The sequence below is a fragment of the Aromatoleum sp. genome (assembly GCF_035254505.1).
In the GTDB taxonomy this organism is placed as follows: domain Bacteria; phylum Pseudomonadota; class Gammaproteobacteria; order Burkholderiales; family Rhodocyclaceae; genus Aromatoleum.
The window spans coordinates 230687-287029 of sequence record NZ_DATFAO010000044.1; the positions used below are offsets into that span (position 1 = coordinate 230687).

A 56343-nucleotide genomic window follows, 5' to 3' on the forward strand; every position below is an offset into this window, starting at 1 on the left:
GGCCGCCGCACGCGGGTCGCGCGTCGGGTAGAGTTCGACCCAGCGGTCGGCGAGCCTCTGGAAGCGCGCCGTGACCTCGTCGCGATTGGGTGCGTCGAAGTAGAGGAAGAGCTCGAAACGCTCGCGGTCGAGGTGTCGCAAAAGGCCTTCCAGAAAGAAGGCCACCGGATGTTCGCGAAAGTCCGGCGAAACGAAACCCAGCCGCAGCTTGGCGCGCGGGCCGGGTCGGGGGATCGGCGGCGCAAGCGCAGCTTCCGCCGCACAGGCCGCGACCAGCGCCTCCCCCCAGGTCCTATGCTCCGCCAACAGTCCCTCGCCGTCAAAGGGCTCCAGATAGCTCAAGGCCGCCAGTCTCGACAGCGTCGCCTCGGGGCGCGGCACGCCCTTCCAGGTCTCGCGCGCCTTGTCGATTTCGCCGAGGGCGAACAAGGCCGTGCCGAGATTGAAACGGGCGACCGGATCGTCGCGCTGAAAGTCCAATGCACGCGCGGCGTGATCCGCAGCACCGCGGTAGTCGTGCAGGACGTGGAGGCAGGAACCGAGGTTCAGGTGGAGCGTGTAGCCGCCGGGCCCGAACTCCAGGGCCTTGCGATAGGCTTCGGCGGCCGCCGCGCTGTCTTGCTGCCCCTGTCGGGCGATGCCGGTCAGCGAATACACGTCGGCGTTAGGCGAGAAGTCTTCCAGGTAGGCCTCGAAGACCTGCAGCGCCATGTCGTACTGGTCGAGCTGGATGAAGCATCGGCCCATGTTCATCACGGCGGCCGGATAGTCGCCCCCGGTGTGCCGGATCGCTTCCGCGTACGCCTTGATGGCCTCCGCGTAGCGGCGCAGCGTGGTATGCGCCATGCCCAGGTTGAACCATGCGACGGCGTTCTTCGGACTGATCCGCGTCACGCGCTGATAGCAGTCCAATGCCTCACCGTGGGCGCTGCGCTGGCCATAGGCCTGCGCGAGCAACATCCAGGCTTCCTCGCCTTTCGGGACCTTCGCGACCACCTTCTGCAACTCGCGGATCGCGTCCTGGGCCTTACCGGCGGCTAGCTGGGTCCTCGCGCGCTGCAGCGCCTTGAGCGTGCGTTCAGGATAGACAGTCATGGCAGGAATCGTGAAGGGGTAGGCCGGGGGATCGAATTCTACCCGCATGCCCTGTCGGACGTTTCGCCGCGCGGACGCAGGCGCCGACATTCCTTCCCGCGCGGCGTACATCCATTCAAATGCCCCTTCCCCCGCCTAAAGATTTATCATCTCCGCAATCCCGAGAGCTCGCGAAAACTTACCGTTTGTCATGCTGAATGGAACGATCGACCCTGCCCTGATCGCGCGTTGCGAACGCGTCGCATGCGGATGTGCGATCGCCGTGATGGTCATCGGAATCGCCGTCCTGCTCGGATGGTGGCTGCAGATCGATGTGCTGACGGGCGCGGTCCAGGGTCGCCCTCCGGCCAAACCCAATACCGGACTCGGCTTCATCCTCGCCGGGCTGTCGCTGTTGGCCTCGATGCGCCGCAAACCCGGCTCGGGCTGGGGCACGCTCCACCTCTCGCTCGCCGGGGCGCTGACCGTCCTGGGCGCGCTGACGGGCATCGAACACCTGACGGACTGGAATCTGGGCTTCGACACGCTGCTCTACGATCCGGCCCAGCGATCACATGGCTTCATTCCGACCCCGCGCATGGCTTTCGCGACGTCGATATCCTTCATCCTGACCGGGCTGGCATTGCTCGGGCTGGACAGCCGCGCGCGCATGGCATCCTGCGCGGCGGCGCTGGGCAGCAGCGTGATCGGCGTCCTGGCCTTGATGGGCTACGTCTTCGGCGTTCCGGCGCTGTTCCAGGCCGACCCGTATTCCGCGGTGGCGCTGCCAACCGCGGTCGCATTGGTGGCGATCAACATCGGCATTCTCCACGCACGACCGCGTCGGAGGCCGATCGCGGTCCTCATCAGCCGGACCGTCGGCGGCGTGATGGCGCGCCGCCTCCTTCCGCTCGCGGTGACCGCGCCCTTCCTGCTCGGCTGGCTGTCCATCCGGGGCGAAGCGGCCGGGCTGTATGACGCACGGTTCGGCATCGCCCTGCTCTCGCTGATCTACGTCGTGCTGTTTACGGCGCTGATCTGGCACACGGCCGAAAGTCTGCGCCGCTCGGATCACCGACGGCTGTCGGCCGAACTCGAACGGCGCCAACAGCAGTCGCAGCTCGCGGGCATCATCGAAACCGCGATGGACGCGATCGTCATGGTCGACTCGACGCAGCGCGTCGTGCTCTTCAACCCGGCCGCCGAAGAGATGTTCGGGCGCTCGACGGTCGACGTGCTGGGCGCGCCGCTCGACATCCTGTTGCCGCAGCGCTTTCGTGAGGCCCACCGGGAGCATGTCGGCGCCTTCGCCAACGATGCCATGGGCCGCAAGGGGCGCGTCGGGACGATCGTCGGCGTGCGCGCGAACGGCGAGGAGTTCCCGATCGAAGCCTCGCTCGCGCATGTCCAGGTCGATGGCGAGCATTACCTTACGGCGATCCTGCGCGACGATACCGAACGACGCGAAGTCATGGAGGCACTGCGGGCCAGCGAAAAGCGCGAGAGCATGCGCGCGGCCGACCTGTCGACCCTGCTCGACGCGGCGCCGGCGGCAGTGTGGATGGCCCTGGACGCCGAGGCGGCCGACGTGCGCGGCAACAAGGTCCTGTACGAATGGCTGCAGCTACCCGAAGGGATCAATATCGCGCCCTATCTGCCTTACGGCGGAAAGCGGTCGAACATCCGGCTGCTCAAGAACGGCGTCGACATTCCCGTGTCCCAGTTGCCGCTGAAGCGGGCGGCTGCGGGCTTCGAGGTGCGGGACTACGAATATCAGCTCGTGAGCGCCGACGGCACCAGCCGGCACCTACTCGGCAACGCGACGCCTTTGCTCGACGAATGGGGTCGGCCGCGAGGCGCGATTTCCGCCTTCGTCGACATCACCGCGCGCTACGAAGCGGAAGTCGCCATGACGACCGCGAGAACCGAGGCCGAGCGCGCGAACAACGCCAAATCCCGCTTCCTCGCGGCCGCGAGCCACGACTTGCGCCAACCGCTGTCGGCGCTGGCACTTTACATCACGGTCCTCGAGGACAAGCTTTCGGCGGCTGACCTGCCGGTGGCCACCAACATGAAGGCCTGCGTGAGCAGCCTGAGCGAACTGCTGACCGATCTCCTCGACCTCAGCAAGCTCGAAGCCGGCGTGATCACCCCGAATGCTTGCACCTTTTCGGTCGCGGAGCTGCTCGCGGACCAGATCTCGATGCACGCGCCCGAAGCCGACCTCAAGGGACTGCGGCTGGATTGCCGGCCCGCACGCAGGATGGCGCGGACCGACCCGGTGCTCTTCAGGCGCATTCTCGGCAATCTGATCGACAACGCGATCCGCTACACCGACCAGGGGGGCGTGCTCGTGGCCTGTCGCCGACGCCGAGGCAAGACCTGGATCGAAGTCTGGGACACCGGTATCGGCATCGCCGAGGACAAGACCGGCGAAATCTTCGAAGAATTCCGGCAGTTGCACGACGAGGCGCGCACGCGCGGCAGCGGCCTGGGTCTTGCGATCGTCGCGAAGGCCGCCGCCTTGCTCGGCCTCGAAATCAGCGTGCGCTCACGGCCCGGTCGCGGCTCGGTCTTCGCGATCGAACTGCCGCTCGTGTATGAAGTCTTCCAGGCGGAAACGGACGGCGGGGACTTCAGCTACCGGCCGCTCGGCATCGGCCTCGTCGAAGATAACCTCCTCGTGCGGGAGGCGATGGCGAGCGCGCTGCAGAACGTCGGCCATCGCGTGCTCGCCGTGGCGACAGGGGCGGAACTGTGCGCGGAACTCGAGGCCTTCCAGCCGGACATCGTGGTCTCCGACTACCGGCTCGCGCAAGGCGAAACGGGCTTCGACGTGATCACGGCGGCGAGAGCCTTGCTGAAGCGGAATCTGCCGTCGATCATCATCACCGGCGACACCGACCCGAGACTGATGCGCAGCATGGCCGCGCGCGGCATTGTGGTCCTGCACAAGCCGCTCGACATGGAGACCCTGCAGGCCTACCTGCATGACATGACGAGCGAGGAGCCGATTGAGGCAGGATGACAAGGGAGCCGGCCAGGTCGCTGTCCGGATGCATCTCACGCGTCCGGGAAAAAACTTGAGCGTCGCACGAGTCAATTTTAATAGAATAAAAGTCTTTGAATCGTTCGGAATGAACATGTTTAAGCGTTGCGTCGGCCGTGTCGGATTCGTTGGGACCGTCTTGCTTTCTTCTCTTTTCGGCTCCCCACTGCATGCCGAGGAATATGGGAGTATCTATTTTTACGGCTATCTGAAACACGCCGACCCCAAGCCGACGGCTCATGAAGGCGGAATGGACCTGTTCGGCTTGTCGAAGGAATTGCACTCCGGGCCGTACCAGTTCGATACCGGCATAAAGACCTATGTCGATACCTATGGCAAGCGGAGCTACGCCATATTCAGCAACGTTTCCCACGAGAATTTCCGCTACGGCCTCTTCACGCCGATGCTTGGGCTGACCTGCACCTATAAGGGCGAAGACTATGGCAGCGACAAGATGCGGGTCTATTGTCTGCCCTTGCCAGTGCTGCGAATCGGCGAAAAAAAGGGGCTGTTTGCGGACCTGAGCGCGCTGCCACACGTCGGTCACTACACGAACGGTTGGGCTTCGCTCGAACTCGGCGTGAAATGGTAGGACCTTCGGGCGTCGCGCTATCCCCTTGACCGCTGCAGTCCGAGCGCGAAAATCACGCCGTCCGCGACGTTGCGTGCCGTGATCGTGCCGCCCATCTTCGCCATGTAGGTCTTGGCGACGAAGAGGCCTTGTCCGCGGTTGCCGTGTGCGCCCGCCTCGGCCTGGTCCGAGACGCCGTATTCGAAGATCTTGTCGATGAAGTCTGCGGGAATCTGCGGCCCGCTATTGTGGATCGTGACGGTCGCGGTCGTGTCGCCGGTTTCGAGGCCGAGCGTGATCGGCGTGCCGGGCACGCGATAGCGGTCGGCGTTGCGCAGGATGTGCGAGAACACGTCTTCAAGCGGGTACTCGTCGGCGCGCACCAGCACCGGGCCGTCGCTCCAGGCGCAGCGGACGTTGTCGATTCCGGCGTTTTCGGCGACGTTCTGCATGAATCCGGCGACGTCGAGCGCCTGCACCTGCAGGCTGGAGCTCTGGAAGGCCTCGCTCGGGCTCGCGCTGCCATAGAGGACGCGCACGGCCTGCTGCATGCGGCTGATGTAGCGGTGGCTCGCGTCGTCCTCGCTGCGATGAAGCGCGAGCAGCGACTGCAGCGGCGACATGATCTCGTGGCCGACCGCGTGCCACATGTCCTTTTCCTGCTCGGCGCGGATGCGCTCGCGCTCGGCGTCTTCCTTCACGCGGCGCAACAGGTCGTCGAGGCCGGCCGCGAGGAGACCCAACTCGTCGCGGCCGCGCAAGTCCGCGAGTTCGAAGCGTTCGAGGCCGCCGTCGGCATGGACGCTGCGCGACAGGCCGCGCGTGCGGCCGGTGAGCCTGCCGATGCGGCGGACGATGCCGATCTCGATCACGAGCCAGGCGAGGCCAATCGCACCCAGCATCGCGACGACGAACCACGACACGCGGGTTGCGACCGCCGACAGCACCTTGTTGACGCTGCGGGCGTCGCCCTTCAGGCGCAGTTCGTAACTGCCCATCGGCGTCGCCACTTCGTCGGCGAGTTCGACGACCGGCGCGTCGAGGCTGTCGACCGGCAGCCGCCGGATCAGGCGCGTCAGCAGCGGCGAGGTCTCGTCCAGCGCTTCATCCTTGCCCGAAAGTTGGACCGTCTCGGCGTCTGCGCTGCCGGCCTTGCGGATCGTCAGCGTCTCGCCGGGCAGCAGCAGCGTCGTCAGGTCGTCGAGCGCGAACGCGGGCATTGCGCCCGCGTCGTGGCTGTCGAACAGCGCGAGCCCGTCGCCCGGCGGCAGCACTTCGACGCGGACCTGGAATTCGTCGAGGTCAGGCGGCGGCCAGGTCGGCTTGTCGCGCTGGAAGAGCGCATCGCGCAGCACCTCGACCGGCAGGCGCAGCGAGAAGAAGGATTTTCGATCGCAGTCGGCTTCGTCGTCGCGGGCGGCGTCCAGGCACTTGCCGCCCTGCCACACCCAGCCGCGGAATTCCTTCACAGGCCGGGCGCCGGTGTAGTCGCGATCGTCGAATTCGACGTAACCGGTGAAGCGGCCGCGCACGCCTTCCCCTCGCCCGCCGTTGCCCGCGAGCGGCTCGAAAGGCGCGAGCCAGCGATAAGTCTGCCCGCGCAGGCTGACGGTGACGCGCAGGCGGTGCGCGCCGTCGAGGAACTCGTCGCCGATGCGGTGGGCTTCGAGCGGGCCGCTGACGAAGGTGCCCGCCGCATAGATGAAGCCGCCCGCCCAGGGGTTGTTGCCGATCGCGACGCACAGGCTTCCCGCATCCTTGTATTGCACGAGGCAGCCCGCCATCTCGACGGCCGTGCGAACCTTGGTCTGGTCGTCGAAGTCGATCGCGGAATACGGCAGCACGACGGGACGCCCGTGCGAGGCCGCCGCGGCATCCCAGCGCGGATTGAGGAGTGCGAGCTGGCCCGACGGATGGCGCAGGCGCGCGACGATCTGCGCCTTGGTCTTCGTGAAGCCCGCCTGGTAGTTGTCGTAGCTGCGCTGCTTTTCCTCCTGCAACACGGCGATCGCCATGGCGAGCACCGCGACGGCGAGCAACAGGAAGGCCGTCCGAAAGAGGATGCGCAGCCGGAACGAGGCCAGCCATGCGAGGAAGGCGCCCGTCGAGGCGCGCACGGAAGCGCTCACTGCGGCCCTCACTCCGTCCTCACCGGCTGCGCGCGGCGGCTGCCAGATCGGACCAGCGGAAGCCGCGCATCGGGATGTTCTCGATGCGGTCGAAGTCCTCGTCCAGTTCGCGGAAGGCTTCGCGGATGGTGCTGATGTGCTTGCGGATGTTGTCGCGGTTGCGTCCGCTTTTGACGACCTGGAAAAGCTCGTCGTAGGACACGACCTCGCCGCGCCGCTGGTAGAGCGCGAGCAGGATGCGCTGGGCAGTGAGCGGCAGGTTCACGCGCTTGCCGCGCCACAGCGGCGTGTTCTGGCGCAGCGGGTCGAGCGAGAGCTCGTCGCCGGCCGGGGCGGCAGGTTTGTCCGCGTCGCGGTCGCGCGAGGCGCGCAGGATTTCGAGGAAGGTGTCGATGAAATCGGATTCCTCGAAGGTCGTCTTCTGCAGGTAATCCCAGGCGTCGAGGGCCTTCATGATGCTGCGGTAGATCGTCGCCGGCATCGCCGACACGACCAGCACCGGTGTGCCGCGCGCGCCCTTGTTGATCGCGTTGATGATCGCCACCCCCGCATGACGCTCGCGCCCGAGTTCGATGTCGAGCACCACCATCGCGTAGTCCTCGCGCGTGATCGCCGCCTCCGCGTCGTCGCGTGTAAACCATTGGTCGACGGCGATGCCGGGACGCGCGGCCAGGATCCATTCCTTCAGCTGATTGCTCGTCGGAATGTCGTCTTCGATCACGGCGACTCGGGTCATGGCGCGCTCCACCTCTTACAGTGCCGCCAGTATCCGCGTTTTCGCCGCGGCCGGCATGCGGATGGCGTGAAGGTTTGTTCACACCCCGGAACCTCCACCCCCTCCCCCTTACCGAAGTCGCCCCGCCGCGGCATGGAGCGCTCCACGTCCCTCGGAGGACGATGGCATCCATGGAAGACGGCGGTGCGGAACGATCTTCACGCAGCGGCCGAGGGGCTCCGGCCCCATCCCGGAAGATCATCGAGAGGAGGACGAATCATGTCGGAACGGATCAAGAACATCGTCGAAAACCTGCGCAACTCGCTCGGAAAGCTGTCGTCGGGCGTCGGCACCGCGGCCGGCGAGGTCGCACGGAAGGCGCATGGCGCGAAGATAGGCATCCTCGCGCTGTCGATCGCCGGCATCGGCGGGTATGCGCTCTACACCCATCCTCCGGTCCAGCACGTCGAGCGCGGCGAAGCGGGGGTGCGCGTGAATCTCTTTACCGGCGGCGTGCGCGAGGTGCGCGAGGGCGCGGTCGTACTGATCCCGGGCATCCACGAACTGCACCGCTTCTCGCTGCGCGACCAGATCTACAGGCCGGAAGGGGCCGAGAGCGCGGGCGGGGCGGCACCCTTCCAGAGCGTTGAGGGGCTGTCGATCGGGGTCGATGTCTCGGTGCGCTATGCGCTCGATCCGGCGCGGCTCGCGGCGATGGCGCGCGACCTGCCGCAGGACATCGGCGGCGAGGTCGTGCAGCCGGCGGTGCAGGGCGTGCTCTACAAGACGCTCGCCCGCTACACGGTGCGGGAGATCTTCTCGACGAAGCGCGAGGAGATCCGGGAGGCGGTCGAAGGCGAGCTGAAGCCGCTGCTTGAGAAGGACGGCATCAAGCTGCAAGGGGTGCTGATCGGCAAGGTGGATCTGCCGCCGGACTACAAGGCGGGCATGGAGCAGTTGCTCGCCGAGGAGCTCGCGACCGAGAAGATGCGCTACACGCTCGAATTGAAGGAGAAGCGCGTCAAGCAGACCGAACTCGAGGCGCTCGCGGACAAGGCCCGGCGCGAGACGGCGGCGGAGGCGGCGGGCGAGGAGCAGATCATCGCCGCGAAGGCGCAGGCCGAGGCGATGAAGCATGTGCTGCCCTTCAAGCAGAAGCAGATCGAGCAGCGCGGGCTGGAAGCGGAGGCAGAGAAGATCGCGCGCATCAAGAGCGCCGAAGCCACCTCGCAAGCGCGCCAGATCGAGGCCGCCGGCGAGGCGGAGTCGCGCCGCAAGCTCGCGGACGCCGAAGCCTACCGCCAGGAGCGCATGGGCAAGATCGCGAGCGAACAGCTCGCCCGCGACGGCGCGCTGATCCAGAAGAACCCGCTGCTGATCCAGAAGACGCTCGCCGACAAGCTCTCGGACAAGATCTCGGTGATCATCGCCCCGCCCCCGGCCGACGGCGGCTTCATCGGCTCGACGCTGCTGGGCACGGCGGGCCGCGCGCAGCCCGCGAGCCACACCGAAGTCATCGAAGACGTGCAGGAAGGGGAATGATCATGCTCGCGACCGCACTCACCATCATCGCGATCGTCACCCAGGACCAGGCCGCGCTGCGCGCCGCCCCGCGCGAATCGGCCGCGCAGCAGGCGGTGCTGTGGGCGGGCGACAGCCTCGAGATCCGCGGCGAAAAGGGCGATTACCTGCAGGTGTATGACCATCGCCGCGAGCGCGCGGGCTACATTCCGGCGAGCCAGGTGCGGGTGCAGTCGCTCGCGCCGGACGCGGCGCCGGAACTGCTGACGGTCGTGCGCTTCCTGAAGGACTCGGCGGGGTCCGAGGCGCTCGGGATTAGCTATGCCGCGGCCTACCTGAAGGCGGCGCCCGCTCAGGCGATCGACAGCGAAGTGTTCGATGCGCTGGGCACGATGTCCGAGCGGCTCGCGCGCCGGGCGAGCGCGGGGCGGCCCGGCAAGGCGGGCGAGATCGTTGCGGCGCAGCTCGAAGTCGCCGCGAACTACGGCGTGAATATGGTGAGCTTCGAGCGCGACGGACAGATGCAGCTCTGCCCGGACGGCGAGGCGCATCGGCGCGTGCTCGCGATGCCTGCGCCCGAGTCGCGCAAGGCCGCGGCGGCGCTCGCGCTGACGCGCCACGACTGTGTAGCACCCACGCTGACGCCGGTCGAACGCTACGCGCTCGACGCGTGGCGTGCCGACATGCTCGATCGCGTAAAGCTCGAAAATTTGCCGGAAATGACGAAGAACCGCATCCATTTGAGGAAGGCTGGCGTGTGGGCGAGCCTCGCATGGCAGCGCGCACGGCGCGCCGAGCTGGGTGGGGCTGCGGGTGGCGCTGCGGCTGCGGGTGCGGGGGCCGGTGCAGTCCAGGAAGCCGGCCGCCGGGCGATCGACGAGCTCGCCGCGATCAACAAGTCCGAACTGATGGAAACGTATGCCACGGCCTACAGTGACGCTGCGATCCGCGTGGGCGCGTCGCGCTGGGCAGCGGAACCGGGCGTGCCGGCCGGAACGACGAAAGCGAGCTTGGACGTCGTCCTCAGCACCGGCCAGCCGGGCGAGACCTGCGTGCATCTCGTCGATGCGACGCACGACGCGCAGCACGCGCTCGCGAGCCGTTGCACCTACGGCATCGTCTGGCCGGCGTCCGCCACCGCCAACCGCCAGGGCACGGCGCTCGCGCTCGCGGTGCAGCCGCTCGATACCTGGCGCGAGATGTGGGTGTTCCGTCAGGACACTGACGGCTGGCACGTCGAAGTCCTGCCGCCCGCGCTCGACGCGCCGCGCCTCGGCTACGTCGAATTCGCCGGTTGGGTGCCGGGCAACGCCGAGATGCTCGCCGCGCGCGAGGCGAAACTCGACGGCCGCTACGCGCAGCGCTTCGAGGTGCTGTCGCTCGCGACGCTGGAGACGAAGAAGCAGGCCGACCGCGTGAACAACCTCAGCACGTTCTATCGCTGGCAGGACCCCGTGTGGAAGGCGCAGACGGTGAGCGTGCGCTGAAAGCCGCCGCTAGGAACGGCTCGCGCTCGGCGGCCAGGGGGCGAGCAGCGCCGGGGTTGCCATGTCCGCGGGCGTCCCGAAGTCCTTCCGCGCTGCGCCGCGCATCGTCGACGGCGGCAAGGGCATGCCGCGGCGATCGCTGTAATCGCGGCCCAGCGGCCGGCCGCGGCGCTCGATGCGTCCGAGGGCCGTCGCGCATCCGGCATCGAGCGCGGCGACCCCCGCGACGGTTGCGATCGCGGCAATGGCGGTGCGCGAATCGAGCCGCGGACCATGATTGAGGCTCAGCGCGGCGGCGTCCATCGCATCACCGGCGACACGCACCCACATCCACCGGGCCGGCCGGCGCGCGGTGAGGATGCCGATGCCGGTGACGATCTCTCGCACCCCGCATGCGCGCACCATGCCTTCTCGTCCGCGCATCCCGGCGATGCCGGCGATGGCGCGGGGCATCAGCAGTTCCGCGACGCCGAGGCCGATGCTCAGCCAGCCGAGCCGGCGGGCCGCCGAGCGGGCAAGGCGCGGACGGCTGACGGAAGTTCTGGGAGTGTCCATCGCATTCATCCTCCAGTAGCGGGGTCAGGGTCAGGGCGTGAGGATGACCTTCACGCAGCCATCCTTCTTGTCGCGGAAGGTCTTGTACATCTCGGGACCGTCCGCGAGCGAAACCGTGTGCGTGACGACGAACGAGGGGTCGATCTGGCCTTCGATGATCCGATTCAGCAAATCCTCGGTCCAGCGATTGACGTGGGTCTGGCCGGTGCGCAGCGTGAGACCCTTGTTCATCATCGCCCCGAAGGGCATCTTGTCGATGAAGCCGCCATACACGCCCGGCACGGAGAGTATCCCCGCCGGGCGGCACGCGTAGATCATCTCGCGCAACACGTGCGGCCGATCCGTCTCCAGCATCACCGCCTGCTTGGCACGGTCGTACAGCGCGTCGAGCGACTGCGTCGCATGGGCCTCCATGCCGACCGCGTCGATGCACTTTTCCGGCCCCTTGCCGGCGGTGAAATCCTTGAGCCGGTCGAGGACGCTTTCGTATTCGAAGTCGATCGTGATCGCTCCGGCCGCGCGGGCCATCGACAGGCGTTCGGGGACGCGGTCGATCGCGATCACCTGTCGCGCGCCGAGGAGGACCGCGCTACGGATCGCGAACTGGCCGACCGGACCCGCGCCCCAGATCGCGACGGTGTCGGTCGGCTGGATGTCGCACTGCACCGCGGCCTGCCAGCCGGTGGGCAGGATGTCGCCGAGGAAGAGCACCTGGTCGTCCGCCAGCCCGTTGTCCACCTTCACCGGCCCGACGTCGGCGAAGGGCACGCGCACGTATTCGGCCTGGCCGCCGGCGTAGCCGCCGGTGAGGTGCGTGTAGCCGAAGAGCCCCGCCGTCGCATGCCCCAACATCTTTTCGGCGAGCGCCTGGTTGCGGTTGCTGCGCTCGCACACCGAAAAATTGCCGCGCCGGCACTGCTCGCATTCGCCGCAGCAGATCGTGAAGGGTACGACCACGCGGTCGCCGACCTTGAGCTTGTGGTCCGCGGAGCCGACTTCGACGACCTCGCCCATGAACTCGTGGCCGAGGATATCGCCGGATTCCATCCCCATCATGAACCCATCGTACAGATGCAGGTCGGAACCACAGATCGCGCAACTCGTGACCTTCACGATCACGTCGCGGGGATCCTCGATGCGGGGGTCGGGAACGCTGTCGTAGCGAACGTCCTTCTTGCCATGCCAGCACAGTGCTTTCATCGACTGCTCCTTGGACTTGCCGCAGGGCCGGCGCCTCGTCGCGGCGGCCTGAACCCCGCTTCGGGTCAGCCGTGCAAACGCCGTTCCTGACGGCCTGGCGCCACTGTCCCCACCGCGATCGGCCTGAAGCGTTGTAAAAGGCACATCGAGGATGTCAAATCATCCCCGTCGAACATTTGCAGGACCGGAGCAGGAGCGGACAAGATGAAGATTGCGGTGATGGGCGCCGGAGCCGTCGGTTGCTACTACGGCGGGATGCTGGCGCGGGCAGGACACGAAGTCGTCCTCATCGGACGGCCGCAGCACGTCGAGGCGATGCAGCGCGACGGGCTCTATCTGGATGCACAAACCTTCCGCGAGCACGTGCCCGTGCAGGCGAGCACCGATGCGAGCGCGGTGCGCGGCGCCAAACTGGTGCTGTGCTGCGTGAAATCGACCGATACGGCGATCGCGGCGAACGAAATGGGCCCGCACCTCGACCCGGAGGCGATCGTGCTGAGCCTGCAGAACGGCGTCGACAACGCCGAGCGCCTGCAGGCCCAGCTCGGGCGGGAAGTCGGTGCGGCGGTCGTGTATGTCGCGACCGAGATGGCGGGTCCGGGACACGTGAAGCACCACGGCCGGGGCGAACTGGTGATCGGCCCGTCGAAGGAAAGCACGCAACTGGTCACGCTGTTTGGTGAAGCCGACGTGCGCGTCGAGGTCTCGGACAATGTGACCGGTGCGCTGTGGCGCAAGCTCGTGCTCAACTGCGCCTACAACGCGCTGTCGGCGATCACGCAGTTGCCGTATGGGCGGATCGTCGCCGGCGATGGCATCGAAAAGGTGATGCGCGACGCGGTGCAGGAATGCCTCGACGTGGCGTGGGCCGAGGGCGTCACGGTGCCCGGCGACTGCTGGGAATCCGTGCAGCGCATCGCGCAGACGATGCCGTCGCAGTTCTCCTCGACCGCGCAGGATCTCGCGCGCGGCAAGCGCAGCGAAATCGATCACCTCAACGGCTACGTGCTGCACCGGGGCGAGGAGCTGGGCGTCGCGACGCCGGTCAATCGCGTGCTCTACAGCATCGTGAAGCTGCTCGAAGCGCGCCGCGCCGAGGCGACGACCTGAATTTGTGCGCACTTGCCGCCACGTGACCTTGCGAATCCGCGCCGGGTGTTCGACCCGGTTGCGATTCGCGCCTTGCCTGACGGTGATTGCGCACGAATTTGGAATCGTCCGCATGCTTCCGGCAGGACGCTGACGGCCTACGAGCGCTTGTCGGACCTTCGCTCCGAGCGCCCTTCCGGCCCCTTCTTGCCGCCCTGCCCGGCCCGGCCGTCGCCGCCGCGCCGATCACCCCCGCCGCGCCGATCGCCGTATGCGCCCGGCGCCGCGCTGCGCGTCTTGCCGCGCGGGCCGGAGCTCCGTTTCGCGTCGCGCCGCCGGCCGTGCTGGCGCGCGAGCATCTGGTCGACCGTCTCGGACATGCTGCGCGCGAGCGACACGGCCGTCTCGCCATCCGGGTAGTAGTCCGGCAGCCGGTAGCCGAGCCAGGCGTAGGCCGAATACTTCTTGCACGCATCCTCGGCCGCCTGCAGCGCGTAGCGCCCTTCGCCGATCGGCTCGATCGACAGGTGCGAGCTCTTGTCCTTCGACAGCGTCCGGGCCCAGGCCTGCCAGGCCTGATTCAGCGACTCGACGCGCGTCGACACCGGCACCAGCGACAGCGTGAAGCGGTGCTCCAGCGACAGCGGCAGCGTGTCGAGCCAGCGCGCGCGCTCGATCTGCTCGGTGAGGTCGCCGGGCAGGAAGAAGTCGTCGGTGAGGTCGATGTTGCGCGAGAAGAGTTCCAGCAGCTTCGCGAGCCCGCGCTCGCCGGTCGCGGCCGAGATGCTCTTCACGTGATGCAGCGAGGGCGTGACGTAGAAGCCGCGGTTCGATAGCGAGTCGGCGGGCGTCTTCATCAGGCGGCCGATGATGCGGTGGGTGTGGTCGTCGAAGCCCGCGACGAGGCCCGCGTCGTGGATGCCGAAGCGCCCCGCCCTGCCCGCGATCTGGTGCGTGAGCCAGGGCGCGAGGATGTCCTCCGAGATACCGTCGAACTTCTTCGCGGTCGAGAACACGACGCGCGCGACCGGCAGGTTGAGGCCCATCCCGATCGCGTCGGTCGCGACGACGATGTCGGCCTCGCCGTCGCGAAAGCGCTGCGCCTGCGCGCGGCGCACCTCGGGCGAGAGGTTGCCGTAGATCGTCGCGACGCGGAAACCCGCCTCCGCGATGTTGGTCGCCCAGTTCAGCACGTCGCGGCGCGAGAACGCGATGACGGCGTCGCCACGTTTCAGCTGGCCGATGCTGCCCACGGCGCGCGGCGCCATCTCCAGCGGCGACTTGCGTTCCAGCGTACGCACTTCGAGCTCGCAGCCGAGCCGCTCCGCGAGCGCCTCGACCGCCGGACGCGCCGACAGCGCTCCGAGCAGGAACACCGTCTTCGCCGCCGCCCCGCAGACCGCCGCGGTCCATGCCGAACCGCGTTCGAGATCCTCGAGCATCTGGATCTCGTCGATCACGGCGACTTCGACGGGACGCGCCGTGTTGAGCATCTCGATCGTGCTCGCGACGTGGGTCGCGCCGGGGGTCAGGCGACGCTCCTCGCCGGTGATCAGGCTCACCGCGACGCCGCGATCCAGCAGACGCTCGTAGTTCTCCAGCGCCAGGAGGCGCAGCGGTGCGAGATAGACCCCGCTCTCGGCCTTCGCCAGGGCCTCCATCGCGGCGTGGGTCTTGCCCGAGTTGGTCGGCCCGAGGATCGCGATGAAGCGGCGGCGCATCATGAACGCCGTCTCGAAGGATTCCGGGTAGCGCGTCAGCTTGACCGTGCCGCGCAGCGTCTCGGCCTGCGCTTCGACACGGCGATGCCCCACGGCTTCGGCGAGGCGGTCCTCGACGATCTGGAAACGGCGGCGCGCGAGTTCCTTGCCGGTCTCCAGCGCGCGCAGGAAGCGCGCCGCGTCCAGCCCCTCGGACTCGGCCCGGCGCACGACGCTCGCGACGAAGCCGCGCACGTCGGCCTCGAACTCCGCGATCGACCCCGCGTGCAGACGCTCGCGCACCAGCGCGAGATGGCGGTCGGGCGTGAGCTTGCGCCACTTCTGGATGCGCGCGAGCACGCAGCGCTCCGGCACCAGCCGGAAAAGCTGTCGCCGCCCGCCGGCCTCGACCTCGCCGGCGACCTCGATCGCAACCGCACCTTCGTTATGCACGAGCCGCGCGTTGAAGCCCTGCAGATACGCATGCAGCTCGCGCGCGACGTCGAGCAGCGCGTCATCCGCTTCGGCGTCCGGTCCGGCCGGGATGACGGCTTCGGGGTCGATGAGGAAATTCTCGTCCAATTCGGGTGTTCCAGGCATCAAAGGGGGGAGGGTCTCATGCCCGAGGCCTCCGGGGATATGGTTTGTTACCCGATAGCAATCGGAATGCCCCACTGGCCATCTTACTCAATCCCTCGTCACAGGCTACCCTTGCTGCGTTGCACGCAGTTCCTCATGCCTTCATGAAGGAGGAGCGATGATGGCCTTCACCGCGCGCGACGCCAAGGCGCATCAGTTGACGAAGATGAAGCGGCTCGCGGGCGCACTGCTCGCGGCTGCCGCGGCGCTGTTCGTGCTTGCCCGGCTGCAGCACGGGGCGGGGATCTGGGGCTGGGTCGCGGCCTTCGCGGAAGCGGCGATGATCGGCGCGCTCGCCGACTGGTTCGCGGTCGTGGCGCTCTTCCGGCGGCCGCTCGGGCTGCCGATTCCGCACACCGCGATCATCCCGTCGAACAAGGCACGCGTCGCGGACAATCTCGCCGCCTTCGTGCGCGACAAATTCCTCGCGACCGAGACGCTGGTCCACAAGCTGCGCGCCTTCGACCCCGCCGACCGCCTCGGCGCCTGGCTACGGCAACCGGACAACGCGGCGCTCGTCGCCGACAAGCTCGCGGCCGCGCTCGCCGGCTGGCTCGACTTCATCGACGACGCACGAGTGCGCAGCCTCATCGCCGCGGGCGTGCGAGAGCGTCTCAAGGACATCGACGTGTCGCGCGTCGCCGGACAAGTGCTCGACACGTTGACCGTCGATAACCGCCACCAGGAACTCCTCGACCTGGGCCTGCGGCGGCTCGCGCGCTGGCTGGACGATGAGGAGGTGCAGGCGAGCTTCGCGACGATGATCATCGAGATCGCCGGCAAGGAGTATCCGAAGACGCTGCGCGCGGTAGGACTCGTGACCGACACCGAGGAGTTCGCGCTCAAGATCGCGGCGAGCATCGTCAAGGGCGTCAATGGCTGGATGCACGACATCGGCGACGACCCGGAGCACCCGCGGCGGCGCGCCTTCGACGACATGGTCGCGGAGTTCATCGAGCGTCTGAAGACCGACGAGGATTTCGCCGCCCGCATCAACGCAGCCAAGCTGGAGATCCTCACCCACCCGGTGCTCGCGCATTACCTCAACGGCCTGTGGGACGAGTTGAAAGCCTGGCTGAACGAGGATCTGGAGCGCCCCGAATCGCGCCTGCGCCAACGCCTCGCCGGCGCCGCGAGCGCCTTCGGCGCAACCCTCGCCGACAACCCCGCGCTGCGCACCTCGCTCGACGACCACCTCGAATCCGCCGTCGTCGCGCTGGCGGATGACTTCCGCGACGCGCTGTCCCTCCATATCGCCTCGACGGTCAAGAGCTGGAACGACGACGACCTCGTGCGCGAAGTGGAACTCGCCGTCGGCCGCGACCTGCAGTTCATTCGCCTCAACGGCACCGTCGTCGGCGGCGGCATCGGGCTCGCGCTGCACGCGCTGACGGTGCTGGTGTCGCGCGCCTCCTAGCTCAGGCGGTCTGGGCCTGCAGCAGCGCGTCGAAACCCTCGATCGGCAGCGGCTCGGAAAAGAGGTAGCCCTGCGCATAGTCGCACGCGAAGCGCACCAGCATGTCGCGCTGCGCTTCGGTTTCCACCCCTTCGGCGATGGTCTTCAAGCCGAGCTTGTGCGCCATCACGATGATCGCCTCGGTGAGCGCCTTGTCGGCCGCGTCCTCGGCCAGATTGCCGATGAAGGAACGATCGATCTTCAGGAAATCGACGTCGAACTGCTTCAGGTAGGACAGCGAGGAAAAGCCGGTGCCGAAATCATCGATCGACACTTCGACGCCGCGATTGCGAAAGTCGAGCAGGCGGCGCTTCACGGTCGGCGAATCCTTGATCAGGATGCTCTCGGTGATTTCGACCGTGATGCTGTGGCTGGGCAAGGACAGGGTGCGCAGGCGCTCCATCCACCGATTGCCGGCCGATTGCTCGGCGAACTGCAGCGGCGACTTGTTCACGCTGACCGGAATCAGCCGGCCGAACGCTTCCTGCCAGTGGGCGACGGCGTCGATCGCGCGCTGGAACACCCACTCGCCGATTTCGAGGATCAAGCCGGATTCCTCCGCCAGCGGGATGAAGTCCATCGGACTGACGATGCCGCGCACCGGATGCCGCCAGCGCAGCAAGGCCTCGGCTTTGACGATGCGGGCCGTGGTGGCGTCGACGATGGGCTGGAAATAGACGATCAGCTCGTCGCGCGTCAGCGCGTGCCTCAGGTCGCTGGTCAGCACGCGCTTTTCCTCGGCCTGGCGCTGCATGCTCTCGGTGAAGTAGGCGAACCGGCCCCGGCCCTGATCCTTGGCGAGATACATCGCGCGGTCCGCGAGCTTCATCAGCTCCTCGAGGCTCTCCGCATCGTCGGGATAGACCGTGATGCCGACGCTCGCCGAGATCTCGCCGTGATCGCTTCCGAACTCGAACGGAGTGCTGAGCTCCGCGATGATCTGCTGCGCGATGCGCTCGACCGCGACCACCCCCTGGAACTCCGGGATGATCACCGTGAACTCGTCGCCCCCCAGGCGAGCGAGGGTGTCGGTGTCGCGCACGCACAGGCGGATGCGCCGCGCCGCCTCGGCCAGCAGCAGGTCGCCCTTGTCGTGCCCGAAGGTGTCGTTGATTTCCTTGAAGTGGTCGAGATCGATGAAGAGCAGCGCGAGCGGTTTGCCGGTGCGGTGCGCCTTCTTGACCTCCTGCTCGAGCCGGTCGCGGAAGAGCCGCCGGTTGGGCAGGTCGGTCAGCGGATCGAAATTCGCCTGATGCCAGATCAGCTCATCCTGCTGCTTCTTCTCCGTGATGTCGGAGAACTGCGCGACGTGCCGGAAGACGCTGCCGTCAGGGTTGCGGATGACGCTGATCGTGACCCACTTCGCGATCAACTGGCCGTCGCTGCGACGGTCCCAGACTTCGCCCTGCCAGCGCCCGTGTTCCGTGATCGCCTGCCAGAACTGCCGATAGAACTCCTTGTCGTGCAGGCCCGACTGCATGATCTTGGGGTCCTTGCCCTCGATCTCGGAGAGCTCGTAACCCATCAGCCGCGTGAAGGCGTCGTTCACGTCGACGATGCGGTTGTGCTCGTCGGTGACCATGATCGCTTCGCTGCTCGAGCGGTAGATCTGGGCCGCGAGCTTCATCGACTCCTCGATCTGGCGACGCGCGCTCTCGGCGAGCTTGCGCTCGGTAATGTCCGAGGTGATCCCGACCAGGTAGGCCGGCTCGCCGGCGGCGTCGTAGATCGGTTTCTTGACCGTGTGGCCGATGCGGTTTTCCTGCAGCGTCGAGTTCCAGAATTCCTCCTCGAACTCGATCTGCGCGCCGTTGCGAAAGACTTCCTTGTCCTTCTCGATGAAGGCCTGCGTCTGCTCCGGCGGGAAGAACTGCGCGCCGTCGGTGCCGCAGATCGCTTCGCGCGGCACACCCCACTGCGCCTCGCAGGCGCGGTTGATCAGCACGATGCGGCTGTCGCGATCCTTGATGAACACGGCAACCGGAATCGCGTCGAAGATTTCCTCGAAGTCATGGTTGAGGAAGCCTGTGCCGCGAGGAATCCGGCATTGATCCATCGCACCACCCTTGTTCCGGATCGAGTGAAGCGTAGGATAGACTTCTGCCGTTCATTCGCCAAGCGCGCGGCTCAAGGCTTTCGGGCGCGGCCGACTCGGCCCGGAGGACAGCCATCGGAACGCGGGGCTGCACCGCGGTCGGCACAGCCCCGCACATCCGGCGCGGCACCTTGTGGCGCTCTGCGCATCTCCCCCTCCTCATTGCCCGGGCCTGCTTTCTCCCTGCGACGACTGCGCGCCGCTAGTTGGAGAGCAGCGTTCTGAAGCGCCGATCGACCGCGGGCGAGGTCGCGACGATATCCATCTTGTCCTTGCCCATCGTCTGCATCATGCCCAGCATGTGCAGGCCGCACAGGTCGATCTCCTCGACCGCCGACAGATCGACCTGCACCGGCTTGCGCCGGCGCATCGCGCCGAGGATCCGATCCTCCATTTCGTTGGAGAACTCCAACGTCATGTCTCCTTCGAATACCAGGCGGGAAACCTCACCGCCTTCAAGCAATGTAACTCGCATCGAATGTCCCTCCACTCTCTTACCGTTCTTATCGAGTGCTTCCCGGGATCGCCGGCCCACACCCGCTTGTTTTGGAAGACGCGATGGTACGAGCCCTGATCGGTCGGCGATATTACGGAATGTAAGTATTTTGACTACCGGAATATCTATTTCACGTAGTTAATGCGATGCGCATGACAGGACGTCGAGTCCGCACCCGCTGGCGCAAGGTATATCGATTGCTGATTCGACGTGCCGGGCGACTGCACCCGGAGCCTTCTACGTCGAGGAATCTGCAATGGAACTTTCTACTCGGGACAGGCGTGTGAGTGTGGGCCTGTGGGTTGCCGGCGCGCTGTCGGCGGCCGCGTGGTGGTCACGACGCAATGCGAAACGGGCGGAGAAGCAATTTCCCCCCGCTGGAAATTTTGTCGAAGTCGATGGGGTGCGGCTGCACTATATCGAGCGCGGCTCGGGCGCGCCCGTCTTGCTGCTGCATGGCAACGGCACGCGCGCGGAGGATTTCGCGGGCTGCGGGCTGCTCGACCGCCTCGCCGCCCACTATCGCGTGATTGCCTTCGACCGGCCGGGATTCGGCTTCAGCACGCGGCCGCGCAGCCGGGTGTGGACGCCCGCGGCCCAAGCGCGACTCCTCGACCGGGCCTGCGAGATGCTCGGCGCGGAGCGGCCGATCGTGGTCGGCCACTCCTTCGGCACTCTGGTCGCGTTGGCGCTCGCGCTCGACCGGGAGTCGCTGGTGCGCGGGCTGGTGCTCGTGTCCGGCTACTATTTTCCAACGCTGCGCCTCGACAGCCTGCTCGGCGCCGGACCGGCCATTCCGCTGATCGGTGATGTGATGCGCTACACCGTGTCGCCGCTGATCGGGAAGCTGATCATGCGGCCCGTGCTGCGCAACGAATTCTCGCCGCGCCAAGTCGATCCGCGCTTCGTCGCGTCGGTGCCGCAGTCCTTGATGCTGCGGCCCTGGCAGCTCAGGGCGGCGGCGGAGGACGGCGCGTTGATGGTGCCGGCGACGGCCGAGCTGTCCCGGCACTACCGGGAGATTTCGGTTCCGGTCGAGATCTTCGCGGGCATCGACGACAAGCACGCCAAGCAGCAAAAGCAGTCGCTGCGTCTTCACGACGAAATCGCGCGCAGCACGCTGCACATGATTCCGGGCGAGGGGCACATGCTTCACTACGACATGAGCGCGGAGATCGCGCAGGCCGTCGACCGCATCGCCGTCAGCACGGGCCTCGCACCGACGGCCGCGATGCCCGTCCGCGCGCCCGCGTAAGGCGTCCAGCCAGCTTGCGGGCATGAACGCACGGCGGTCGAAATGGATCGGCGCCTGGTTCGACCTGGCGCGCAGTACCGCGCGCGCGTCGGCGCATATCCAGCGCGCGGCCGGCAAGGCCACGGCGAAACGCGCCGCGCCCGTCCTGAAGAAGACGGCGGCGCAGATGCTGACCGGCGTCGCCTCGCCCACGCGGGCGCCGTCGACGCGGGCGGGCGGCCGCTGGGAGGAAGGGCGCTGGGGCCTCGGGCCGCTCGCGATGCGCCGCTATCGGCTCTACCTTCCGCCCGGCCTGCGGCGCTCCTTGCCGCTCGTCGTGCTGCTGCACGGCTGCGGCCAGGATTCGGCGAGCTTCGCGGCCACGACCCGCGCCGCGGCGAACGCGCGCGCCGGCTCCTACGCGGTGCTGCTGCCCGAACAGGCGCAGGAGGCGAATCCCCATCGATGCTGGAACTGGTTCGGCCACGAACAGCTAGTCGCGACCGAGGCCGCGATCCTGAAGACGATCGTCGATCACGTCTGCAGCACGCACCGGCTGCGCGTCGACCAGGTGTTCGGCCTCGGTCTTTCCGCCGGCGGTGCGATGGCGCTGACGCTCGCGCTGCGCTATCCGTCGCTCTTCGCAGCGGTCGGCACGCATTCGGGCGCCGTGCCCCACAGCGCGTCGAGTCCCTTGCAGGCAGGGCAGGCGATGCGCGGACGGCGCCAGCCGCATCACGACACGCTGCGCCACCGGCTCGCGGGTCGCCGCCTGCCGCCGCTGCTCGTGATCCACGGCGACGCGGACCACGGTGTCGCGGATGCGAACGCGGACGCCTCGGTGCGCCTATGGCTCGACCTCCACTCGCCCGCGAAGATCACGCAGGCCCGCCCGCGGCAGGCCCAACGCGGCCAGCGCCGGGCCTACACCGTGACCGACTGGAAGCATGGGGGCCACACGCAGGTGCGGCTCATCCGCATCGCGGGCCTCGGCCATGCGTGGAGCGGCGGAACAGCCCGACAAGCGTTCTCGGATCCGCACGGCCCCGACGCGCTGAAGCTCGCATGGCGCTTCTTCGAAGCGACGGTGAGCTCGGCCTGAGCCGGGAACAAGGAATGCAGCGCCCGCTTCTCTCACCCAAGGAGAACGATCATGGCGAAGAGCAGCATTCTGGGCGGCGACCCGGTTCCGGTCACGCCTCGGGGACACAGCACCGGCGATCTGGGGCCGAGCGACAGTTCCGACAGCGGCAGCGATATCGCGGGCGCGCCCGGCCTTGCGGACGACGCGGGTCTCGACAATGACGCAGGCACGACGTCGGACGTCGACCGCGGCCGCGGAGCCGGCCCCGACGTCGGCGACGTCGACCTCGACAGCGACACCGATGCCGAGGGCACCGGCGAGCGGCGCAGCGCGGGCCGCGACGACACGAGCCGCGAGGCGAACGACATCCTACCCGACGCGATCGTGCGCGATCCGGGCGGACTGACGATCGAGCCCGAGTCCGAGGAGGAGCGGCCGGAGCGGTCGAAATCCGACAAATCGACGTGAAGCCGCGGAAAGATTTACAGCGGCGGAAGGCGCCGACAGACCTTCTTACGACGTCGCCCGTAGCGCCCGCATCACCGGCCCGTCGTCCTCACGCACGACCGGCATCGCAAAGTCGAAGCGATCGACGAGCGCGCACAGCTCCAGGTCGGCCAGCGGCAGTGCCGGGTCGGTGCCGGCGACGAAGCGCCGGCCGAAGTCGGAGTCTCGCACGCGTCGGCTGAGGACCTCGTGGCTGATCGGATGGCCGAGCAGGCCCGCGGCGAGGTAGTCGGCGCAGGCGATGTCCTCGTCGCCGTCGCGGTCGGTCCATTCACCGGTCGTGAGCAGCGCGATGCGTTGCGGCGCGACGGCCTGCAGCGCGGCGAGCGTCGCGCCCGCACAGACGAGGCTCGCGGCGAAGAGGCGGGGCACGTGGCCGAAGCGGATCAGGGCCTGGACGCCGGCGGCGGTCGTCAGGATCACCGGGCGGCCGGCCAATGCGAGCGCCTGCACATGCGAGGGCGAATTCCCGAGCTCGAAGCCGGGCATCGGCCGGCCGCCGGGCAGTGCGCCGACGGTGAGCGCGTGCGGCATCCGGTTCAGCAGCAGCTGGGCCTCGGCGGCGGTCTGCACGGGGCGGATTTCCGACGCACCGGCCGCGAACGCGTAAGCCGCGGTCGAGAACGAGCGCAACACATCGATCACGACGACGGTGTCGAAATCATGCGGCACCTGCACAAGGCGATGCAGGCTGATGCGATGGATCTCCATCGGGTGATCATACGGCAAAGGGGGTAGGCGTGTGTCGATCGGCGAAACCCCCGCCCGAACGTCCTCCCACGAGCACCCGGCGATTTTATTGACGGCCATCAAACCAATGCCGTTCGCGTCCGCGAGCGGCGACAGCCGTTCCTATACTTTTTGCACCAGATGGTGGCTGCAGGAGATCGGATCATGCAAGGGTACTTCGACGCTCAATCCCTGATCAAGGCATGCCGAAGCGGCCGGGCAATGGCCACGGCGACGGCCGTCCTGATGCTCGTGGCGGGGATGATCCCACCGGCCGACGCTGCCATCACCGAGCCGGTGCTGCAGTGGACAGCGGGAGGTCTTTCCGCGGGGATCGACAGCGCCGGACAGGCGGCGCGGATGGCCGTCGATGCCAGGGGCAATGTGGCCATCGTGTCGGGGCCGTCCCAAGGGCGCGATCTGGCCGTCACCTCGTACACCGAGAACGGCGTGTTCCGCTGGCGCAACACCGTCAGCCCGGCGTCGGGAACCTTCGTCGGCGACTGGGTGGTTGCGGCCCCGAACGGCGATTTCCTGGCGGTCGGTCACAACATCAATTCGAGCGGCAATCCGATCCAGACCACCCTGCTCCGCTTCGACATGAACGGAGCACTGCTGTGGCGCGTCGAGCCGGCGGTGGGATTCCTCCCGACCGTCGGCCGGCTCGTCGTCGATGCGGACGGCAACGCCTATCTGGCGCTGAGCGGCCGGGGAAGCGGCATGTTCGTCCAGAAGTACGACCCTTCCGGCACCCTGCTCTGGTCGCAGCGGGATCTGACGGGCAGCGGCTACGCCCTCGCCTCGTCGCTGGCCCTGAGCCCCGACGGCGGCGACGTGGTGGTGACCGGCGGGATCTCCGGCGGCGCGTCGTGGAACACGATCGCGTATGACGCCGCGACGGGCGTCCGCAAGTGGCAGGTGACCGCCGCCGAAGGCACGACCGCGAAGGATGTCGTGGTCGATGCCACACGGGTCTATGTGACCGGCCAAGGCGCGACCGGCGCGGGAACGCCCGCACTCAAGTACTTCCTCACGGTGGTTGCGTACGAGCGTGCGACCGGAAAGCGCCTGTGGCGGACCGACCGCAAGCCCGCGGACGGCAACGATGCCTTCGGCCTGCGGATGACGATGGCGCCCGACGGAAGCCTGGCGGTGACCGGGCAGACGAATCGCGGATTCCTCGATTGGTACACGGTCGCGCTCGAGACTACCGGTACGGTGCGCTGGGAAGCGGTCCGCGACGGCAAGCTCAACACCGACGAGATCCCGCGGGCGGTGCTGGTGATGCCGGACGGCACCACGGTGGTCACGGGCCGGGGCGGGCCCAACCTTGCCGGCGGCTACATCCCCGGCGTGACGGCGGGCTACAGTTCGAGCGGACAACTGCTGTGGGTGGCGTTCTCGACGTTGGAGACGATCTGGGCGGCAGCACTGCCGAATGGCGACGTGTGCGCCACCGGGGGCTACGATGCGTTGGTCACGTGCTGGTCGGTGCCGGCCAATGTCGTGACGCCTCCGCCCGATATCGTGCCCCTGCCGACCGCCCCGGCAAGCCTGGTGGCGAGTTCGACGACGCGGCGCAGGATCGACCTGGTCTGGCGCAATACCGCCAGCGACGCCAGCTCGATCATGGTGGAGCGCTGCGCGGGAAGCGCCTGCACTGCCTTCGCCCCCGTCGCCCAGCTTGCCGCAACCGCGACTTCGTGGTCGGACTCGCAGGTGAAGTCGAAATCGACGTATTCCTACCGCCTGCGCGCCACCAACACTGCGGGGAGTTCGGAATACTCCAACACGGCGAGTGCGACGGCGCGCTGAGCGCCCCGGCGACTCAGCCCCCGGACTGCTGCATGATCATCACCTGCGCCGGGACCGGCGCCGGGAAGCCGGCCGACGCGAGGCTCTCGCGGATGACGCGGTTGCCGTCGAAATAGACCTGCCAGTAGTGGTCGTTGTGGCAGAAGGGGCGCACGGCGAGCACCGGGCCGACGAGGTTGAATTCGAGGATGTCGACTTCGGGGGCCGGACTCGCGAGCACGTTCGGCACCGCCAGCAGTTTTTCGCGCAGCAGTTGCATCGCTGCGAGATGGTCGGCGCTGCCGGCGAGCTGGCATTTCAGATCGACCCGGCGGTAGGGGTTGGCGGTGAAGTTCTGCACCGTGTCGCCGAACACCTTGGTGTTGCCGATCAGGGTCAGCACGTTGTCCGGCGTGTTGAGCGTGGTCGCGAACAGCCCGATTTCCCTGACCGTGCCGACGACGCCCGCGGCCGAGATGAAGTCGCCGACCTTGAACGGACGCAGCACGACCAGGAAGATCCCGGCGGCGAGGTTGCCGAGCAGCCCGCCCCAGGCTGCGCCGATCGCGACGCCGATGCCGGCCACCAGGGCGGCGAAGGTGGTGGTCTGCACGCCGAAGTAGCCCAGGATGGCGACGACCAGGATGATGTTCAGCGTCACCGCCAGGAAGCTGCCGACGTAGCGCATCAACGTCGGGTCGACCTTCTGGCGTGCCATCGCCTGCAGCAGCAGGCGCTCGGCGAGGCCGATCAGCCAGCGGCCGACGATCCAGAAGACGATCGCGGCGAGGATCTTCAGGCCGATGTCGGTCGCGTAGGTCATCATGAGCTGGCGGTAGCTGTCTATCTGTTCCATGGCGATGCTCCGGAGCGGGTTGCGGATCGAGGAAATGACAGAGAAGAATGCGACGCGACATACGTCATGCAATCAGCGTAGACCGTGAATATTGCAAATGCACGGAAGGACTGCGCGCGAACGCGAAATCCGCCCCGTCCAGACCTCCGCCGAGGCCCAGCTGCCGTCGAACCGGATCAGGTCGCATGGCCGGGCCGGTATGAGGCGAGGAACTCGGTCATCCGCCCAACGGGCAGCGGGCGGCTGACGAGGAAGCCCTGCATCACGTTGCAGCGCATCGAGCGCAGGACGTGCGCCTGGACTTCCTCCTCGACGCCCTCGGCGATGACGGTCAGCTCGTCATGTCGGATACGAAGGAGCGGACGATCTTGATCGTATGGACGTCGAGCTGCCGCAGGTAGCCCCGCGAGGAATAGCCGGTGCCGAAGTCGTCGATCGACAGGTGCACGCCGAGCGCCTTCAGTTCGGCGAGCGTCTTGAAGGACTTCTCGCGGTCGGCCATCACGAAGCTCTCGGTGATTTCGAGTTCGAGCTGTTCGGGTGCAATGCCGCTCGCTGCGAGCGCGCTCCGGACCGATCCGACAAGGTTGCCGCGGCTCAGCTGCACGGTGGAGACGCACCAGCACTTCGAGGCCGGCGTCGAGCGCGACACGTTCCTTCGCGCGGCGGGTCATCTCCGGCGAGAAGAAGCGCTGGATGCCACGGCCCTGCATCTTCGCCTGGTGCAGCGCGGCGTCGGCGCTGCTCAGGAGCACTTCCGCGCTCGCGCCGTCGGCCGGAAATGGTCGCCTACGACGAAGGGCTCGGCGAAGGCGTCGATCATGCGTTGCGCCATCAGGTCGATCGGCATGTCCTCGCTGTGTTCGAGGATGATGTTGAACTCGTCGCCGCCGAGGCGGGCGATCGTGTCGCTGTCGCATAGCCGTCCATGGCGGGCATCAGGATGTCGAGCAACACGAGGTCGGGCGGAATCGGACCTTACTTCAGCCCGCCGGACGAGCGCGCCCCGCAGTTGGCGTCAGCATCACCGGCTGCGCCCGGCCCATGCAACTCGCGTAGCGGCCATTGACCCGTTCGGCGAACCAGGCGGTGGTGAGCTTGCGTGTGATCTTCGGGCTCTTGAGGCTGATGCGCGGCAGCGCCTCGCGCGGCACGGGCCGGCCAGCGCGCTGGTCTGCGAGCGCGAAGAGGCGCTGGTAGAGCGCGGTACGGGCGAAGGCATCGCTCTTTTCCTGCTCCAGCGCGGTCAGGATCTCGCCACGGGACAGGCGCAAGGGCATCGAGAGCTTGAACAGCGCCTTCTGCGTCGCGCTCAGGGTCCGCGACGGCTCGCCGTTCTCGTAGCGCAGCAGGTCGCCGTCCGGGGCGAGGGTCTGCCCGGTCAGGCGCGCGACCGCCAGCTGGAAGGCGGCATTGCGGCTGGCGTAATGGCCGGCGTTGAAGTCGGCGAAGCGGTAGAGCGGGCTCGGATAACTCACCGGGTAGTCGAGCAGGTGGGCGATGCCGAAGTGGAGTCCCCCGCGGCGCGAGAACACCGCTTCACGGATATTGCCGCGCCCCATGCCGGGATAGGGCCGGGTGCGCGCGTGCGCCTCGGCGAAGGCAACGCTGACCTGCATCGGCCCGCCGGTATGAACCGGGTTGTAGCCGCTCAAAAGCAGCTTGCCGCCGGGAACCTCGTCGACGATGTCGCCGTAGAGCACGCTCATCTGCCGCTCGGTGCGCAGGTTGTCGATGCGCTGGCGATAGCTCCGGCCGTCGGGCGAGGTCTTCGACAGCGCCGCATCCAGCGCGAGTTTGGGGATGCCGTAACGTTGCCGGCGCGTTTCGATCTCCTTCCACGCGATGCGGGACAGGCCGGGCACCACGGGGTCGGCCTGGAAGCCGGACTCCTGCTCGATCACGGCGATCGAGGCGCACAGGTTTTCGGCGCTCGGCGCGAGTTGCAGCGCACCGAAGGCCGCGGCGATGTCAGCCGCCCACTCGTCGCGGTCGCGCACGACGCTCGGCGGCAGCAGCGCCTGCAGCCGGGCGCGGGCCTCGAGCTCGCGCGGGCCGGGCGGGCGGGGAGCCGGCGCGACGGGAGCAGGCACCGGCGTTGCCGGTACAACAGGCGCGGGCGTCACGGGTGCGGGCACGCCGAGCGGCGGAAGGCGGCTGCCCCCGCGCGGCATCTCTTGCCCGGGGATCGGAAGCGGGGTCGCGGCGGGCGTCGACGGCGCAGGCGGTACGGGACCGCCGGACGTCCCCGGCATCGGCAGCGTCTCGACCGGCGCGGGCGCCTGCACGGCGACGGGCGCAGGGCCGGTGGCACAACCGGCGACGACGATCAGACTGGGGGCAAGGAGGACGGCGAGGGAACGGAGTTTCGGTGAGGCGTTCATGCTTTCGGAGGGAGGAGCGTCGCATCGGAACAACGCGGCGCGACCGCGTCGGGCTGACGCGAAGCGCAATGATAGCGCGTGCGGGAATCGGGGAAGCGGATGTGTTTTCCGTCGAACTGACCCCGCTATACTGAAAAAATTCGCGGGCCCTGCACATCGACGCCGATCCCCCTCACCCCACGGAGGAAGCCTTGCCGCTCGATTCCGCCGAAGCGCCCTCCGCGCTCGCGCCGCTCCGCCTGCCCGTGTTCCGCATGCTGTGGCTCGCCTGGCTCGCGGCCAACGTCACGATGTGGATGAACGACGTCGCCTCCGCGTGGCTGATGACCTCGCTGACGACGAGCGCCTTCATGGTCGCGATGGTGCAGGCCGCGTCCACCTTGCCGGTGTTCGTACTGGGGCTGCCGAGCGGGGCGCTCGCCGACATCGTCGATCGCCGCCGCTACTTCGCCGCCACGCAGCTGTGGGTCGCGCTGGTCGCGGTCGTGCTCGGCTCGCTGTCCTTCACCGGCGCGCTCAACGCGGAGCTCCTGCTCGCGCTGACCTTCGCCAACGGCATCGGGCTCGCGATGCGCTGGCCGGTGTTCGCGGCGATCATCCCCGACATCGTGCCGCGCCACGACCTGCCGGCGGCGCTCGCGCTCAACGGCGTCGCGATGAACATGTCACGCGTGATCGGCCCGGTCGTCGCCGGCGCGCTGCTCGCGAGCGTCGGCAGTCCCTACGTCTTCATGCTCAACGCGCTGCTCGCAGTGATCGCCTTCGTGCAGATCATGCGCTGGCGCACCGAACCGAAGATCGGCGCCCTGCCCGGCGAGCGCTTCCTCGCCGCGATGCGGGTCGGGCTGCAACACGTGCTGCAGTCGCCGCCGATGCGCCGGGTACTCGCGCGCATCTTCCTCTTCTTCCTGCAATCGACCTCGCTCACGGCGCTGCTGCCGCTAGTGGCGCGCAACGTACATGGCGGCGGGGCAGGAAGCTACACGCTGCTGCTCGCCGCAATGGGCAGCGGTGCGGTGGTGGCGGCGCTGAATCTCGCGCGCCTGCGGCAGAAGCTCGAGCGCGAAGCCTTCGTGCGCTGGGGCACGCTCACGCACGCGGCCTGCGCCGTCGTCGTCGTGCTGGTGCCGACGCTGTGGCTCGCGGTGCCGGCGATGGTCGTCGGCGGCATGGCGTGGATCTCGACCGCGAACTCGCTGACGGTGGCCGCGCAGATGGGCCTGCCGAACTGGGTGCGGGCGCGCGGCATGGCGATCTACCAGATGGCGCTGATGGGCGGCAGCGCGGCGGGCGCGGCGCTGTGGGGCTACGTCGCGAATCTGACGACGGTGACCGTCAGCATCCTGATCGCGTCGGTCGTCGGGCCGCTGGTGATGGTCGTCACTCGCCGCCACGTGAAGGTCCACGCCACCGACGAAGACCTGACGCCCACCACGGTGAGCTCGACGATTCCGCCGCCCGCGGTCGACATCCAGCCCGACGAGGGCCCGGTCATGGTGACGATCGAATACCTGATCGACCCGGCGCGTGCTGCGGGCTTCACCGCGATCATGCGGGAGACGCGCCGCGCGCGATTGCGCCAGGGCGCGATGTCCTGGGGCCTCTTCCGCGACACCTCGCTGCCGGGGCGCTATATCGAGTATTTCGTCGACGAGAACTGGATCGAGCACCAGCGCCGGCTCGAGCGCTTCACCGCGGCCGACGCTGGACTGCGCGAACGGCGGCTCGCCTTCCACATCGGCAGCGAGGCGCCGCGCATCCGTCGCTACGTTTCGGAGACGATGAGCGGAAGCTGAGCAGACCGTGGGCTATCATCGATTCCTTTCGAGCCCCCCGACTGCCCCCAGATGAAACCCGCCCAGCACCCGACCGCCCTGAAGACCCAGCAACGGCTCGCCGACGCTGGCATCACCGCGCAGGTCGTCGAATTCGAACAGCCGACGCGCACCAGCGCCGAAGCGGCCGCGGCGATCGGCTGCACCGTCGCGGAGATCGCGAAGTCGATCGTGTTCCGCGCGAAGGACAGCGGCCGCGCCGTCGTGGTCGTCGCGAGCGGCGACAACCGGGTGTGCGAGAAGAAGGTCTCCCGTCTCGTCGGCGAAGCGCTCGGCCGCGCGGATGCAGATTTCGTGCGCCAGGCGACCGGCTATGTGATCGGCGGCGTCGCGCCGCTCGGCCACGCCCAGCCGGTCGAATTGCTGCTCGACACCGACCTGCAGCACTTCGAGCGCGTCTGGGCCGCAGCGGGCACGCCGTTCTCCGTCTTCCCGCTCACGCCCGCGGAGCTCGCCCGCCTCACCGGCGTCGAGTGGTCCGATATCCGCCACGAAGGCTGAGACATTCCTTCAGCATTGCCATATTGCATGGCAAATCCGTGCAAAGGCGCACGGACAGCCAGCATTTCGTTGCAATTTCGCTGGAGTTCGTAACAGAAAGCCTTGGCATGGCTCGTTTCATCGTCCTATAAAGTGACTGGAACGACCGAAGGGCACCCGCGAACGGGCTGTCGCATTCATCCCGTTCACATGGTGCACGCGACCTCCACCGAGGTCGGGTCTTCCATCCCGACGTAGCGGAAGGAACGAACCATGACCGTGACACGACGCACATTCCACCAATCGATTCTCGTCGCCGCAGCGGCTTTGTCGCTCGGCACCCTGAGCAGCCAGGCGATCGGCGCCACCGCCGAAGACCTGAACCGGGAGGCAGCCGAAGCCCTGCAGGCGCTCTACAAGTCCAATCCGACCGCGGAAACCATCTCGAAGAAGGCAAAGGAGATCCTGGTCTTTCCGAAGATCATCAAAGCGGGCCTCGTCTTCGGCGGCAGCTACGGCGAAGGCGTGCTGATGAAGGGCTCGACGGTCGCGGGCTACTACAATTCCGTGTCCGCATCCTGGGGCTGGCAGGCCGGCGCCGAATCCTACGGTTACGTCGTCTTCCTGATGACCGACAAGGCCGTCAAATACCTCGACCAGTCGAAGGGTTGGGAAATCGGCGTGGGCCCCACCGTCGTGGCGGTCAATGAAGGCGTCGCGAAGAACCTGTCGTCGACGACCATGCGCGACGATGCGTATGCGTTCATTTTCGACCAGCAGGGGCTGATGGCGAGCCTCAGTATCGAAGGCACCAAGATCTCGCGCATCAAGCGCTGATCGCAACACTTAGCGGAGGCCGCGCGGGCCCGGACATCTCGCCGGGCCCGCACAGCACACGGGATCTCATCCACGACGCCAGCAATAGCGATAGCATCTCACGTGGGCGACCCCGAGGGAGATACGACCATGCGCACTCTATTGATGGTGTTGTGGCTGCTGTTGGCCGGCATCACGTCGGCGACGGCTGCGGTGCAGGTGAGTATCGGCATCAACGTGCCGGTGTATCCGCAGCTTGTACCCGTGCCCGGCTATCCGGTGTATTACGCACCCTCGGTGCCGGGCAATTTCTTCTTCTACGACGGCCTGTACTGGGTCTTCTACGACGACGACTGGTACATGAGCTCGTGGTACAACGGCCCGTGGACGGTCGTGTCGCCGGCGGCCGTGCCGCTCTTCGTGCTGCGCGTGCCGGTGCGCTACTACCGCGCCCCGCCGGTGTATTTCCGCGACTGGCGGCGCGATCGTCCGCCGCGCTGGCACGAGCACTGGGGGCCGGAGTGGGCGGAGCGCCATCGCGGCTGGGATCACTGGGACCGTCGCGCGGCGCCGCGGCCGGCGCCCTTGCCGATCTATCAGCGGCAATACTCGGGCGAGCGCTATCCGCGCGAAATCCGCCAGCAGCGGGAACTGATCGGCGAACACTACCGCTATCGGCCGCGTGAAGCCGTTGCGCGCGAAGTCGTGCCCGAGCCCTCATCACGGATGAAGGGACCGGACCGGCGGGAACGCGAAGCCGTGCGCTCCGAGCACACCCCGCCCGTGGACGAACAGCGTCGTCAGCCTTTCGCCCGGGATGCGGAACCGCGCCATCGCCGGGAAGAACCGGTGCAGATGGAACGCCGCCAGATGGAGCGGCGGGACATGGAGTCGCGGCGCGAACAGCAATTGCGCGAACGCGAGATGCGCGAGCGGGGCCAGATGCCCGGCCCGCGAATGGAAGAACGGGGGCCGCACGGACCGCAAGGCGGCGCCCAGCAACCGCAGGGGCGCAAGCACCCGCCGGAAGAGGAACGCGGCAAGCGCAAGAACGAGCAGCAGATGGAGCGCTAGCTCTCAGTACGGCGGCGGCGGAGGCGGCATGCCCTCGGGCGGAGGCGGCGGCGTGCCGCGATAGTCGCGGTCGCGGTAATCGCGATCCCGGTAGCCGCCATCGTAGCGATCGTAGTAGCGGTCAGACCGGCTTGGCGCGTAGCGGCCGGACATCGGCACGCGGTGCCCGCTCGCGTACATGCACTGCACGTAGGCGTTGTCGTAGCGCCGCTGCGACCCATAGGCCGAACTCTGCGCCGCATCGGCGCCGATGGCGCTGCCGAACAGCAGGCCCGTCCCGGCGCCCACGCCCGCGCCCCGGCTGCCGCCCAAGGCCGCGCCGGCGGCCGCCCCGACCACTGTACCGACCGCGGCGCTGCTGACGGCGCTGTCATTGGCGCGCTGCTGGGCCGAGCGCCCGCCGATCTGCTCGTACGCGTATTCGCGACACGAGGCGTCGTCGCGGCGGAATTCGCTGAAACTGCGGTCCGTGCCCGGCAGCACGGTCACGCTCGGGCCGGTGGGCAGCGAGACGCAGCCTCCGGTCACGAGCAGGGCCATCAGCAGGCCCGACACCGGAATGATCTTCATCGCGGTCATCGCAGTTTCTCCATCAGCGCGGCGGGGTCGGCGCAACACGTTGCCAGCCGCCCGGGCATTCCTTCACGTAGGGGTAGTAGCCCGAGGGGCGATCGCAGTAATACCAGTAGTTCTTGCTGCGCGGCGGCGCGGCTTCGTCCTCACCCCGCTCCACGTACACCGGCGGCGACTCCTGCACGACGACCGGCGGCGGCGAATAGACGTAGTAGGGCGGCGGGTAGGCGTAATACGGTCCGTAGTAGGGTCCCGGCCCGTAGTAAGGACCCGGTCCGCCGATGTAGACCCCGACGCTGCCCCGCCAATGGCCGCGGTCGGCCGACGCAACCGTCGGCAACAGCGCTCCCATGGCCAGGACCAGCGCAAGCGTCCATTTGAAGCCTTTCATGCTTTTCTCCTCATCGCGACCCGGCAGAGCCGGGTGGTGCCTTTCTATACGAAAGACCACGATTGCGGGGCTGAAATTCATGCCAATTTGTACAGTACTGTATCCACGGTAGCCGCGCGGGCCGGCGAAAAAGCAGCGAGGAAGGTCGAAACCTTGGGAAGAAAACTGCGGTCTCAGACTTCATAACAACAGAGGGAACCGCCTACCCCGACAAGGAGAGAATCATGAAAGGCCTGAAGAGGTTGTACTTCCTGCTGCCCGACGTCGACACGGTGCGCAGGGTCGTCGATGAATTCCTCCTGGCACACATTCCTTACGAACACATACATGTGCTCGCGAGCAGCGGCATCCCGCTCGAGGAACTGCCCGAAGCCGGGATCACCCAGAGAACCGACCTCGTGCCCGCGATCGAGCGCGGGCTGGCGGTCGGCGGCACCGTGGGCGCACTGGCGGGCCTCGCGGCGCTCGCATTCCCGCCGGTGGGGATGATCGCCGCGGGCGGCGCGATCCTGTTCGGCGCGCTCGGCGGTGCCGGCTTCGGCGCCTGGGTGTCGGCGATGATCGGAGTCGGGATGCCGAACTCGCATCTCCTGCGCTTTCAGGAGGCGACCGACAGGGGGATGCTGCTGATGATGGTCGATGTGCCGGCCGATCGGGTGGATGAATTCGAGGACATGATCCGGCTGCACCACCCCGAAGCCGACATCGAAGGCACCGAACCGACGATCCCCGCGTTTCCCTGACGGCACCCTGACACTGCGCGGGCTCGCGTGGAGGAAACGATGGCATTCGACGCAGGACTCGCCGAACGGCTGCGGGACCTCTTCCGCGAGCGGCACGACGTCGTCGAGAAACGGATGTTCGGCGGCCTCGCCTTCATGCTGGGCGAGCATATGTGCGTCGGCATCCTCGGCGACGCGCTGCTCGCGCGCGTGGGCGCCGAAGGCTACGAGGACGCGCTGCACGCGCGGCACGTGCACCCGATGGATTTCACCGGCCGGCCGATGAAGGGCTTCGTGGTCGTCGAACCAGCGGGCTTCGAGTCCGACGCGGATCTCGCGCACTGGGTCGAGCGCTGCATGGTCTTCGTCAGGAGCCTGCCGCCGAAATAATCGGGCGCTGCGGCTCCCGATTTCCCGCCGGCGGCTTTTGCCAGTACGCCCGCGGCCGCACCCAGCCTTGCTTCTCGATGCCTTCACAGTACAAGGTGGCCTCGCCGCTCGGCCCGATCCGGCTGAGCATGCCCATGACGCCCTTGCCCTCCGCTGTCGGGGGCTGCTCGAAGCGGCAATGGTCTTCCCGCTGACTGCGTGCGCGCACGCGCACGATCATCGGCGGGTGCTGCAGCGCCCTCTCGACGATGTTTCCGCGTTCGACGCTCATCCCCTCGGGCACGAGGGCCGGGAAGACATCTTCGTGCTTGATGCCGGATACGAGCGTGTGCCAATAGATGCGCTCGCGCACCGCGACGACGCGTCCCGCGGCGATCTGCTCCTGCGTGAAGCCCAATCGCCTCAGCTGGTGTGCAAGATCGGCAACCGTGGTGTCGGGCCCGAGGCGGTTCGCCTCCACATCCTTCTCGGTCACCGTATGGCTGACCTCGCCCAGCAGCACCGTTCCCTCTCGCAACGAAGCGCTCTGCGAAGCGCAGCCGGCGAGCAGGCAAAGCGAAACGGCCGCAGCAGCGATGGGCTTTCTCATGATCTCCCCCAATCGTGTCGGGCGATCCGCAACCGGGACCCCTTAAAAAAAGCCTAGCAGGCGCATGTCCGTTGCGCATTCGATGAAACATCCTGGAACGTGCCGAAATCCTCAGCGGATGCTGTCTCACGAAAACAGCTTCGGCAGATCCACCGTCCCCTGCTTGCCGACAAATCGCCGCTTGTTGCGAACCCAACGCGCGGCCCGCACACGTCCGAGATCGCGCAACTCGTGCAGGAAGGCGCGCGCCGCGTTGAGCTTGCTGCCGTTACCCGTCTCGGCAAGCTCCTCCGCCTCGATCAGGTGGAAGCGCAGTCCCATGACCTTGCGCTCCAGCCGTCCGCGCGGCACCCACCGGGGGCCCTCCGCGATGTAGGCGCGGGCGTGCGTGATCATCCGCATCTCGCGCAGGAAAGTCGTCGAAAAGCCCAGTTCGGTCGCGCGGCCGGCGATCGCATCGGCGCTGCGCGGCGCGTCGGACGTATTCAAGGGATTCAGCAGCACGAGCAGGATGTCCGGTGTGCGGCATTCGTACATCAGCGGATAGATCGCGGGATTCGCGCTAAAGCCGCCGTCCCAGTAGGCCTCGCCGTCGATCTCCACGGCATGGTGGATGGATGGCAGGCAGGCCGATGCGAGCAGGCTATCGGCCGTGAGCTCGGCCGTGCGGAAGAGCCGCACCTTGCCCGTCCCCACGCGGGTTGCGGCGATAAAGAGCTTCAGTCGGCAGGCACGTCGCAGATAATCGAAGTCGAACTGCGTGCTGACCACGTCACGCAGCGGATTGAGCTCGAAGGGATTGAACTGATACGGCGACAGCACCTTCGTGACGTGCATCAACGCATGGACCGGCCCCGGCAGCGCCCCATTGCCGCCTGGGTTCAGGCTGTGCAGCAGGTCCAGCTCGGGTGGTGTCTTGTCCGCCACCGCCTCCCAAAAAGCCGCCAGGCTCTCCCGCGCCCCCTCGGGTCCGCCGCGCGTCCAGCCTTGCGCGAGCGCGACGGCGTTCATCGCCCCTGCGCTCGTGCCGCTGATGCCTTCCAGATGCCAGCCGTCCTCCAGCAGCCGGTCGAGGACGCCCCAGGTATAGGCGCCGTGCGCGCCGCCGCCCTGAAGCGCCAGGTTCAGCCCCGGCATCGGGCCGAGCTTGCCGGACCACCATCGTTTTCGAAGCATCAACGATCCTCCGTTCTTCGCGTCGATTTGCTGCAGTGCACAATACAGCAAGAAGGAAGAGGCGAGGATTGCGATTTGCAAGCACAAATGCATTCGGCGGGCGACGGACTAAGATGAATCCATCCCCTTCCGACCGACAGGAGCCTGTCATGAAAGCCGCCAAAGTCGCCGCCATCATCGGGGCCGGTCCCGGCCTCGGCTTCGCGCTCGCACAACGCTTTGCCCACGCCGGAATGAGCATCGCCCTCGCCGCCCGCGACGCCTCGCGTCTCGACGGGCTCGCGTCGGCCTGCTGCGGCATCGTCCACGCAGCCCGGCCCTACGTCTGCGACGCCACCGAGGAGGCTGCCGTCGACGGCTTGTTCTCCCTGGTCGAAGCGGATCTGGGCGCGCCGCAGCTCGTCGTCTACAACGCCGGCGCCTTCGTCCAGCGCAGCGTGCTCGACACAAGCGTCGAGGAATTCGAGCGCTGCTGGCGCGTCGGCTGTCTGGGCGGTTTCCTGGTCGGCCGGGCCGCGGCGCGGGCGATGCTCTCGCACATCGAACAGGGCGGCGAAGGCGGCACGATCCTGTTCACCGGGGCGACCGCGAGCCTGCGCGGCAGCGCCGGCTTCCACAACCTCGCGGTCGGCAAGTTCGGCTTGCGCGCGCTCGCACAAAGCATGGCGCGCGAACTGGGCCCGCGAGGCATCCACGTTGCGCATGTCGTGATCGATGGCCGCATCGGGCCCGCAGGCGGCGAAGCCTCCGCCAGCACGCTCGACCCGGCAGCGATCGCAGAGGCCTATTACCAACTCCACTGCCAACCGCGCAGCGCCTGGACCCAGGAACTCGATCTGCGCCCCTGGTCGGAAAAATTCTGACGCACACTCGCTCGACCGCCGCACGCGAAAGAGGCCAAATCGATGCTATAAAATCACATATCGATTCCTTCGCATCAATATTTCGAACATGGAGATGACCGGCCATGAGCGACACGATGCCGAACACTCTTGAGCACGTCCGGCAGAAGGTGCTCTTCAACCAGTCCCTGGAAAAAGGCTTGGCCGTGCTGCTGGCTTTCTGCCGGAAGCGGCGCACGATGACGATCGCCGAAGTGGCCGAGGCCACCGGGATCAACAAGAGCTCCGCACAGCGCATGGTGTTCACGCTGGAACAGCTCGGCTACCTGCGCAAACACCCGCAGACCCGACGCTACCAGCTCACGCCGCGCGTCATGGAGGTCGGCTTCAACTACCTCGCGACGAACCCGGTGATCGAGCTCGCCAACCCTTTCCTGTCCGAGCTGACCAACCTGACGAAGGAGACTTGCTGCCTTGCGGAGCCTGACGGCAACGAGATGGTCTATGTCGCCCGCTTCGCCAGCTCGCAGTTCGTGCCCGTGCACATGCCCATCGGCACTCGCATTCCGATCTATTGCTCCGGCTCCGGCCGCGCCTATCTCAGCGCGCTGAGCGACGCCGACGCACTCCGCATCATCGAGCGCTGTAATCGCGTGCAGCACACGCCGCACACTCGCACGGACATCGAAGACATCCTCGAGGAACTGAGCATCGCCCGCGAACGCGGCTACGCGGTGAACCAGGAGGAGCTTTTTCTCGGTGACATGGTCCTCGCTGCTCCCGTGGTCGGCGCGGACGGACGCCCGCTGGGCGCCCTCAACGTCGTTGCGCCGACGGGACGTTGGTCCCGCGAAGAAGCCGAATACAGGCTCGGCCCCTCACTGGTCCAGTGCGCGCGGGCCGTCAGCAGCTCGATCTGCGCGACCGGCTGACGCGCTCGCCGCCCGCCGATGCCTCGCGCCGGGGGCAACCTTAGGCTTCTGACCTACTTGCCGCTCTTGCGAATCAATTGCGCCGCCCGGGCCGCGAGGGCGCGAACGCCGATGTGCATGCTCTCGACGATTTCCTGTTGCCTTGCCATGGCTTCGTCGTAGGTGCCGAAGACGTATTTCGGGTCGGACGGAATCGAGTCGTCATCGGGCTTGCGGGCATCGGCACCGTAGCCGATGGATTGCGAATACAGTTTCTCCTCGTCGGCTCTGCTGACCATCATGACCTCGATGTTGAGGCGTGGCCAATAGCTGAGAGTGGAAAAACCGGAGAGCAGGCCCGCATCGGTGTAGCGGGCGGAGATGATCGCGTCCGCATCGGTTTCGATGCTGTCATAGTCGAATTCATCCGGTTCGTCCTCATCGCGCGTGACGTGGCTGACGACCGTGACTTCATAGCCTCTGCCGGCGAGTTCCTCCTTGAGGGCCGAGGTCATTTCTTCTCCGACCTTCAGAGACTGGCTGTGCAGCGCAGCCGTCAGAAGCTTCGATCGTCCCCGAAAGAGATTCGAAACGCTGCCGCGATTTTCGATCACGAAGCGCCGGGGCTCCATGATCGGCACCAGCGCGATCTTCTTCACCGCCGGTCTTTCAATCTCCACCTCGCTGTTCTCAACTGCGCGGCGGGCACAGCCAGGGAGAATGGAAACCGTCAGCAGGATGGCGGCGACATTTCGGATGCTGCGCGTAATCAAGGTCATTGAAAGGCGGGGATATTCAAGAGGGGCTTGCTGACGAAGGAATGTGCGCGATGCGGCGCTGAGCTCAAGAGAGCCGTAACATTACGTTACCATCTCGACACGTTGCAGGGCACCCCTCGAAATCGAAAAGGAATGCTCGGCAGCCCCTTCCGCCTCCGGCTCTCGCCCTCTCGCCCTCTCGCCCTCTCGCCCTCTCGCCCTCTGCATAAATTGTTACGGATCGCGCCGGCACCCGCGCTGTCTATAGTGATCATGCGTGCCTGCCACGTGCCTGCGGCCCCGACGGCAGCCCGGCAACGACACGTCCGGGACGCCCGCGGCGGCGCGCATGATCCAACCACCATGGCTATTCTCCGTCTGCAAGACACGCGGCTCGCTCTGCGATGCTTCTGGAGCCTTATCCATGCCCAAGCTAGGACCCGCCCTCCGAACCTGCGCGGCACTCGTCGCCGTCGTCGCCTTCCCTCCGCTCGGGCATGCGGAGCGCCCGCGGGACGCTGCCGTGAGCGAAACCCTCTGGCTGTGCTGGTACAACCACGATTCCACCTTCCGCTGCCGCCTCGCCCATGCGCCGGACACGCCTCCCGAAATCCGCGCGCAATATGCCGACCAGCGCGCCAAAGGGGCTGACCGGACAAGCTCCCGCCGCTCTCTCTACCCCAAGCGCGGCCCGTTGCCGACGATCGTCAAGACCATCCAGGAGCAGCCCGATCTGCTGCGCAGCCGCACGATCACGATCCCCCTCTTCACCCCACCGCGCGACCTCGCGTTCGCGGCCACGCTCGTGCAGGCGGTGATGTGCGACATCCGTCCGGCCTGCCGCGCGCAGATCATGCGTTCGTCAACGGCCGTGATCGACGCCTTCGAGGAAGATCCGGCCCGCGAGTAATCGCAGGCGGCGCAACAACACTGGCCGCTAGGCCCGGTCCGCCCACCATCGCAAGAAATCTTCGTGCATCGCGGCGCTAATGCCGTGCCCGGTCGGGTAAAGGTGCAGGCTGTGCTTCACACCCAAAGCGTCGAGCTGCCGATGCGCGCGACGGGCCCAGTCGACGGGCAAGGTCGTGTCCTCTTCACCGTGGGCGACGAAGGCTTCGAGCGTGGTCAGCCTCTCGCGGCTCGCCACCCGCGGATCGATCTCGGGCAGGATGCGTCCCGACAGCAACCCGAAGCCGGCCACCGATTCGGGTGAGGTCAGGGCCACGCCGGCGCTCATGATCCCGCCCTGGCTGAAGCCCGCGATGGCCGTGTGCGCTGGCGCGATCGCGAACTCCTGCTGCATCCGGGTGAGGAACTCGATCAGCACGAGACGGCTTTGCTCGGCCTGCTCGGGCACGATGCGGGGCCCCTCCGACGTGAAGCCGACCTGGAACCATGCGAACTGCTGCGGCCCGAACTGCAAGGGACCGCGCGCGAGCACGACGACGGTGTCCGGGTCGATGCCCGCCGCGAGGCCCGCGATCGACATCTCGTTGCCGCCCACACCATGCAACAGGACGAGGCAACGGCGCGGCTGCGCGGGCAAGGGCTGCATCAGCCGGTAGCTCAGGCCGCTGACGGGCTCCGTCCGGACCGGGCCGGCGTTGAGAGTCGACGCATTCATGGGATAAATCCGATCTACAGTTGAAGTATGCAAATGGTCGACCGCCCTGCGGCCCATGCGTTCGATGGCATGGGCCGCAGGGCGCAAAGGGCAGGATCAGCCGCGGTGAATCCAGGTCGGGCGATCGGGGTGCCGAGGCCCGCACCGCAGTCCAGATAGATATTCAGGTCCGCCAGCGACTCCAGGTAGCGCGCGTTCTTCAATCCGCCCGGATCGTGGCGAAGCCCAAGCCGACGTACCGCGCCATGAAGCGCGCCTTGCCGGTCGCGAGGAAGCGCTCGAAATCCCACTCCCCCTCCACGAGCCGCGTCGCGAATTCCGGCCGGAAGACGTAGGTCCATGCCGGCTCGGCTCGGCCGTCCGCGAGCCGCACCACGACCTGCCGCCGCTCGTACTCCTCGCCCTCGAAGCGGTCCAGCCGCGGCCACGCCGATGCCGGCAGATCCAGGTAGAGCACCCCTGGCACGCGCGCGCCCGCCGTCGGCACCATTCCCGGATAGGTCTGCCCGGACACCGGCTGCCGCCTGAACCCCTCCAGCGACGCCGCCGCGAAGCGGCTCCGTACGCCGCTCACCGCGGACATGATGTCCTCGCACATCAGCGAACCATAGGTAAAGCAATGCTCCATGACGACCGCGCCCCTCCTATTTCGTCCCCCACACCTGCGCGAGCCGGGCATCCCGCCCGCAGCCGATGCGGTAAGCCTCATAGCGCAGCGGATTCTTCTTCACAAAATCCTGGTGATACTCCTCCGCCGGATAGAAGGGCCCGGCCGCAACGATCTCGGTACGAATCTGCGCAAAGCGGCCGCTCTTCAGCAAGGCATCCCGGCTCGCCTCGGCCTCCTTGCGCTGCGCCTCGTCGCCGAAATAGATCCCGGTCCGGTACTGCGGGCCGTGATCGCAGAACTGCTGATCCTTCACCGTCGGGTCGATGTGGTGCCAGAAGTAATCGACCAGTTGCGGATAACTGACCTTCGCCGGATCGAAGCGCACGCGCACGGCCTCCGCGTGCCCCGTGCGCCCCGAGCTCACCTCCTCATAGCTCGGATTCGCCGTCTGTCCGCCGGTATAGCCCGACTCCGCACTGATCACCCCCGGCAGCTTCTCGAACGCGGCCTCCATCGACCAGAAACAGCCGCCGGCAAAGATCGCGGCGGCCGGTGCGGAGGACGAAGCTGGCGCGCCGGCGCCGTGAGCGAAGTTCGCGGCCATGCCGCCGGAAAGTGCGAGCGCCAGTCCCGCGACCACGGCTAGCTTGGCTTTCATGTCCGCAGCCCCGGCAAAGGCTCGCCTCGCGCAACGAACTTCAGCGCGACCCCGTTGTTGCAGTAACGCAGCCCCGTCGGCTTGGGCCCGTCGTCGAAGATATGCCCCTGATGTCCGCCGCAGCGCGAGCAGTGATACTCCGTGCGCGGCACCACCAACAAGTAGTCGGTCTTCGTCGCGACCGCGCCCTGCAAGGGCTGCCAGAAGCTCGGCCAGCCCGTGCCGCTTTCGAACTTCGTCGCGCTGTCGAACAGGGGCTGGAAGCAGGCCGCGCACACATAAGTCCCGGCGCGCTTCTCGTGGTTCAGCTCACTGCTTCCGGGGCGCTCCGTCGCCTCCTCGAACAGCACCCGATAGCTCGTCACCGGCAACAACCTGGCCCACTCGGCGCGCGACTTCACAAGTGCCGGCGCGGCGCCCTCCGCGGCCCTGGCGGCACGATGGCCGCCGAATGAGAACAAGCCCAAACCCAAAAGAGAACTCAGCGATTGACGTCGATTCATGACTTTCCCCATCAACGATACGCAGCGCGGGAAGTCCGTCTTCCGCAGCGCTCCTCGTATCTGTGACAGTTAGTCGCGCGAACCGATCAATTCTTACAGAGTTCCGCGCAGGTCTCCTGAAACGTCGCTTTCATCCGTTCCAGCGTCTCGCGCGCCTTCTCGATATCGTTCGACCGCCGCATCCTTTCCATCACGAAGCTCAGTTCGCCGAGCCGCAACGCTCCGATGGTCCGGGCCGATCCCTTGATGCGATGCGCGATGAGCGACGCTTCGTCAAAATCCCGCGCATCCAAAGCGATCTCGATCTTTTCCAGATCCGATTGCGTCGAGGTCTTGAAGATATCGGCGAAGTAAACCTGCTTCTCCCGATTGTGCCCGGACAGCTTTTCGAGCGTCGGCCGATCAAAGTTGGGCAGCAGCTCGGGATCGATCGGTTTCGGAGCGGCAGGCAGAGCCCCGTCCTGGCCCTTCCCGAGCGACGACTGCGCGGGCGGTGCGTCCGCGAGCATCGCCGCCAACATCGTGTAGAGCTTCACGGGGTCGACCGGCTTAGTGAGGAAATCGTCCATGCCTGCGTCGATGCAGCTCATGTGGTCTTCCCGCGTCGCATTGGCGGTCATTGCGACGACAAACACCTCGTCCAGCGACGCATCGGCGCGGATCTGGCGCGTGGCCTCGTAGCCATCCATGACCGGCATCTGCACGTCCATCAGCACGCAATCGAAGCGCGCCTTGTTGTCGTGCAGCAGATCGAGCGCCTCTTTGCCATTGCTGGCGATCGTCACGACGCAGCCGACGTCCTCGAGCAAGGCGCGCCCGACCATCTGGTTCAGCGGGTGGTCTTCGGCCAACAGGATGTTCCGCCCTTGCAGCAGCTCCCGATACTTGGAGACTTCCGCGTCCAGGCTCGCCTTGCCTGCCGTGGCGACCGCGACGTCATTGGACAAGCGCTCGCCCTTCGCGAACCGCGCCGTGAACCAGAACGTGCTGCCTTCGCCCGGCTTGCTCGACACGTCGAGCCTTCCGTCCATCAATTCCGCCAATTGTCTGCTGATCGCAAGACCGAGCCCGGTTCCGCCGAACTTGCGCGTGGTCGATACGTCCGCCTGTTCGAAGGAACGAAAGATCCGTTCCCGATCGCCCGCACTCAAACCGATCCCGGTGTCCCGTACCTCGAAGCGCAGAACGATGTCGGATTCGCTCTCCTCGTCGATCGACACCTGCAGCTCGACGCGCCCGGCATCGGTGAACTTGATCGCGTTGCCGCACAGATTGATCAGAATCTGGGCGAGACGTAGCGAGTCGCCAAGCAGCATGCAGTCGAGCGTGGGGGGCAGATGGCACGCAAAATCGAGTTTCTTTGCGCCGGCCCGCTCCTCCATCACGCTGCACAGGTTGGCGGCCACCAGCCGGATATCGAAGGGCGCGACTTCGAGGGTCAGTTTGCCGGCCTCGATCTTCGACAGATCGAGAATCTGGTCGATGAGGCGCAGCAGGTGCTGGCCGGAAAGCATGATCTTCTCGGCATAGTCGTGCTGCACGGGTGTGAGCGGGGTGCGCGTCAGCAGGTGCGCCATGCCGAGCACGCTATTCATCGGCGTGCGGATTTCATGGCTCATGTTGGCGAGGAATGCGCTCTTGGCGCGACTCGCAGCCTCCGCCTCCTGCTGTGCCGCGGACAGCGCACGCGTGCGCTCCGTCACCCGCTCCTCGAGCTCGTCGTTCAGATCCTGCAGATCCTGCAGCGCCCGATTCAGCGCCCGGAGCGGCACGATGCGCAGCACGACGAAGACGCTCAAGCCGAGCAGCAACGCCAGCAGCGCCACGATGCCGGTATGCAGCAACACGGGTCGCAGGTCGCGTGCGACGGTGATCGACCCGTACTCCTTGCCGTCATCCGCGATCGCCGTCCGATGCTCGACGGTCCAGCGTGTTTCGAGCGGCTCGGTCTCGGCAAGCACCTTGCCCTCGAGATCCATCACGGCACGGTACTCGGGAAGATCCGTCGAGGTCTGATCCTCCTTAATCTTCTCTTTGAGGGTCGCTTCCTGCTGCCAGTTTTCCCGATCGGCGGCCACCAGTTCCACGATCTCGCGGGCATTGATCGCGCTCTCGACCTCGACTTCCGCTTCAAGCTGCTGATGCTTGAGTACCCAGTAAAGCGACGGCAGGCTGATTGCAATCGTCAGTGCGATCACCAGGCTCAAGCCGGTGATATAGGCCGAAACCCGGCCGGAGGGTTTATTCACGATTGTCCTTGCGAGCCAGCGCCATTTGCCGCGCGCTTCTCGCGCAGGATCTTCGCGATCACCGCATCTTCCTTGTCGAAATCGACCGGCTTGTTGATATAGCCATCCGGATGAAGCGGCATCATCGCGTAGCGATCCCGCCGGTCCACGAGCCCGGTGACAAAGATGAAAGCCGGACGCTGCCACTCCGGTCCGCGGCTGCGAATTTCCTCCAGCAGCGCGGCGCCGGACATTTCCGGCATCTTGCGGTCGCACAGCACCAGATCGGGCAGACGAGCCTCCATCTTGCGCAGCGCATCCGCCCCATTGCTGACCGCCTCCACGTCAATGCCCAGCGAAATGAAGTGTTCGACGGCGACACACACCATCAACGGGTCGTCGTCGACGACAAGAAAGTGCAGCGCCCCCAGACTTGCTAACGAATTGCCTTCCATTGGTCCGCGCCCGAAATATCCGCTTTCAACTCATGGATTCTATCCAATGGCCAGGGACATGGCGATCTGACGCCGAAGTGACTCGTGCGTTTCACCCTCCCTGAAGGCGCGATCAAGCGTCTGCGGGCTGCTCCGCCGGCGCCTGATGCAGCCGCCACTCGCGGCCGGTACGCGCGTGAAAGACGAGCGGCGCGCAGCGGCGGGCGTCGTGGTAAACGCCCACGCAGTCCAGGCACTGAAAGCAGCGGTCGTAGATGATGCGGCCGTCGCGCCCGATCGCGTCGTATTCGCAACGGGCACGGCAAGTCTGGCAAGGGCGACCGCATTCCGGACGGATCGCCTGCCAGTCCAAGCGGCGCAGGCGCCCGCCCAGCGTGATCGCCGCGCCGAGGGGACAGACGAAGCGGCAGAAGAACTTGTAATAGACACCGCCCAGCGCGAGCAGCAGCACCGCCCAGGCGACGAAGGGCCAGCTGCGGTCGAAACCGACGGTGATGGCGGTCTTGAAGGGTTCGATCTCGACCATGCGCTCGGCCACCCCCGGTGCAACGGCAGCGGCCAGCAGCAAGCCGGCGAGGACGACATAGCGCCCCCGTTCGAGAAGGCGTTCCAGTCGCGGCGGCAGGCGCCGGCGTTTCACGCCGAGGCGGCGGGCGATCACGGCCACGAATTCCTGCAACGCGCCGAAGGGGCACAGCCAGCCGCAGAAGGTGCCGCGCCCCCAAAGCACGAAGGAGATCGCGGTGAAGGCGATGAGCAACAGCGACACCGGGTCGTACAGGAAAGTCCCCAAGCCCTGCCCCGCCACGAGCGTCTTGACCGCGCCGGTGAGCTGAACGATGGAGAGCTGGCCCTGCGCGTACCAGCCGACGAAGACCAGCGTGAAGGCCAGGAATCCCAGGCGGAAGGCAAGCATGCGGCGCTCATCCATCGCCACCCAACGCGGCCTCGCCAGTACCACGGAGAGTGTCAGCAGAGCGGCGACGATGATCGCCAGTTCGGGCCAACGCGCCTTCCAGGCCATCAGCCATTCGGGCAGCGGCTCGGGCGGCCACGTGAAATACCGTGCGGGCGGGGTGTAATCGAGATCGAGGCTCTTGCGGGTGAGCACCGGATAAATCTGCCCCTTCTCGCGCACCACCTCCAACGCGATATTCACCGCCCGCCCCGGGTCCATTCCCGACAATTGCGGCGACTTCAGGACCACCATCGCGTCGAAAGACGGCGCGCCGGCCGGCGGGTGCAGTTCGAGGTCCGCGTCACGCGCTTCCACGGGGGCGCCGTCCTGGCTGACGGTGAGCCGCGGCGGCACGGTGCCGCGCACGAAGTCCGCGCCCAGCAGCCGCTGACGGCCCAGCGCCGCCAGCCAGTAAGCCGATTGCCCCGGTGCGAGCTGACGCATCAGCTCCGCATAGCCGCGCTCGCCGAGCAGCGCACGCCCGAGCGTGGGCGCATTGAGATAGCCGACGTAAAGCTCGAAGAACGTGTCGTCGGGAGCCGCGAGCGCGGATTCGTCCAGACCCGCCGCCTCGGTGCCCGCGAACAGCGCCTCCACTTCACGGTTGCTCCAGCGCTTGCGGATGAGGTCGCCGTCGCGCAGCAGGGCGGCGAAATCCTTGTCCTCGCGCAGATCGGTGCGCACCTCGGCGACCGCGCTCTGTCGACCCGGCGCGGCGAGGCCGAGGTGGGCCCGGGCGACGGCGAGCGCGGATGTGAGCACCGTCTGATTGACCACCCGGATCGAAGCCGTCGCCTTCGCGACCCCGTCGAGCACCACGCGATTGCCGCCTGCGTCGCTGCTGCGCCCGTAGGCGCTGGACACCGTGATCGCCTGCTTGATGTTCTTGCCGACGTACTGGGCGACGAAGGCGTGCAAAGGCGCCTCGCCAAGGCCTGACAGAAACACCGGCTCGTGCTGGCGCAGCACCTCGACGGCCATGAAGTCACCGCGGTTATCGACGGCGATCAGCAGGTTGAAGGGCGTGCCTTCGAATCCGGGGATCGGGGCGAGATCGATCGATTCGAAGACATAGCCGACCGGCCCCGCCTCGGGCGTCAGCTCGTTGGTCAAGGGCCAGGCGGGCGTCCCATTGAGGTTCGTACCGAGCTTCGCACCGACCTGCAGCGGGGGCGGAAAGCGCCGCACGACATCGGCCTGCGTCAGCTCCCCGGCCGACGCCGCCAAGACCCACAGCAAGAGCGCCAGCGGCCACCACCGCCACGATCCCCGAGCTTGTCGCGCCATGCCGTCCTCCCTGTCCTGAAAGCCGTCGCCGGGCTGCGCCGAAATGGCACAACCAGGATGCCGGCGTTCTTTTTCGCGACACCTCTGGCCCCGGAAAGCTCCGTCCGAAGCATTTCAGCAAGGGGCATGCCGGCAGGCAATTCGTGTCCTCGGGCAATTTTCGACGTCGCCGTACGTCTAAGGTCTGTGGCGGCTTTGACGTGGAAATCAGTCCGACTGTAAGAAACAGCACGCATCGCGCGACTAAATCACTACGAGTGTGCTCGCCACCCTCCCCCCAACATCGCACTGGAGGAACTGATCATGAGAACAAACTCAAAGGCCCTGATTCTGGCCGCTCTCGGCACCGGAATCCTTGCGGCAACTCCCGCTACCGCTGCCGACTCGACCGAATGGCTGCTGCGGCAACTCAGCACCGAGCACCGTGACGGCACCTCGATGTCCGACACCGCAAGGAGCGCCATGAGTGCCCCGGTTGCCCGCGGCTCGGACGAATCCGGTCAAGCCTTCGCCACGGCCTGGCTCGATCGCCAATTCACGGGCAAACCCATGGCCTTCGTATCGACCGAAGGCGTCGCGGGCCGTACCGGTCCAACCGAGAGAGACATGTCGACCGCCCCCGTGTCGGACGCCTGGCTCAAGCACCAATTCACGACGGACCATCCGAGCATGGCCAACTGAGCGGAACTGAGCAGGCGGGACTGGGCGCAACCCGCCACGTCCCGCCTGACGCGAATTTGATTGCAGGCGACCGCGGCACTATTCTGCAGACAGGACGCATTTTCTGTGGAGGGCCGGGACCGTGAGCAAAACCGCTTTTCTACTCATGATCTTCGCATCATCGGCAGCGCCAGGTTTCGCTGCGGTCCCAGGTGACAGTGCTGAAGGCCAACGTCTGCACACCGCCAACTGCACCAGCTGCCACGATTCCGGCGTCTATACCCGCAAGGACCGGACCGTTCGTTCGCTTGATGAGCTCAAGCAGCAATTGCAGGCCTGCAGCCATAACGCGAAGAAAGACTTTTCGCCGACGGAAATGCAGAGCCTTGTGAAATTCCTGAACGATCGTTACTACCACTTCCGGTAGCTGCTTCCTGCAAGACCGGCCTGCCGCCCGTATCATGCGCATATCACATGACATTCGACCTTCCCCATGCGCATCGACGGCACGCTCGGCAAATGGAACGACGACCGTGGATTCGGCTTCATCAGCCCCACGAACGGCGGTCCCGAAGTCTTTGCCCACATCTCGGCCTTCCCCCGCGACGGCCGTCGCCCGCAAATCGGTGAGGCGCTTTCTTTCGAGATCGGGTTCGACAAGGAAGGAAAGAAACGGGCGGTGAACATCACCCGCCCCGGCGCCCCGCGAAACGCGCCCGTACGCCCTCGTCCCCAAGCGCGCCCCGCGGCCAGACCGAGTTGGTTTTCGTCGATCGGAAGACTGCTCGTCGTCGGCGCGCTGGCTGTCTATGGTTACAAGGCAATCCAACCCCGCCTCACACAGTCTCCGTCGCCGGTCGAGCTATCGGACGAAAGTAGTGTTCCGGCAAAGGAGAGCCCCGCCCCGCCCTTCCACTGCGATGGACGGACGTATTGCTCCCAGATGACTTCCTGCGCCGAGGCGACGTTCTTTCTGAAGAACTGTCCGGATGTGAAAATGGATGGCAATCACGACGGGGTGCCGTGTGAGCAGCAGTGGTGTACGGGGTTATTCGCCCGGTAAGCCATCAGCGTGTGGAGAACAGCGTCGACCAACTGATGTTCGTGGCCATCGATGACCGAAATCGACCCTTAGCGGTCGGTCGAGTTGAAGGAAAGCGCCCCCTCAACGTGTAGTTCAGGAGCGGAGGCAAGCGCAGCCTGCCGAAGTTCACTGGAACTCCAGGTTATACATGGCTAGTTCACGATAAACATGCTCAGCTTTTGACAGAATATTGGAAGTAAGCCTTTTCGATCCACGTTGTACTGCCAAAGCGACTGCCCGAATCCCTTAATCGGATCGTTCGCGTCGATTTCTTGATACTCGGATTCTGTGAGCACTGAAAAGCGGATCCATCTCAGCAGCCGCAACAACTTGCGTTCGCCTTCCTCTTCCTCATTAAGCTCCCGAAATCCAAGTTGTTCGCAAAGACTCGAGAACGATATTTTTCCCACTAGGAGGTTACCGAACACGTTCGGGTTGACCACCTTCACGACAGCGATGAAAACGATGATAGGAACGAGTCGAAGGTGATTCTCTCCTGACGTGCTGTAGATGATCGCCAAGTTGGTAAAGGCTTTCTCCAATTGTCTCAGCGAAAGATTGAAATGCAGAGCAAGAGGAACCAAGCAATCAACGATATTCCGATCGTCGCCCCAAGTTGTAATTTCATGCAATTGAAGCAGCTTCTTGCTGTACAACTCTATGTCGTTGCCGTACCGATCGCTAACTCTCTTTGGAATAGTTGTTTCAACGTTAATGAACTTTTGAAGATAGGTGTGGGCGTCAATATTGTTTCCATATACGCTCTTGATTGCTTCCTCCAGTTGCTGTTTATGCATTACAAGAAGGAAGGCAACGTTCTTAACGGAAAAAAGATGCTTTATCTTCTCAATGACCTCAACGGCAAAGGAGGGCTTGCATCTATCGAGCTCGTCGATGACGATAACAAGCCGACCGCTGGTGTTATCCGTTAAGGTCGCTGGTAAATTGGACAGAGACTCTCTAAATGACCGAATAACCTCAGTCTCTTTGCCGTGCGCGCTCAGGCGCTCCTTGACCAAGTCTGCGATTGTTTCGGAAGTGTCTGCGGCAACTTCCTCACCTATCTCTGATAAGGCCTCAATGTCGGATTCCTTGATAATTCCGAGCGTTGCTGCTTTGATGCCGACCTTCGTAGTCCATGACAGCAGACGAACCCCGACTTTCTTTGCTTTATCCTTAAAGTCCGAACTCTTATGACCTTCGGCGGTGTGCTGATCTGCGTACGAAGTGATCGCGCTCGCAATTGAAATGAATGCATCACCCGTGTAGTCATTTTGAAACGCGTCGATGTAGATGCTCGGAATGCCTTTTTCTTTCAAAAGGCCCTGCCACATCTTTACGAATGTCGTTTTTCCCTCACCCCATTTGCCATCAAGCGAGATTACAAGTTCATCCGTAGAGCGAGCGACTAGATTTGACAGAGCATCGCCAAATTGTTGGCGTTGGAGTACGTCGTTCCTGAATCCGTCCGAATCTTCGACCACTAAGGAGGGTGTGACGAGTTTCATGCGTGTCTCGAATAGGTATAACGTTTGAGCTCAGGAGGCTCCGGAGCCCGAAGCGCGGAGGGACCGGAAAGTGCAGGTTGCTGCCCCAGGGGTTGCGCGCCCGGTTAGGGCGAAAGGCAAACTCAGGCAGTTTAGGGCGCTCATTGACGGCATGACCTAAAGAGAGTAGCGGTTTAGCAGCGCGATCCAAGCTGCCCATGGCCATTCAGGAGCGAAAGGCTTGTTTGCTCTCTCCCGAAGATCTCCAATTAGATCTGCCCCCCTTGCGACTGCACGTGTCATGGCGTCTTTACAGGCAATACACCTTAGCTTTAATTCCTCGTCTGACATTTCTTTCTCGTTCCGCGCAATTATCTCCATAGCAATTCGAAATGCCCCGATGTTGCTATAGACGAAAACTACGTTTTCCGACAGGTCAGTCCCGAGCAGGCCAAGTTTTTTGACGGCATCCTCGTAAACAAGATCTCTAGGTCGTTCAATGGGACGTAGAAATGTTGTCTTTCGTTCGTTGGCATCTATGGCTGCGATGATTGAGTCGAGCACATGGACGATAGGTGGCCATGCCGGTTCATACGCAGCCAACTCGCCTGCAAGACTTGCGGCGAGTGCCGAACCATCTCGAAACCTGCGATAGCTCTCAGCAAGAAAGCTATTTACATACGCTACTGCAAGGGCGACTCCCCCGGCTATAACCGCAACTATCACCCCATCCGGCATGGTGTTCTCCGCATTGATAGCTGTATATGAAATACTATGCAAGTCTGAATGCGAATCATCAAAATGACCATGATTTTATGGCCCTTTTCGTGAGTGCCTCATTTATACGTGAATCATATACCAGCATTCTGAAAGTGCGGATGGCATGTTTGGACGACGAAGGTGCGCACGCACCGTCGCGCTCTGCGGGCAGCAACGTCTGCTATCACGAGGCAAGTTTGATTGTCTGCACTTGGCCGATTGCTGCCCGTCCGAGCTCATCTTCGCATCTTCAGTCAACAATCACCTCCGCATCGTCCCCTTAACATCCGCAATCAACGCCATCCCAATGCCGATCTTCTGCGCATGCAAACTCAACTGCGCCGTCCGCGCCGCAGTATTCAAAACCAACGCCCCTTGATACCGCTGATTCAAATCGCCCGCTGCGCAATTCGATAACGTCACATCGAGATTCAGAATCTTCGGCGTATATCCTGGCGACGCAATCCCGAGCAATTTGCAGTTGTTCTCCGGACTCGACCCGACAAACTTGCCGCCTTCCGAGATTTCGATGCTCAAGGGCACGACGAAATGGGTTCCGCCCTGGATCAAGCCTGAGTTCATCACCTGATATTGCGCTTCGCCCTGCCACGGACCATTCGGCTTTTCGTAGCCGCCTCCTACAACGGTCTGTTTGACGCTGGCGGCCGACGCAGGGGCGGCGTTACCCGATTGGATCAGCGGCCGGTTGCAGGGCGAATCGGTGTAGTTGACGCGGCCACCCTGCTCGCAGCGGTAGATTGCCTGGGCGTAGGCGATTGTCGGCAAGGTGATGATCGCGAGCGTGGCGGTGAGTAAGCGCAGGAATGCCGATTTGCGCGTCGAGTTCATCGAAATCCCCTCAAACATTCCGCATGTACCGACACGCCGGAAACTTCGAACACCCATAAAACTGCTTGCCCGCATTTGCGCCTGATTTCGCCGTCCTCAACACCAGTTCGCTCGAACACTTCGGGCAGGTCGTGGTGCTGGAATGTCTGGCCTTGAGCGATTCGACGTGGGCGGTTCTCGTCGCCCAGGTTTTGGGCAGCGCTCCGGACTGGATCACGGAGACGATCGAGCGGACGTCGTCGTCCGAGAAGAGGACTTTCTGTTTGCTCTTGATGTAGCTGGTGTAGCCGGACGTCATGACGTTGTCCGGCATCGGGGTCTTGAATTGGGCGTCGCCCCAGAACATCACGACGGAGTGGAAGTTGGTGTCGTCGAGTTTCAGGAATTCGGCGAGCGCGCGGATGTGGCGGTAGTTCTGGTGCAGCGGGTTCTGGAAGCGGAATTTGCGGCCGTAGAGGTTTTGCGTCCATTCGCGGCTTTTTTCGTCGCCGAAGATCCAGCCTTTCATGTTCTTGGTTTCAATGACGAAGATGCCGTACTTCGAAACGACGACGTGGTCGATCTGCGTCGTGCCGTTCGATGTGGGGATGGTGATGTTGTTGAGGGAGCTGTAGATGTCCTTGTTGAGCAGCAAGTGCTTAGCGAGCGCGCCTTGGGCTTCGCCGAACCAGCCTTTGACGATGGGCGAGCGCAGGAGGCCGGCGATCACCGCGAGGATGATGAGGCCGTAGGCGGCAGTCCACAGGGGCGCCAGGACCGAAGTCATGTCGATGGTGGTCATGGTGCGGGCTCAGAGGCCGACGCTTTCCGGCCACAGGAAGTACGGCCCGAACTTCGGGCTCATCCTGAATTCGCCGCCGGCTTCCTTGCCCTTGGTGGTGATGTAGTGCTTGCCGTCGCGGAGTTCGAGCAGGCCGCCGGCGACGAGGCGGTCGAGGACGTCGGCGGTGCGGACGCCGAGTTTCTGCGCGAGTTTGGAGGTGGTGAGCTTGTCGGCCCGGTCAGCCTTGTCGGCGGCGTCTTCGCTGTCGGCTTTACCGTTGCCGTCGGCGGGCGCGTCGGTGGTCACGCGCTCCAACGTGATGCGGACTTCGTCGCTGATGCGGATGATGCGTTGGGCTTCTTCGTAGGTGTCCTTGTAGAGCTCGCCGTCGTCGTTGCGGCGGATCAGGACGCCCATTTCGTTGTTGTTGATCTGGCTGAACTCATAGAGGTTGAGGCTGGTGATGATGGCCAGCTCTTCGTTGAGGTAGCACTTGGCGTGCAGGTTCTTGCAGAAGCTGGTGCGGATGTAGGTGAGTTCCTTGAGCCAGTTGATTTCTTCGGGCTGCAATTCGCTCTTGCCGTAGACGATGCGCACGTCGATCTTGAGCCGGTTCTTGTCGGCCAAGAGTTCTTTCATGCGGTCGTTGAGCTTGAGGAAGGGGCTGATCAGGATCAGGCGATCCTTGGCGTTCTTGATCAGTTCTTCGAGGAAGTAGTTGGTGGCGCTGGTGTTGAGGAATTTGGCCATGTCGCGAGTCCGTTCTCCGTTGTCGTCCGTCGCCATTCGATCGGATGGAGCACGGAGTCAACGGACAGCTCGGACGATGACTTTGTGTTCATGTCGATGGCGTTTGTGTGTGCATCTTACATTCGCACACATATGACACAAGTGGAAAACTTCGCGGAAAAGGGGAAAGCGTCTCCCCACCACCTCAGCCGCCGATGGTGCTGTGCTTGATGGCGGCGTTGGCGGTGGGGGTGACGGGTCTCTCGTTGGAGCTGGGGGTGCGGCTCGTCTGCGCGAGCGTTCTGTAGCAGGGGGTATCCGCGTAGATGACGCGGCCGGCGTCGACACAGCGGTAGGTCGATTGCAGCGGGGTCATCGCCGGCGTGCTGGCGACGGCCAGCGCAAGGGCGAGCAGGCGCGGCGCGAGGGGGCCAGTCCATAGCAGGGCAAGGTATTCGCCGGCCGGTTTCATCGTTCTGATGCCTCCCCGATATTCGGATCGCAAAGAGGATGCAAACGGATGTTGCGCCGGCGCACCTTCACGCGAAAGGCATTATGTCACATGCACTTGCGAACGCAAGTGGGGAATTACACCCATCGCCCAAAATCCACGAAGCAGACTGTTTTCACAACGAATATGCGGTTTGAAATATTCGGTTACCATTCTGCGAACCCGATATGGGTTTTTGCCACTCACTTACGACAAATAAATAGACCAGGAGTTTCCGTGCAGTTCAAGAAAGTGTCGCTCGGCCTCCTGCTGTGCGCCGCCGCCCTGTCGGGCTGCGAATCCTTCCGCCACAACGCGCAGCCATTCGTTAGCTCTCGGGCTTCGGCACGAGCCGCCGCCTGACGATCCACTTCCGCAGTTCCTCGAGCAGAACCAGGGCGGCCGCGAAGGGCAGCACGAAGAGCCAGGCGCCGGGCCCGACGGCGGCGGTACCGAAGAAGGCGTTGGCGGCAGGCAAATAGACGATCATCAGGATCAGCACCGCTGCGAGCACGATGCCCCAGGCGATCAGCCGATTGCCGCCCAGCCGCGTGACGAGTACGGAGCGGTCCGGGCTTCGACACAGGAACACATTGACCATCTGCAAGATCACGATCGCAATGAGGCAGGCGGTCGTCGCCCGCAGGTAGAGCGGGTCGTCGGTGCCGATCGGCTCACCATTGGCCCAGCCGCCAGCGAGCAGCGTGACGAAGAACGCGCTCATCGCCGCGACAGCCTCGATCAGGCCGAGGAAGAGGTAGGCCCGCAGCGCGACGTGGCGGTCGAGAAGGCGTTCGTTCTGCCGACGCGGCGGCCGTTGCATGATGCGCGGATCTGCCGCCTCGACGCCAAGCCCGAGGGCGGTCAGCGATTCTGTGCCCATGTCGATCGCGAGGATCTGGATCGGCGTCAGCGCGAGCGGCACCTTGAACAGCGCAAACGCCAGGTAGGGCACGAGTTCAGGCACGTTGTGCGCGAGGATGTAGGTGAGGAACTTGCGGATGTTGTCGAAGACGGCGCGCCCTTCCTCGATCGCCGCAACGATGCTGGCGAAATTGTCGTCCATCAGCACGATGTCGGCGGCCTCGCGCGCGACGTCGGTGCCGCCACACCCCATCGCGACGCCGATATGGGCACTTTTCAGGGCCGGCGCGTCGTTGACGCCGTCACCGGTGACCGCGACGATCTCGCGCTTGCGCTTGAGGGCCTCGACGATGCGCATCTTCTGGTCCGGCCCGACGCGCGAGAAGACGATTTCCGGCGCGTCGAGAGCGAGCTGGAGTTGCGTGTCCGACAGCCGGTGCAAGCGCTCACCGGTGACGACAACGGGCGACTCCGAGCACACGAGGCCAATCGCCCTGCCGACCGCGACGGCGGTACCCGGGTGGTCGCCCGTGACCATGATGACTTTGATGCCGGCCTCGCGGCACTTGCGGATCGCCGCGGGGACCTCGGGACGCGGCGGGTCCTCCAGGCCGGCGAGGCCTGCGAAGACGAGTTCCCGTTCGAGCGCTGCCACGTCGCCGAGGCGCTCACCTGCGGACGATGAATCGGGGGGACGCCAGGCGAAGGCGAGCACGCGCAGCCCGCGGCCGGCCATCTCCGTCTGAGCCTTCCGCACCGCTTCACGCTGGGCTTCGGAGAGCGGTTCGAGGCGGCCGTCGACGAAGCTCCGCGTGCATAGCAGCAGCACCGTCTCCGGCGCGCCCTTGCAGTAGAGGATCGCCCCCTGCGGTGCGTCGTGCAAGGTGGTCAGGCGCATGCGTGACGCATCGAACGGAATTTCATCCAGTCGGCGCCATTTCGGCGTCGGTCCGGGTGCTGCACGCGCGAGTTCGACGAGCGCGATTTCCATCGGATCGCCGAGCGCAGACTTTGACGGAAGGCCGTCTTCGCCGGTGGGCAGATCGTGGCAGAGCGCCGCGACCTCGAAGAACCGGGGACACTGCGGCTGCAACTGCGCCAACGGATTTCCGGCGGTCTCGAACGCCAGCGAATCGCCGAGATAAAGGGCATTGACCGTCATCCGGTTCTGCGTCAGCGTGCCGGTCTTGTCGGTGCAGATCACGGTCGTCGAACCGAGGGCTTCGACCGCCGGCAGATGACGGATCAGCACCTGGCGCTTTGCCATGCGCTGGCTGGCGAGCGCGAGCGCAAGGGTCAGCGTGGGGAGCAGTCCTTCCGGCACCATCGCGATGATGATGCCGACGGCGAACGTGAGGTCTTCCCGCAGCGGAATTCCCACGCCCCACCCGATCGCGAGGAAGAGCAGCGCGAG

General features: G+C 65.6%; 54 protein-coding genes (2 of these 54 only partly in view). 22 read left to right on the forward strand and 32 right to left on the reverse strand.

Going from position 1 to position 56343, the window contains the following annotated elements; genetic code table 11:
- On the reverse strand, positions 1-1095 hold the 5' portion of the coding sequence (locus VJ673_RS07890) for an O-linked N-acetylglucosamine transferase, SPINDLY family protein (RefSeq protein WP_324125515.1). The gene continues 906 nt to the left of window position 1, outside the view; 1095 of the gene's 2001 nt are visible here — the first part of the coding sequence; the start codon lies at positions 1093-1095; its stop codon lies beyond the left edge, outside the window.
- Positions 1096-1285: 190 nt separating this feature from the next.
- On the opposite strand from VJ673_RS07890, the gene VJ673_RS07895 reads away from it, so the two are divergent.
- Complete coding sequence (locus tag VJ673_RS07895) at positions 1286-4102, forward strand: PAS domain-containing hybrid sensor histidine kinase/response regulator (RefSeq protein ID WP_324125516.1); 2817 nt, start codon at positions 1286-1288, stop codon at positions 4100-4102.
- A 109-nt stretch (positions 4103-4211) separates the two neighbouring features.
- Positions 4212-4715 carry a hypothetical protein gene (locus tag VJ673_RS07900; RefSeq protein ID WP_324125517.1) on the forward strand — a complete coding sequence of 168 codons (504 nt, stop codon included), beginning with the start codon at positions 4212-4214 and terminating at the stop codon, positions 4713-4715.
- Positions 4716-4732: 17 nt separating this feature from the next.
- Here the strand turns inward: VJ673_RS07900 and VJ673_RS07905 are convergent, their stop codons facing one another.
- Together VJ673_RS07905 and VJ673_RS07910 are read right to left on the reverse strand one after the other, a co-directional pair.
- Positions 4733-6823 carry a sensor histidine kinase gene (locus tag VJ673_RS07905; protein ID WP_324125518.1) on the reverse strand — a complete coding sequence of 697 codons (2091 nt, stop codon included), beginning with the start codon at positions 6821-6823 and terminating at the stop codon, positions 4733-4735.
- A gap of 19 nt (positions 6824-6842) precedes the next feature.
- Complete coding sequence (locus VJ673_RS07910; RefSeq protein WP_324125519.1) at positions 6843-7559, reverse strand: response regulator; 717 nt, start codon at positions 7557-7559, stop codon at positions 6843-6845.
- A gap of 258 nt (positions 7560-7817) precedes the next feature.
- On the opposite strand from VJ673_RS07910, the gene VJ673_RS07915 reads away from it, so the two are divergent.
- Both VJ673_RS07915 and VJ673_RS07920 read left to right on the forward strand, forming a co-directional pair.
- Positions 7818-9080: a prohibitin family protein gene (locus VJ673_RS07915; protein WP_324125520.1), complete on the forward strand. Its 1263-nt coding sequence runs from the start codon at positions 7818-7820 to the stop codon at positions 9078-9080.
- Positions 9081-9082: 2 nt separating this feature from the next.
- The gene (locus VJ673_RS07920) at positions 9083-10546 is read left to right on the forward strand and encodes an SH3 domain-containing protein (RefSeq protein ID WP_324125521.1); all 1464 of its coding nucleotides are present in this window, start codon (positions 9083-9085) and stop codon (positions 10544-10546) included.
- Between the two features lie 9 nt (positions 10547-10555).
- Here VJ673_RS07920 and VJ673_RS07925 read toward each other — a convergent pair whose 3' ends face one another.
- The gene (locus VJ673_RS07925; protein WP_324125522.1) at positions 10556-11101 is read right to left on the reverse strand and encodes a hypothetical protein; all 546 of its coding nucleotides are present in this window, start codon (positions 11099-11101) and stop codon (positions 10556-10558) included.
- Between the two features lie 30 nt (positions 11102-11131).
- On the reverse strand, positions 11132-12301 hold the full coding sequence (locus VJ673_RS07930; protein WP_324125523.1) for a zinc-dependent alcohol dehydrogenase: 1170 nt from the start codon (positions 12299-12301) through the stop codon (positions 11132-11134).
- 204 nt (positions 12302-12505) lie between these two features.
- Here VJ673_RS07930 and VJ673_RS07935 point away from each other — a divergent pair, with 204 nt between their 5' ends.
- Positions 12506-13411, forward strand: coding sequence for a ketopantoate reductase family protein (locus VJ673_RS07935; protein WP_324125524.1), 906 nt, complete (start codon positions 12506-12508; stop codon positions 13409-13411).
- Positions 13412-13548: 137 nt separating this feature from the next.
- On the opposite strand, the gene VJ673_RS07940 is transcribed toward VJ673_RS07935, so the two are convergent.
- A complete protein-coding gene (locus tag VJ673_RS07940) occupies positions 13549-15672 on the reverse strand; it encodes a helicase-related protein (RefSeq protein WP_324125525.1) in 2124 nt (707 codons plus the stop codon).
- Between the two features lie 175 nt (positions 15673-15847).
- Here VJ673_RS07940 and VJ673_RS07945 point away from each other — a divergent pair, with 175 nt between their 5' ends.
- On the forward strand, positions 15848-17146 hold the full coding sequence (locus tag VJ673_RS07945) for a DUF445 domain-containing protein (protein ID WP_324125526.1): 1299 nt from the start codon (positions 15848-15850) through the stop codon (positions 17144-17146).
- 1 nt (position 17147) lies between these two features.
- On the opposite strand, the gene VJ673_RS07950 is transcribed toward VJ673_RS07945, so the two are convergent.
- Positions 17148-19241, reverse strand: a complete 2094-nt coding sequence (locus VJ673_RS07950; protein ID WP_324125527.1) for a sensor domain-containing protein — start codon at positions 19239-19241, stop codon at positions 17148-17150.
- 241 nt (positions 19242-19482) lie between these two features.
- Complete coding sequence (locus tag VJ673_RS07955; RefSeq protein ID WP_324125528.1) at positions 19483-19755, reverse strand: STAS domain-containing protein; 273 nt, start codon at positions 19753-19755, stop codon at positions 19483-19485.
- 277 nt (positions 19756-20032) lie between these two features.
- Here VJ673_RS07955 and VJ673_RS07960 point away from each other — a divergent pair, with 277 nt between their 5' ends.
- From VJ673_RS07960 to VJ673_RS07970, 3 genes are read left to right on the forward strand one after another with little or no spacing between them, the layout of a single operon-like run.
- Complete coding sequence (locus VJ673_RS07960) at positions 20033-21031, forward strand: alpha/beta fold hydrolase (protein WP_324125529.1); 999 nt, start codon at positions 20033-20035, stop codon at positions 21029-21031.
- Between the two features lie 22 nt (positions 21032-21053).
- Positions 21054-22112, forward strand: a complete 1059-nt coding sequence (locus VJ673_RS07965; protein ID WP_324125530.1) for an extracellular catalytic domain type 1 short-chain-length polyhydroxyalkanoate depolymerase — start codon at positions 21054-21056, stop codon at positions 22110-22112.
- A gap of 51 nt (positions 22113-22163) precedes the next feature.
- The gene (locus VJ673_RS07970) at positions 22164-22562 is read left to right on the forward strand and encodes a hypothetical protein (protein ID WP_324125531.1); all 399 of its coding nucleotides are present in this window, start codon (positions 22164-22166) and stop codon (positions 22560-22562) included.
- Positions 22563-22607: 45 nt separating this feature from the next.
- On the opposite strand, the gene VJ673_RS07975 is transcribed toward VJ673_RS07970, so the two are convergent.
- Complete coding sequence (locus tag VJ673_RS07975) at positions 22608-23312, reverse strand: 2-phosphosulfolactate phosphatase (protein ID WP_324125533.1); 705 nt, start codon at positions 23310-23312, stop codon at positions 22608-22610.
- Between the two features lie 183 nt (positions 23313-23495).
- Between VJ673_RS07975 and VJ673_RS07980 the strand changes: the two genes are divergently transcribed.
- The gene (locus VJ673_RS07980) at positions 23496-25145 is read left to right on the forward strand and encodes an outer membrane protein assembly factor BamB family protein (protein ID WP_324125534.1); all 1650 of its coding nucleotides are present in this window, start codon (positions 23496-23498) and stop codon (positions 25143-25145) included.
- Positions 25146-25158: 13 nt separating this feature from the next.
- Here the strand turns inward: VJ673_RS07980 and VJ673_RS07985 are convergent, their stop codons facing one another.
- From VJ673_RS07985 to VJ673_RS08000, 4 genes are all read right to left on the reverse strand, one after another.
- On the reverse strand, positions 25159-25980 hold the full coding sequence (locus tag VJ673_RS07985) for a mechanosensitive ion channel family protein (protein ID WP_324125535.1): 822 nt from the start codon (positions 25978-25980) through the stop codon (positions 25159-25161).
- A gap of 331 nt (positions 25981-26311) precedes the next feature.
- The gene (locus VJ673_RS07990) at positions 26312-26632 is read right to left on the reverse strand and encodes an EAL domain-containing protein (protein WP_324125536.1); all 321 of its coding nucleotides are present in this window, start codon (positions 26630-26632) and stop codon (positions 26312-26314) included.
- A 93-nt stretch (positions 26633-26725) separates the two neighbouring features.
- A complete protein-coding gene (locus VJ673_RS07995) occupies positions 26726-26992 on the reverse strand; it encodes a diguanylate cyclase domain-containing protein (RefSeq protein ID WP_324125585.1) in 267 nt (88 codons plus the stop codon).
- A complete protein-coding gene (locus VJ673_RS08000) occupies positions 26964-28364 on the reverse strand; it encodes a DUF1615 domain-containing protein (protein WP_324125537.1) in 1401 nt (466 codons plus the stop codon). Before VJ673_RS08000 ends, VJ673_RS07995 begins: the two co-directional genes overlap by 29 nt.
- A 191-nt stretch (positions 28365-28555) precedes the next feature.
- Here VJ673_RS08000 and VJ673_RS08005 point away from each other — a divergent pair, with 191 nt between their 5' ends.
- The 4 genes from VJ673_RS08005 (at position 28556) to VJ673_RS08020 (ending at position 32569) form a co-directional block, all read left to right on the forward strand.
- Positions 28556-30160, forward strand: a complete 1605-nt coding sequence (locus VJ673_RS08005) for an MFS transporter (protein ID WP_324125538.1) — start codon at positions 28556-28558, stop codon at positions 30158-30160.
- Positions 30161-30211: 51 nt separating this feature from the next.
- A complete protein-coding gene (locus VJ673_RS08010; protein ID WP_324125539.1) occupies positions 30212-30700 on the forward strand; it encodes a YbaK/EbsC family protein in 489 nt (162 codons plus the stop codon).
- Between the two features lie 252 nt (positions 30701-30952).
- On the forward strand, positions 30953-31516 hold the full coding sequence (locus VJ673_RS08015; protein ID WP_324125540.1) for a lipid-binding SYLF domain-containing protein: 564 nt from the start codon (positions 30953-30955) through the stop codon (positions 31514-31516).
- Positions 31517-31645: 129 nt separating this feature from the next.
- Positions 31646-32569: a hypothetical protein gene (locus tag VJ673_RS08020; protein WP_324125541.1), complete on the forward strand. Its 924-nt coding sequence runs from the start codon at positions 31646-31648 to the stop codon at positions 32567-32569.
- 3 nt (positions 32570-32572) lie between these two features.
- Here VJ673_RS08020 and VJ673_RS08025 read toward each other — a convergent pair whose 3' ends face one another.
- Positions 32573-33148 (reverse strand): glycine zipper family protein, encoded by a 576-nt coding sequence (locus tag VJ673_RS08025; protein WP_324125542.1) that lies wholly within the window; start codon positions 33146-33148, stop codon positions 32573-32575.
- A 13-nt stretch (positions 33149-33161) separates the two neighbouring features.
- Positions 33162-33533, reverse strand: coding sequence for a hypothetical protein (locus VJ673_RS08030; RefSeq protein ID WP_324125543.1), 372 nt, complete (start codon positions 33531-33533; stop codon positions 33162-33164).
- Between the two features lie 224 nt (positions 33534-33757).
- Between VJ673_RS08030 and VJ673_RS08035 the strand changes: the two genes are divergently transcribed.
- A complete protein-coding gene (locus VJ673_RS08035; protein WP_324125544.1) occupies positions 33758-34276 on the forward strand; it encodes a DUF1269 domain-containing protein in 519 nt (172 codons plus the stop codon).
- 39 nt (positions 34277-34315) lie between these two features.
- The gene (locus tag VJ673_RS08040; protein ID WP_324125546.1) at positions 34316-34645 is read left to right on the forward strand and encodes a TfoX/Sxy family protein; all 330 of its coding nucleotides are present in this window, start codon (positions 34316-34318) and stop codon (positions 34643-34645) included.
- Here the strand turns inward: VJ673_RS08040 and VJ673_RS08045 are convergent.
- Both VJ673_RS08045 and VJ673_RS08050 read right to left on the reverse strand, forming a co-directional pair.
- Positions 34623-35234 carry a hypothetical protein gene (locus tag VJ673_RS08045; protein ID WP_324125547.1) on the reverse strand — a complete coding sequence of 204 codons (612 nt, stop codon included), beginning with the start codon at positions 35232-35234 and terminating at the stop codon, positions 34623-34625. The genes VJ673_RS08040 and VJ673_RS08045 overlap by 23 nt on opposite strands.
- A gap of 126 nt (positions 35235-35360) precedes the next feature.
- The gene (locus tag VJ673_RS08050) at positions 35361-36410 is read right to left on the reverse strand and encodes a patatin-like phospholipase family protein (RefSeq protein ID WP_324125548.1); all 1050 of its coding nucleotides are present in this window, start codon (positions 36408-36410) and stop codon (positions 35361-35363) included.
- Between the two features lie 149 nt (positions 36411-36559).
- Between VJ673_RS08050 and VJ673_RS08055 the strand changes: the two genes are divergently transcribed.
- Together VJ673_RS08055 and VJ673_RS08060 are read left to right on the forward strand one after the other, a co-directional pair.
- Positions 36560-37273 (forward strand): SDR family NAD(P)-dependent oxidoreductase, encoded by a 714-nt coding sequence (locus VJ673_RS08055; RefSeq protein ID WP_324125549.1) that lies wholly within the window; start codon positions 36560-36562, stop codon positions 37271-37273.
- Between the two features lie 104 nt (positions 37274-37377).
- Positions 37378-38184 (forward strand): IclR family transcriptional regulator, encoded by an 807-nt coding sequence (locus tag VJ673_RS08060; protein ID WP_324125550.1) that lies wholly within the window; start codon positions 37378-37380, stop codon positions 38182-38184.
- 53 nt (positions 38185-38237) lie between these two features.
- On the opposite strand, the gene VJ673_RS08065 is transcribed toward VJ673_RS08060, so the two are convergent.
- Positions 38238-38942: a hypothetical protein gene (locus tag VJ673_RS08065; protein WP_324125551.1), complete on the reverse strand. Its 705-nt coding sequence runs from the start codon at positions 38940-38942 to the stop codon at positions 38238-38240.
- A gap of 403 nt (positions 38943-39345) precedes the next feature.
- On the opposite strand from VJ673_RS08065, the gene VJ673_RS08070 reads away from it, so the two are divergent.
- A complete protein-coding gene (locus VJ673_RS08070; protein WP_324125552.1) occupies positions 39346-39831 on the forward strand; it encodes a hypothetical protein in 486 nt (161 codons plus the stop codon).
- A gap of 27 nt (positions 39832-39858) precedes the next feature.
- Here the strand turns inward: VJ673_RS08070 and VJ673_RS08075 are convergent, their stop codons facing one another.
- From VJ673_RS08075 to VJ673_RS08105, 7 genes are all read right to left on the reverse strand, one after another.
- On the reverse strand, positions 39859-40545 hold the full coding sequence (locus VJ673_RS08075) for an alpha/beta hydrolase (RefSeq protein ID WP_324125553.1): 687 nt from the start codon (positions 40543-40545) through the stop codon (positions 39859-39861).
- Between the two features lie 199 nt (positions 40546-40744).
- Entirely contained in the window at positions 40745-41173 is a 429-nt protein-coding gene (locus VJ673_RS08080; RefSeq protein ID WP_324125554.1) for a gamma-glutamylcyclotransferase family protein, read from the reverse strand.
- Between the two features lie 16 nt (positions 41174-41189).
- A complete protein-coding gene (gene msrA, locus VJ673_RS08085; protein ID WP_324125555.1) occupies positions 41190-41813 on the reverse strand; it encodes a peptide-methionine (S)-S-oxide reductase MsrA in 624 nt (207 codons plus the stop codon).
- Positions 41810-42316, reverse strand: a complete 507-nt coding sequence (gene msrB / locus VJ673_RS08090) for a peptide-methionine (R)-S-oxide reductase MsrB (protein ID WP_324125556.1) — start codon at positions 42314-42316, stop codon at positions 41810-41812. The genes msrA and msrB overlap by 4 nt, the downstream gene beginning before the upstream one ends.
- Positions 42317-42402: 86 nt before the next feature.
- Positions 42403-44565: a response regulator gene (locus VJ673_RS08095; protein WP_324125557.1), complete on the reverse strand. Its 2163-nt coding sequence runs from the start codon at positions 44563-44565 to the stop codon at positions 42403-42405.
- Complete coding sequence (locus VJ673_RS08100) at positions 44562-44999, reverse strand: response regulator (RefSeq protein WP_324125558.1); 438 nt, start codon at positions 44997-44999, stop codon at positions 44562-44564. The genes VJ673_RS08095 and VJ673_RS08100 overlap by 4 nt, the downstream gene beginning before the upstream one ends.
- A 112-nt stretch (positions 45000-45111) precedes the next feature.
- Entirely contained in the window at positions 45112-47244 is a 2133-nt protein-coding gene (locus VJ673_RS08105; RefSeq protein WP_324125559.1) for a 4Fe-4S binding protein, read from the reverse strand.
- 303 nt (positions 47245-47547) lie between these two features.
- Between VJ673_RS08105 and VJ673_RS08110 the strand changes: the two genes are divergently transcribed.
- The 3 genes from VJ673_RS08110 (at position 47548) to VJ673_RS08120 (ending at position 48967) form a co-directional block, all read left to right on the forward strand.
- Entirely contained in the window at positions 47548-47925 is a 378-nt protein-coding gene (locus VJ673_RS08110; RefSeq protein ID WP_324125560.1) for a hypothetical protein, read from the forward strand.
- A gap of 121 nt (positions 47926-48046) precedes the next feature.
- The gene (locus VJ673_RS08115) at positions 48047-48331 is read left to right on the forward strand and encodes a hypothetical protein (protein WP_324125561.1); all 285 of its coding nucleotides are present in this window, start codon (positions 48047-48049) and stop codon (positions 48329-48331) included.
- A gap of 66 nt (positions 48332-48397) precedes the next feature.
- Positions 48398-48967 (forward strand): cold shock domain-containing protein, encoded by a 570-nt coding sequence (locus VJ673_RS08120; RefSeq protein ID WP_324125562.1) that lies wholly within the window; start codon positions 48398-48400, stop codon positions 48965-48967.
- 173 nt (positions 48968-49140) lie between these two features.
- On the opposite strand, the gene VJ673_RS08125 is transcribed toward VJ673_RS08120, so the two are convergent.
- The 7 genes from VJ673_RS08125 to VJ673_RS08155 form a co-directional block, all read right to left on the reverse strand.
- Positions 49141-50496, reverse strand: a complete 1356-nt coding sequence (locus tag VJ673_RS08125; RefSeq protein ID WP_324125563.1) for a KAP family P-loop NTPase fold protein — start codon at positions 50494-50496, stop codon at positions 49141-49143.
- A gap of 156 nt (positions 50497-50652) precedes the next feature.
- Complete coding sequence (locus VJ673_RS08130) at positions 50653-51213, reverse strand: hypothetical protein (RefSeq protein ID WP_324125564.1); 561 nt, start codon at positions 51211-51213, stop codon at positions 50653-50655.
- A gap of 282 nt (positions 51214-51495) precedes the next feature.
- A complete protein-coding gene (locus tag VJ673_RS08135) occupies positions 51496-52083 on the reverse strand; it encodes a hypothetical protein (protein WP_324125565.1) in 588 nt (195 codons plus the stop codon).
- 10 nt (positions 52084-52093) lie between these two features.
- Complete coding sequence (locus VJ673_RS08140) at positions 52094-52864, reverse strand: nuclease-related domain-containing protein (RefSeq protein WP_324125566.1); 771 nt, start codon at positions 52862-52864, stop codon at positions 52094-52096.
- 9 nt (positions 52865-52873) lie between these two features.
- Entirely contained in the window at positions 52874-53596 is a 723-nt protein-coding gene (locus tag VJ673_RS08145; RefSeq protein WP_324125567.1) for a phospholipase D family protein, read from the reverse strand.
- Between the two features lie 184 nt (positions 53597-53780).
- Positions 53781-54047 (reverse strand): hypothetical protein, encoded by a 267-nt coding sequence (locus VJ673_RS08150; protein ID WP_324125568.1) that lies wholly within the window; start codon positions 54045-54047, stop codon positions 53781-53783.
- 346 nt (positions 54048-54393) lie between these two features.
- On the reverse strand, positions 54394-56343 hold the 3' portion of the coding sequence (locus tag VJ673_RS08155; protein ID WP_324125569.1) for a cation-translocating P-type ATPase. The gene runs 765 nt beyond the window's last position; 1950 of the gene's 2715 nt are visible here — the last part of the coding sequence; the start codon falls outside the window, past its right edge — the gene reads right to left on this strand; the stop codon is at positions 54394-54396.

What these genes read in the sequence shown, in the direction of transcription:
- VJ673_RS07895 (WP_324125516.1), top strand. Translation starts at nt 1,286, where the DNA reads ATGCTGAATGGAACGATCGACCCTGCCCTGATCGCGCGTTGCGAACGC.
- VJ673_RS07900 (WP_324125517.1), top strand. Translation starts at nt 4,212, where the DNA reads ATGAACATGTTTAAGCGTTGCGTCGGCCGTGTCGGATTCGTTGGGACC.
- VJ673_RS07910 (WP_324125519.1), bottom strand. Translation starts at nt 7,559, where the DNA reads ATGACCCGAGTCGCCGTGATCGAAGACGACATTCCGACGAGCAATCAG.
- VJ673_RS07915 (WP_324125520.1), top strand. Translation starts at nt 7,818, where the DNA reads ATGTCGGAACGGATCAAGAACATCGTCGAAAACCTGCGCAACTCGCTC.
- VJ673_RS07920 (WP_324125521.1), top strand. Translation starts at nt 9,083, where the DNA reads ATGCTCGCGACCGCACTCACCATCATCGCGATCGTCACCCAGGACCAG.
- VJ673_RS07925 (WP_324125522.1), bottom strand. Translation starts at nt 11,101, where the DNA reads ATGGACACTCCCAGAACTTCCGTCAGCCGTCCGCGCCTTGCCCGCTCG.
- VJ673_RS07930 (WP_324125523.1), bottom strand. Translation starts at nt 12,301, where the DNA reads ATGAAAGCACTGTGCTGGCATGGCAAGAAGGACGTTCGCTACGACAGC.
- VJ673_RS07935 (WP_324125524.1), top strand. Translation starts at nt 12,506, where the DNA reads ATGAAGATTGCGGTGATGGGCGCCGGAGCCGTCGGTTGCTACTACGGC.
- VJ673_RS07945 (WP_324125526.1), top strand. Translation starts at nt 15,848, where the DNA reads ATGATGGCCTTCACCGCGCGCGACGCCAAGGCGCATCAGTTGACGAAG.
- VJ673_RS07950 (WP_324125527.1), bottom strand. Translation starts at nt 19,241, where the DNA reads ATGGATCAATGCCGGATTCCTCGCGGCACAGGCTTCCTCAACCATGAC.
- VJ673_RS07955 (WP_324125528.1), bottom strand. Translation starts at nt 19,755, where the DNA reads ATGCGAGTTACATTGCTTGAAGGCGGTGAGGTTTCCCGCCTGGTATTC.
- VJ673_RS07960 (WP_324125529.1), top strand. Translation starts at nt 20,033, where the DNA reads ATGGAACTTTCTACTCGGGACAGGCGTGTGAGTGTGGGCCTGTGGGTT.
- VJ673_RS07965 (WP_324125530.1), top strand. Translation starts at nt 21,054, where the DNA reads ATGAACGCACGGCGGTCGAAATGGATCGGCGCCTGGTTCGACCTGGCG.
- VJ673_RS07970 (WP_324125531.1), top strand. Translation starts at nt 22,164, where the DNA reads ATGGCGAAGAGCAGCATTCTGGGCGGCGACCCGGTTCCGGTCACGCCT.
- VJ673_RS07975 (WP_324125533.1), bottom strand. Translation starts at nt 23,312, where the DNA reads ATGGAGATCCATCGCATCAGCCTGCATCGCCTTGTGCAGGTGCCGCAT.
- VJ673_RS07980 (WP_324125534.1), top strand. Translation starts at nt 23,496, where the DNA reads ATGCAAGGGTACTTCGACGCTCAATCCCTGATCAAGGCATGCCGAAGC.
- VJ673_RS07985 (WP_324125535.1), bottom strand. Translation starts at nt 25,980, where the DNA reads ATGGAACAGATAGACAGCTACCGCCAGCTCATGATGACCTACGCGACC.
- VJ673_RS08000 (WP_324125537.1), bottom strand. Translation starts at nt 28,364, where the DNA reads ATGAACGCCTCACCGAAACTCCGTTCCCTCGCCGTCCTCCTTGCCCCC.
- VJ673_RS08010 (WP_324125539.1), top strand. Translation starts at nt 30,212, where the DNA reads ATGAAACCCGCCCAGCACCCGACCGCCCTGAAGACCCAGCAACGGCTC.
- VJ673_RS08015 (WP_324125540.1), top strand. Translation starts at nt 30,953, where the DNA reads ATGACCGTGACACGACGCACATTCCACCAATCGATTCTCGTCGCCGCA.
- VJ673_RS08020 (WP_324125541.1), top strand. Translation starts at nt 31,646, where the DNA reads ATGCGCACTCTATTGATGGTGTTGTGGCTGCTGTTGGCCGGCATCACG.
- VJ673_RS08025 (WP_324125542.1), bottom strand. Translation starts at nt 33,148, where the DNA reads ATGACCGCGATGAAGATCATTCCGGTGTCGGGCCTGCTGATGGCCCTG.
- VJ673_RS08030 (WP_324125543.1), bottom strand. Translation starts at nt 33,533, where the DNA reads ATGAAAGGCTTCAAATGGACGCTTGCGCTGGTCCTGGCCATGGGAGCG.
- VJ673_RS08035 (WP_324125544.1), top strand. Translation starts at nt 33,758, where the DNA reads ATGAAAGGCCTGAAGAGGTTGTACTTCCTGCTGCCCGACGTCGACACG.
- VJ673_RS08040 (WP_324125546.1), top strand. Translation starts at nt 34,316, where the DNA reads ATGGCATTCGACGCAGGACTCGCCGAACGGCTGCGGGACCTCTTCCGC.
- VJ673_RS08045 (WP_324125547.1), bottom strand. Translation starts at nt 35,234, where the DNA reads ATGAGAAAGCCCATCGCTGCTGCGGCCGTTTCGCTTTGCCTGCTCGCC.
- VJ673_RS08050 (WP_324125548.1), bottom strand. Translation starts at nt 36,410, where the DNA reads ATGCTTCGAAAACGATGGTGGTCCGGCAAGCTCGGCCCGATGCCGGGG.
- VJ673_RS08055 (WP_324125549.1), top strand. Translation starts at nt 36,560, where the DNA reads ATGAAAGCCGCCAAAGTCGCCGCCATCATCGGGGCCGGTCCCGGCCTC.
- VJ673_RS08060 (WP_324125550.1), top strand. Translation starts at nt 37,378, where the DNA reads ATGAGCGACACGATGCCGAACACTCTTGAGCACGTCCGGCAGAAGGTG.
- VJ673_RS08065 (WP_324125551.1), bottom strand. Translation starts at nt 38,942, where the DNA reads ATGACCTTGATTACGCGCAGCATCCGAAATGTCGCCGCCATCCTGCTG.
- VJ673_RS08070 (WP_324125552.1), top strand. Translation starts at nt 39,346, where the DNA reads ATGCCCAAGCTAGGACCCGCCCTCCGAACCTGCGCGGCACTCGTCGCC.
- VJ673_RS08075 (WP_324125553.1), bottom strand. Translation starts at nt 40,545, where the DNA reads ATGAATGCGTCGACTCTCAACGCCGGCCCGGTCCGGACGGAGCCCGTC.
- VJ673_RS08080 (WP_324125554.1), bottom strand. Translation starts at nt 41,173, where the DNA reads ATGGAGCATTGCTTTACCTATGGTTCGCTGATGTGCGAGGACATCATG.
- msrA (WP_324125555.1), bottom strand. Translation starts at nt 41,813, where the DNA reads ATGAAAGCCAAGCTAGCCGTGGTCGCGGGACTGGCGCTCGCACTTTCC.
- msrB (WP_324125556.1), bottom strand. Translation starts at nt 42,316, where the DNA reads ATGAATCGACGTCAATCGCTGAGTTCTCTTTTGGGTTTGGGCTTGTTC.
- VJ673_RS08100 (WP_324125558.1), bottom strand. Translation starts at nt 44,999, where the DNA reads ATGGAAGGCAATTCGTTAGCAAGTCTGGGGGCGCTGCACTTTCTTGTC.
- VJ673_RS08105 (WP_324125559.1), bottom strand. Translation starts at nt 47,244, where the DNA reads ATGGCGCGACAAGCTCGGGGATCGTGGCGGTGGTGGCCGCTGGCGCTC.
- VJ673_RS08110 (WP_324125560.1), top strand. Translation starts at nt 47,548, where the DNA reads ATGAGAACAAACTCAAAGGCCCTGATTCTGGCCGCTCTCGGCACCGGA.
- VJ673_RS08120 (WP_324125562.1), top strand. Translation starts at nt 48,398, where the DNA reads ATGCGCATCGACGGCACGCTCGGCAAATGGAACGACGACCGTGGATTC.
- VJ673_RS08125 (WP_324125563.1), bottom strand. Translation starts at nt 50,496, where the DNA reads ATGAAACTCGTCACACCCTCCTTAGTGGTCGAAGATTCGGACGGATTC.
- VJ673_RS08130 (WP_324125564.1), bottom strand. Translation starts at nt 51,213, where the DNA reads ATGCCGGATGGGGTGATAGTTGCGGTTATAGCCGGGGGAGTCGCCCTT.
- VJ673_RS08135 (WP_324125565.1), bottom strand. Translation starts at nt 52,083, where the DNA reads ATGAACTCGACGCGCAAATCGGCATTCCTGCGCTTACTCACCGCCACG.
- VJ673_RS08140 (WP_324125566.1), bottom strand. Translation starts at nt 52,864, where the DNA reads ATGACCACCATCGACATGACTTCGGTCCTGGCGCCCCTGTGGACTGCC.
- VJ673_RS08145 (WP_324125567.1), bottom strand. Translation starts at nt 53,596, where the DNA reads ATGGCCAAATTCCTCAACACCAGCGCCACCAACTACTTCCTCGAAGAA.
- VJ673_RS08150 (WP_324125568.1), bottom strand. Translation starts at nt 54,047, where the DNA reads ATGAAACCGGCCGGCGAATACCTTGCCCTGCTATGGACTGGCCCCCTC.